The organism is Rhizobium sp. rho-13.1, from assembly GCF_007000305.1.
Classification (GTDB): domain Bacteria; phylum Pseudomonadota; class Alphaproteobacteria; order Rhizobiales; family Rhizobiaceae; genus Rhizobium; species Rhizobium rhododendri.
Genome location: NZ_SCFL01000001.1, coordinates 53,586 through 106,778 on the forward strand (window position 1 = coordinate 53,586; position 53,193 = coordinate 106,778).

The following is a 53,193-nucleotide window of genomic DNA, read 5'->3' on the forward strand; positions in this document are numbered from 1 at the left end:
CGTCGCGTCAAGGACGGCGTCCGGATCCTGTCCGACGGCGAAATCTCGGCGAAGCTGACCCTCGAAGTCGCAGGCGCTTCCAAGTCTGCTGTCGAGAAGATCGAGAAGGCTGGCGGCTCCATCAAGCTTTTGGCTGCCGCACCTGTCGCAGCTTCGGAATAATACAGACGAATTAATCGCCCGGGGTGCTTCACACCGGGCGATTTTGCTCCCATATGTGAGCTTCGGATCCTGAGTCGTGCGTTCGCGCGGGGAGGGCGATGACGGGACCTTCGGCCGGCATGCGCTCTTGCATCGCAGTCCACCCAATGCTCGACTTTTTAAACAATTTGATTACACATTCCGGACTCGGCCGATTTAGCCGGAATTGGTAGTGCGGAGATTTGCATGGCGTCTGCAGCGGAACAATTGGCATCCAATCTCAACTTTTCAACCTTTGCCAAGGCAGAGGATCTGAAAAAGCGGCTTTGGTTCACGCTCGGTGCGTTGCTTGTCTATCGCCTCGGCACCCATATCCCCCTTCCAGGCCTTAATCCTGCTGCCTATGCCCAGGCTTTCCAGGGCCAGGCGGGCGGCATCCTCGGTCTTTTCAACATGTTTTCCGGTGGCGCTGTCCAGCGCATGGCGATCTTCGCTCTCGGCATCATGCCCTACATCTCCGCTTCGATTATCGTGCAGCTGATGACTTCGGTCGTTCCCGCGCTCGAAAACCTGAAGAAGGAAGGCGAACAGGGCCGCAAGATCATCAATCAATACACGCGCTACGGCACGGTGCTGCTCGGCACGCTGCAAGCCTATGGCATCGCGGTGGGGCTTGAGAGCGGTAACGGACTTGTCGTCCAGCCCGGCGTCTTCTTTATCGTCTCCACGGTCATCACGCTGCTCGGCGGCACGATGTTCCTGATGTGGCTCGGTGAACAGATCACCTCGCGCGGTATCGGCAACGGCATTTCGCTGATCATCTTCGCCGGCATTGCAGCTGGCCTGCCATCGGCCTTGGCTGGCACGCTGGAACTCGGACGCACCGGCGCACTTTCGACCGCACTCATTCTCCTGGTCCTCGTCGTTGCCGTTGCGGTTATCGCCCTCATCGTCTTCGTGGAGCGCGCCCAGCGTCGTCTTTTGATCCAGTATCCGAAGCGCCAGGTCGGCAACCGCATGTTCCAGGGCGATACCTCGCACCTGCCGCTGAAGCTCAATACATCGGGCGTCATCCCGGCTATCTTCGCTTCCTCGCTGCTGCTTCTGCCAGCGACGCTCGCAGGTTTTGCCAACACCGCCGGAATGCCTGTCTGGGCAACGTCGATCGTCGCAGCCCTCGGCCACGGTCGTCCGCTCTACATGGTGCTCTATGCGCTGATGATCGCCTTCTTCGCGTTCTTCTATACGGCCATCGTCTTCAATCCGAAGGACACGGCCGATAATCTCAAGAAGCACGGCGGGTTCATTCCCGGCATTCGCCCGGGTGAGCGCACGGCTGAATACATTGACTATGTGTTGACCCGCATCACCGTGGTCGGCGCCATCTACCTCGTGGTTGTCTGCATTCTGCCGGAAATCCTCGTTTCTCAGACAGGCATCCCGCTCGCCCTCGGCGGCACTTCACTCTTGATCGTCGTCAGTGTGACGCTTGACACGGTAGCGCAGATCCAGGGTCACCTGATCGCGCAGCAGTATGAAGGTCTGATCAAGAAGTCGAAGTTGCGCGGAGGAAAGCGGGGGAGATGAGACTTATCCTTTTGGGACCACCGGGCGCCGGCAAGGGTACCCAGGCTCAGCGTATAGTCGAAAAGTACGGTATCCCGCAGCTCTCCACCGGCGACATGCTGCGTGCGGCAGTCTCGGCGGGCACTGAAGTCGGCAAGCGCGCCAAGGCTGTCATGGATGCCGGCAAGCTGGTGTCCGACGAGATCGTCAATGCGATCATCTCGGAGCGCATTGACGCCGAAGATTGTGCCAAGGGCTTCATCCTGGACGGCTTTCCGCGCACGCTGGTGCAGGCCGATGCCACCGAGAAGATGCTCGCTGCCAAGGGCATGCAGCTCTCGGGTGTCGTCGAGATCAAGGTCGATGACGTCGTGCTCGCGGACCGGGTTTCCGGACGCTATACCTGCGCCAACTGCGGTGCGGGTTATCACGACACCAACCTGAAGCCGAAGGTCGAGGGTGTCTGCGATCGCTGTGGTTCGACGCACTTCAAGCGCCGCCCTGACGATACGCGCGAAACCGTGGTGACGCGCATGCAGGCCTACTATAAGGAAACGGCGCCTTTGATTGGCTACTACTATGCCAAGAAAATGCTTCATTCGGTTGACGGCATGGCGGATATCGATCATGTCACAGCAGAAGTCGAAAAGATTCTCTCCAGCCTTTGAGCTTCGGAGAGTTGTTGTCGGGCCATTCAACGGCCTGACGACGATTTCGCAAAACAATTGCGGCGCATGAGTCGGTCGGACCGGTGGTCGGGGCGGGGATAAGCCAAAATAAAATTAGCGGAACAGTTGCCTTTTGGCAGTGATTCCGCTAAACACCGCGCCAACTCGCGACATAGCTGCGATCGGCGCGGACTTCCCTCGGGAATTCCGGGTTCGGTCGTTTTGACATGTTATCGACCTCGAATTGAACAGGCGGCCTCTACGGTCGCGTAACAGAGACCTTTGCCTGATGGCAAACGGAACGCAAGGAGAATAGGCGTGGCACGTATCGCTGGCGTCAACATCCCGACGGCAAAGCGCGTAGTAATTGCGCTGACCTATATTCACGGGATTGGACAGAAGTTTGCGCAGGAAATCGTTACCAAGGTTGGTATCCCGGCTGAGCGCCGCGTTCACCAGCTGACGGATGCCGAAGTCCTGCAGATCCGCGAAACAATCGACCGCGATTACCAGGTCGAAGGCGACCTGCGTCGCGAGACGTCGATGAACATCAAGCGTCTGATGGACCTGGGCTGCTACCGCGGTCTTCGTCATCGTCGCGGCCTGCCGGTTCGCGGTCAGCGCACGCACACCAATGCCCGCACCCGCAAGGGTCCGGCAAAGGCGATTGCTGGCAAGAAGAAGTAATCACCGGGCAACCGTGTGAGGGAGGCTGGCGGTTCCGCCGGCCTCTTTTGAGTTTGGCGAAGGGCCTTAGCGCCCTGCGCCGGTGTAGCCGCTGGCATTACGGCGGTGCAGAGATCCACGAAAGGGACTACTATGGGCAAGGAAGCCGTCCGCATTCGCCGTCGCGAACGCAAGAACATCTCGTCGGGCGTTGCGCACGTCAACTCGACGTTCAACAACACGATGATCACCATCACCGATGCGCAGGGCAATGCGATTGCCTGGTCGTCTGCTGGCGCCAAGGGCTTCAAGGGCTCGCGCAAGTCGACACCGTTCGCAGCGCAGATCGCCGCTGAAGATGCTGCCAAGAAGGCGCAGGAACATGGCATGAAGTCGCTTGAAGTCGAAGTTTGCGGTCCAGGTTCGGGTCGTGAGTCGGCTCTGCGCGCGCTCCAGGCTGCCGGTTTCATGATCACGTCGATCCGCGATGTGACCCCGATCCCGCACAACGGTTGCCGCCCACGCAAGAAGCGTCGCGTATAATCATCGCCAATCACACACCGGTGAGCGCCCAATAGGCGATCTCCGGTGCTTCTCAAGCTCGGTTGCCACGATTGGATGGTGGTAACGAACGGAAGGCAGGAATATGATTCAGAAGAATTGGCAGGAACTGATCAAGCCGAACAAGGTCGAGTTTTCCTCGGGCGGCCGCACAAAGGTCAACCTTGTCGCTGAACCGCTTGAGCGTGGCTTTGGCCTGACGCTCGGCAACGCGCTGCGTCGCGTGCTTCTGTCCTCGCTGCGCGGCGCCGCCGTCACGGCGGTACAGATCGACGGCGTACTGCATGAGTTCTCCTCGATCCCGGGCGTTCGCGAAGACGTTACGGATATCGTTCTGAACATCAAGGAAATCGCCATCAAGATGGACGGCGACGATGCCAAGCGCATGGTCGTTCGCAAGCAGGGTCCAGGCGTTGTCACCGCCGGCGACATCCAGACGGTCGGCGACATCGAGATCCTCAACCCGGATCACGTCATCTGCACGCTCGACGAAGGCGCTGAAATCCGCATGGAATTCACCGTCAACAACGGCAAGGGCTATGTTCCGGCAGAGCGCAATCGTGCGGAAGACGCACCGATTGGTCTCATCCCGGTAGACAGCCTCTACTCGCCGGTCAAGAAAGTGTCCTACAAGGTGGAAAACACCCGCGAAGGCCAGGTTCTCGATTACGACAAGTTGCTGATGGCCATCGAAACGGACGGCTCGATCTCCGGTGAAGATGCAGTCGCTTTCGCGGCCCGCATCTTGCAGGACCAGCTCGGCGTTTTCGTCAACTTCGACGAACCGCAGAAGGATGTCGAAGAAGAGACAGTCACCGAACTGGCCTTCAACCCGGCTCTCCTCAAGAAGGTGGACGAACTGGAACTGTCTGTCCGCTCGGCAAACTGCCTGAAGAACGACAACATCGTCTATATCGGCGACCTTATTCAGAAGACCGAAGCCGAAATGCTCCGCACTCCGAATTTCGGCCGCAAGTCGCTGAACGAAATCAAGGAAGTTCTCGCTTCCATGGGCCTGCATCTCGGCATGGAAGTGCCGGCCTGGCCCCCAGAGAACATCGAAGATCTCGCCAAGCGCTACGAAGATCAGTACTGAGCGGCGTGAGGCAAAGTGTGTCGCGGATTTCCGCCGGCACGCCGATCGCAGAGAACAATAAGTAAAGGCAGGATGACTGCCTTTCCCCGTCAAACAGCAGGCATATCGCCTGCATGTGCCAGGAAACGGCAGGCCCAAAATCAAAGGGCACCTGCGATTTAAGGAGAATAGCAATGCGCCATGGTATGGTAGGCCGCAAGCTGAATAGAACTGCAAGTCACCGCAAGGCAATGTTTGCCAACATGGCGGCTTCGCTCATCCTGCATGAGCAGATCACCACGACCTTGCCGAAGGCAAAGGAAATCCGCCCGATCGTTGAAAAGCTGGTCACGCTCGGCAAGCGCGGCGACCTGCACGCTCGTCGTCAGGCCATCTCGCAGATCCGCGACGTCGCTGTCGTATCGAAGCTGTTCGATGCAATCGCTACCCGTTACGCCACCCGCAACGGCGGCTACCTTCGCATCATGAAGGCTGGCTTCCGCATGGGTGACAATGCCGCCATGGCCGTCGTCGAGTTCGTCGACCGCGACATCGCTGCCAAGGGCGCCGGCGACAAGGCCCGCGTTGCAGCCGAAGAAGCTGCCGAAGCTGCTGCCGCTTAAGCGGTAAAAGCCTCATCAATCAAAAGGCCGGACGAGCAATCGTCCGGCTTTTTTGCGTTGTGGCGGGCGTGTGATGGAGAAGGCTATTCGGGTATGTGGATATCTTCCCTGATATGCCTGAGATAGACAACGATGGTGAACGTCATGATGACGACGAGCGACCATGAACTCCATATGCCAATGTTGACAGCGGACCACTCGCCGAGTTGGCTCGGATAGCGCCATATCCCGAAGAAGGTGCTGAAATTTTCGAAAAGCCAGACGAAGAAGCCGATCAGGGCAAAAGCCAACAGAAGGGGCATCCGCCGGTCCCGATCATACGGGCGGAACGTGACTGAAGTCCGCGAATAAAGTCCAATCGTACACGCGGCAATGTACCAGCGATAGTCGGCGATGTAGTGGTGTGTGAAGAAGTTCAGGTAAATTGCCAGCGAGAGCACAGCTGCCATCCAGTATGGTGGATGATGCCTAACTCGTAGTGCGAGGAGGCGCCACGCCTGTATTACGTAACTGCCTACGGCAGCGTACATGAATCCGGAAAACAATGGCACGCCGAACAGCTTGCTATAGGCAAAGTCCGGATATGCCCATGAATGGATGCTGCTCGATGTTTTGAAGACCTCGAGAGCGAAACCGATAACGTAAAAGAAGCAGATCGCCTTCAACTCATCAATGCTTTCCAGTTTGCTGGCGACCATCCAGAACTGGATGGACAAGGCAACCAGCAGCAGCACGTCATATCGGGGAATATGAAAAATGCCGCCGCGCGGGACTGTGAAGATGGCCAAGAAAAAGAGGCCAGCAAAGAGACATGCACGTGCTTCCTTGATACCAAAATAGACGAGTTCTATGAGAAAGCGCTTGGTTCCCCTCAGATGCGGCGCTGCACGTATTTCGATGAGATGCCTGTCGATGGCCGGAAGCAGTCTTCGGAGGGGCACGGCGTTTGAATTCCTGAAATTAACTCGATGGCTGTGAGCTGTTTCCGCAAATACGGTGAGCGGCAGACCAGCATGCGGCTGGGCTGTCGGCTTGCCAAATCGAAATGTGAGCTATAGGTGCGACGAACCCATTAACATCGCGGTGGAGCGGCCGAAGTGCTCGCATTTTTTCGAGGTCACTCACCAGGGAGCAGGGCAGCCCGTCTTGCAATGGGAATTGCCATCATTGCTGCAGGTCTGGCGTTGCGGCGATATGGCTATGGGCTTAACCTTCCGTTCGTGGTCGTGAAGTATGGCGGCTCGGCACTGTGGGGCGCGATGGTTTATTTCCTGATCGCAGTGCTTGCACCAAACTCGAGACGGGCAAGCATTGCTTGCGCGGCGATGGTGATCTCCACCGCCGTCGAGTTGTTCAGACTCTACCATACACCGCCTCTTGATGCGTTCAGGTTGACTGCTGGCGGTGCCCTGCTTCTCGGACGCGTGTTTTCCCTAACCAATATAATTGTCTACGGCATCGGCATCGTCGCCGCATCTGCGTTCGACAGATTTCTGGCAGCCCGCAGTCCTATCTTGCCAAAGTAGAGAAGCCTCTGCTGCCTCAGGCAGCCACCGCCCTCTGCCGCGTTCCGCGTCGTCGTTGCATCATGATTGGCCGGTAGGACCTGTAGAGGATCATCACTATCAGGAGGCCGATATAGACGTACTGCTCGAGCGAAAGCACCTTGGTCGATAGTGCGAAGTGGAGAGCGCCACAGACGGCGATGATGTAGACGAGCCGGTGCAGCCAGATCCAGTTCTTGCCCATCTGCCGTATCGAGTACCTGTTCGAGGTCACGGCCAGCGCGATCAGCATCACCAGCCCTGCCATGCCGAACATGATGAAGGGTCGCTTCAGGATGTCGCCGAGGATGGCGTCGAGCATCAGCGCCTGGTCGAGGATGGTGTAGACCAGAAAATGCATCACGACATAATAGAAGCAGAGCAGCCCCAGGGCGCGGCGGTAGCGCAGCCAGTTCCAGCCGACGAGGTCGCGGAGCGGGGTGATCGCGAGCGTCAGGATCAGGAAGCGGATGGCCCAGAGGCCGAGGAAAAGCTCGAAGGTCTTGGTCGGATCGGCGCCAAGATTGCCGGTGGCGCCAAGGTAGAATGCGTAGGCGGCGGGAAGAAGTCCGACGACGTAAAGCAGCCAGACGGAGGCTGGCTGGAAGCGTTTCGGCAGCGCGAGGGACAGGACCATTAGTAGTTCGCCTTAAGATCCATGCCGGCGTAGAGGCTTGCCACCTGGTCGGCATAGCCGTTGAAGGGCAGGGTGGGGTGGCGGCTGGAGGAGAAGAAGCCGCCTTCGCCGATCCTGCGCTCGGTCGCCTGGCTCCAGCGGGGGTGATCGACCGCCGGGTTGACGTTGGCATAAAAACCGTATTCGCCGGGGTTGGAGACCTGCCAGGTGTTCATCGGCTGCTTGTCGGTGAGCGTGATGCGGACGATCGACTTGATGCCCTTGAAGCCGTATTTCCACGGAACCACCAGGCGTATCGGCGCACCGTTCTGGTTGGGCAGCGTCTCGCCATAGAGCCCGACGGCAAGCAGCGCCAGCGGGTTGCGCGCTTCGTCCAGCCGCAGTCCTTCGACATAGGGCCAGTTCAGGGACTGGAAGCTGCCGGATTGGCCGGGCATCTCGGACGGCCGGACGATGGTCTCGAAGGCGACGTATTTCGCGCTGCCCAGCGGCTCCACCATGTCGAGCAGCTTGGATAGCTGGAAACCGTCCCAGGGTATGACCATGGACCATGCCTCGACGCACCGCATCCGGTACACACGCTCTTCTGGAGGAAAGGCCTTGATCAGCGCGTCGATGTCGAGGGTCTGCGGCTTGCCCACCATGCCATCGACGGTGATCGTCCACGGGCGCGGCTTGAATTTGCCGGAGTTGGCGGCGGGATCGGCCTTGTCCGTGCCGAATTCGTAGAAGTTGTTGTAGGTCGTGACATCCTTCTTCGGCGTCAGCTTTTCATCGACCTTGTAGTCGGTCTTCGACGCTGCCAGCGCTTCCGCCATGGCTGTGGTGCCACCGGCGATCGACAGGCCGGCGCCTGCTGCTGTCGCCAGGAAGGCGCGGCGGCCTAGATAGGTCTGGCGAGGCGTGATCTCGGAGGCGGCAATCTTGGGCGGTTGGTAGGTGGCCATGGGTAAAATCCTCGATGAGATGACGGTATCGATGGTGATACGCAGAAATACCGACGTAAGTTACAAATAGGCCCGCTTTTTTTTGGGAAAAGAAGCCAATTTATTGTGTTCGACCTAAATGTTGAGGTGTCATCGGCAAACGTCATGCATCTGTTCGATATTTTGGTCGCGGCCTCGTCCGGGAATAACCGGGATCGCTGATGGCGAGGATATTGCGAGGGGGCATGCCCTTGCAGCGTACCGGATTCGGCTTACCTGATAGTGACAGTCCGCACCGATTGATTTACGACAATTCTAAAAAGCAGGGGCTTGCCGGTCCGTCTGGCGGAATAGGTCTGCCGCAAGCAATGCCCGTAACTGCAGGACGTCGAGGATAACACCATGCCAGCCTACCGTTCGAGAACCACCACCCACGGCCGCAACATGGCCGGTGCCCGCGGCCTGTGGCGCGCAACAGGCATGAAGGACAGCGATTTCGGCAAGCCTATCATTGCCGTCGTCAACTCCTTCACGCAGTTCGTTCCCGGCCACGTGCACTTGAAGGATCTTGGCCAGCTGGTGGCGCGCGAAATCGAAGCGGCCGGCGGCGTAGCCAAGGAATTCAACACCATTGCCGTCGACGACGGGATCGCCATGGGCCATGACGGCATGCTCTATTCGCTGCCATCGCGTGAGCTGATCGCCGACAGCGTCGAATACATGGTCAACGCCCATTGCGCCGATGCCATGGTCTGCATTTCGAATTGCGACAAGATCACCCCGGGCATGCTGATGGCTTCGCTCCGCCTCAACATCCCAACCGTCTTCGTCTCCGGCGGCCCGATGGAAGCCGGCAAGGTCACCATGCATGGCAAGACCGTATCGCTCGACCTCGTCGATGCGATGGTGGCTGCAGCCGACGACAAGATCAGCGACGAAGACGTCGCCGTCATCGAGCGCTCGGCCTGTCCGACCTGCGGCTCGTGCTCGGGCATGTTCACCGCCAACTCGATGAACTGCCTGACGGAAGCGCTCGGTCTCTCGTTGCCGGGCAATGGCTCGACGTTGGCCACCCATTCAGACCGCAAGGAGCTGTTCCTGGAAGCCGGCCGTCGTATCGTCGATCTCGCCAAACGCTACTACGAGAAGGACGATGTCACGGCACTGCCGCGCACCATCGCCTCCAAGGGCGCCTTCGAGAACGCCATGGCGCTCGACATCGCCATGGGCGGATCTACCAACACGGTCCTTCACATCCTGGCCGCAGCCCACGAGGGCGAGGTCGACTTCACGATGGACGACATCGACCGTCTGTCGCGCAAGGTGCCCTGCCTGTCGAAGGTCGCGCCGGCCAAGTCCGACGTTCACATGGAAGATGTGCATCGTGCCGGCGGTATCATGGCAATCCTCGGCGAGCTGGAACGTGCCGGCCTGCTGAATTCCGACCTGCCGACCATCCACGCGCCGACGCTCGGTGATGCGATCGCACAATGGGATATTGCCATCACCGCCAACCCGGCAGCACTGAAGCTGTTCAGTGCGGCTCCGGGTGGCGTGCCGACGCAGGTTGCCTTCAGCCAGAGTTCGCGCTGGGACGACCTCGACGTCGACCGCGAAAAGGGTGTCATCCGCAGCGCCGAGCATCCGTTCTCCAAGGATGGCGGCCTGGCTGTTCTCAAGGGCAATCTCGCCGTAGACGGATGCATCGTCAAAACGGCAGGCGTCGATGAAAGCATTCTGAAGTTCTCCGGCCCGGCCCGCGTCTTCGAAAGCCAGGATTCGTCGGTCAAGGCGATCCTTGCCAACGAGGTCAAGGCCGGCGATGTCGTTGTCATCCGTTACGAAGGTCCGAAGGGCGGTCCTGGCATGCAGGAGATGCTCTACCCAACCAGCTATCTGAAATCGAAAGGTCTGGGCAAAGCCTGCGCTCTCATCACCGATGGTCGTTTTTCGGGCGGCACGTCCGGCCTGTCTATCGGTCATGCGTCGCCGGAAGCTGCCAATGGCGGTACGATTGGCCTGGTGCGCGAAGGCGACATGATCGACATCGATATCCCGAACCGCTCCATCAGCCTGCGCGTCAGCGACGAGGAGCTCGCAGCCCGCCGCGCCCAGCAGGATGCACAGGGCTGGTTCCCGGTCGAGAAGCGCAAGCGCAACGTGACGACGGCGCTCAAGGCCTATGCCGCCTTTGCCACAAGCGCCGACAAGGGCGCGGTGCGCGATCTCAGCGGCCGTTAGATAAACAATTGGCCGCAGTTTTCACCGCGGCCGACATTCTTCTATGGAGGCCCTGCCATCGAAAACCTGGCAAGGGCTCTTTTATTCAAGGCGTCACCGCAACCGTGACCGTGCCGGTCAGTTCGGACGGGCGAGGTTCTTGTAGGCGACATCCAGCTGCTTCAGGCGGTCCTCGTAGGAGGTCTTCAAGCATGCCGCATCCGCGCCGCAGGCCTGGCGCTTCTTCAGCCAGGCGCTCTGTTCGTCCTGCAGCGTGCCGCGCGATCCCATGGCGAGAAGGCCGGAGATCAGCTCGAAGGTCGTGGCCATCTTGACGTCCGCATCGTTCAGGCTGCGAGTGTCGCAGATCATTTTCTCATCCGGCTGAAGCGTCTTGCCGTCGCAATCGAAGCTGGCGGCCTTTGCCGAGCCTAGCGGCGACAGGATCGGCAGCAAGCCGACAAGCGCTGCGCAAACTAGGTTGGCAGACCGGCGGCGGGTGGTGAGTGTCAGAGGCGAATGATCCATCTTTTGATTCCGATTTCAGAAAGTTATGGCGCTTGGTTGATGATGCACTTCCGCTCGAGAATCAGCCAGATGTGCACACTGCTGCACTCCTAACCCATTCCGGGCCGTTTTGTTCAAACCGCGTATGCGCAAAGCCTCCGGCTGGCTTGAAGTTCCATGATTGTGCCCTCTTTCCTTTCTAGCGTTCGCGGTTACAACGTTGCCTCCACAGACACTTTATAAAGGGTTCCCCATGCAAGGTTTGCTCAAACGCGCTGCGATCCCTATGCTCGCGCTCGTCGTCACGCTTCCCGCCCCGGTCTACGCCGAGACGGCCAAGGCCGTGCCGGAAAACAAGATGGAAATGCAGCTTTCCTTCTCGCCGCTGGTCAAGCAGACGGCTGGCTCGGTCGTCAATGTCTACGCGGAACGCGTCGTGCACCAGCAGTCTCCTTTCGCCGGGGATCCCTTCTTCCAGCAGTTCTTCGGTCAGCGCATGCCGAACCGCACCGAAAAGCAGACATCGCTGGGCTCCGGCGTCATCGTCGAGGCGAACGGTACGATCATCACCAACAACCACGTGGTCGATGGCGCCGACGACATCAAGATCGCCCTTTCAGATGGCCGCGAATTCCCCTGCAAGGTGGTCCTCAAGGATGACCGGGTCGATCTCGCCGTGCTGAAGATCGACACGAAAGAGCAGTTGCCGATGCTGCCGATCGGCAATTCCGATACGCTCGAGGTCGGCGACCTCGTGCTTGCCATCGGCAACCCCTTCGGCGTGGGCCAGACAGTAACCAGCGGTATCGTTTCGGCGCTTGCTCGCAACCAGGTGAAGAACGAGGTCGGGTTTTTCATCCAGACTGACGCTGCCATCAACCCCGGAAATTCCGGTGGGGCGCTGATAAACATGAAAGGCGAACTGATCGGCCTCAACACGGCGATCTTCTCGCAGAGCGGCGGGTCGAACGGCATCGGCTTCGCCATTCCCGCCAATCTCGTGCGCGTCTTCCTTGCTGCCGCCGATCGCGGTGACAAGAGTTTCGAGCGCCCTTACATCGGAGCCACCTTTGAGCCGGTGACCTCCGAAGTCGCCGATGCGCTCGGCCTGAAGCGGGTTCGCGGAGCCCTGATCACCAAGGTCACCGACAACGGTCCCGCCGCCGAGGCCGGTCTCAAGGCTGGCGAAGTCGTCACCGCCCTCAACGGCGTATCCGTCGAGCATCCCGATGCTCTCGGCTACCGTCTGACAACCGCCGGGCTCGGCGCGACGGTATCGCTGACCGTGCTCGACAACGGCAATGAGCGGGAAGCGAAAATGACGCTGGCAAGCGCTCCCGAAACGCAGCCGCGCGAGGAGAAGCTGATTACTGGCAGCAATCCCTTCTCCGGTGCGACAGTGGCCAACCTGTCGCCGCGCGTGGCGGATGAGTTGCACATGCCGACCGATACGGCCGCAGGCGTCGTTGTCGAAAAGCTGAAGGATGATTCCGCTGCTGCGCGTCTCGGCTTCCAGCCGAAGGACATCATTATCTCCGTCAATGGCACGCCGATCACCAACACAAAGAGCCTCGCGGCGATTGCTGCCAGCGAACCCGATATCTGGCGCGTGGAGATCGAGCGGGACGGTCAGCGCATCCGGCAATTCTTCCGATGAGCAATGACCTGTTTGCTCCGCAGATCCCGGCAGAGGTTGCCAGCAAGCGACCCTTGGCGGACCGTCTGCGGCCGCAGACGCTGGCCGAGGTCACCGGCCAGCAGCATCTGACGGGCGACGATGGCGTGCTCCGGCGGATGATCGAGAGCGGTTCGCTCGGATCGATGATTTTCTGGGGCCCGCCTGGCACCGGCAAAACCACGGTCGCAAGGCTGCTGTCGGGTGAGGCGGGTCTCGCCTTCGAGCAGATCTCGGCCATCTTCTCCGGCGTCGCAGATCTCAAGAAGATGTTCGAGACCGCCCGTATGAGGCGCATGGATGGCCGCCAGACCTTGCTGTTCGTCGACGAGATCCACCGTTTCAACCGTGCCCAGCAGGATAGCTTTCTGCCGGTCATGGAGGACGGCACCGTCATCCTGGTCGGTGCGACGACGGAAAACCCTTCCTTCGAACTGAACGCCGCTCTGCTGTCGCGCGCCCGCGTGCTGACGTTCCGTGCCCATGACGAGGACAGCCTGCGTGAACTGCTGCAGCGTGCCGAGCGGGTGGAGGCAAAGCCGCTACCGTTGACCGATGACGCCCGTGACAGCCTGATCAGGATGGCGGATGGCGATGGTCGTGCGGTGCTGACACTTGCCGAAGAAGTATGGCGGGCAGCGCGGGCGGACGAGGTCTTCGACACCGCAGCCCTGACAGAAATTGTCCAGCGCAGGGCGCCCGTCTACGACAAGGCGCAGGATGGGCATTACAATCTGATTTCAGCGCTGCACAAGTCGGTGCGTGGGTCGGACCCGGATGCGGCGCTCTATTACCTGGCACGAATGTTCGACGCCGGTGAGGATCCGCTCTATCTCGGACGACGCCTCGTGCGCATGGCGGTCGAGGATATCGGGCTGGCCGATCCGCAGGCTCTGGTCATCTGCAACGCCGCCAAGGACGCCTACGACTATCTGGGCTCGCCCGAGGGCGAACTGGCCTTCGCGCAGGCCTGCGTCTATCTGGCAACCGCACCGAAATCGAACGCGGTCTATACGGCTTTCAAGGCGGCGACGCGGGCAGCCAAGGAGAATGGTTCGCTGCTGCCGCCCAAGCATATCCTCAACGCCCCCACCAAGCTGATGCGCGGCGAGGGATATGGCGACGGCTATCGCTACGATCACGACGAGCCGGATGCCTTTTCAGGCCAGGATTACTTTCCCGAAAAACTCGGACGTCAGAAATTCTACGATCCACCCGAGCGGGGTTTTGAGCGCGATATCAAGAAGCGTCTGGAATGGTGGGCAAAGCTTCGCAAGGAGCGGGCCGGCGAGTGAACCGGGCGCCGTCGGCTACCCCGCTGCAGCCCTCTGAATGCGCGGCGCCAACGCCTTCTCGATGAGCTTGACGCTCGATTCGGCGAGGCCCTTGTGGCCTTCCATATCGACCACCAGATGCCAGTGGCCGGTCTCGGGAACGGTGAGGCGGATCGGTGACTTCTTGGCGACGCCACCGACGAACTGATGCTTGAGCGTCTCCTTGAAACGCTGGAAATTTCCACCTGTCATCAGCCTGACATTGGCGACGGCAGAGAGGGTGATTTCAATCGTCGTCTCTGCGCGCTGGTCGCCCAGATCGTAATGGGTGTAACGGAAGGCTGGCTTTGGCATCTCGGTCATCTCATGTCGCGTCCGACACCAAAATATCCACCAGGTGGTTAAGGAAGAATGGAGTCGGACGCGTTTCGAACCTATCAACGCAACTTAATGGCTAGTGAAGGACTTGATTTCCAACCCGTCGAAACCGAGCACGATATTTTCGGGCAACTGGCAGACTTCGGCAGGATTGCGGTCACATTCCTCGCGGGCAAAGTGAAGCGCTGCAGTCTCGTTGGCGAAGAGACCGCCGATACGTCCGAGGCGGTCCTGCACGATCCAGCCGCCGTGACCGTCGCGCCCGACCAGGAAGCGGGCAGCGGACGAAGCGGCAAGCGAGCCGGTCGAGCGACGTTGGAGCGGTTCGGCTTCGTCGCGTTGGGTATTGGAGCGGGGCATTGACATTCCTTTCAGGCATTTTTGTCTGGCATCGGCCGGTATTCTACCGGCGCTGCGCCACGGTTATGAATGTATGCCGGCAGGCATAGGGTTTCCATTTCGGGCGACAGCCCGGAATATTAAAATCTCATATCCTCATAGACCTGCCCTGGAGGTCGTGGACAACAGTGCAGGGCTTGTGCTCGAGGCCATGGAGCAGGGTCAGCGCGTCGCGGATAGCAGTCTCCGTCTCTGGCTCGACCGAGACCAGCGGCAAGCGTACCGCCGTGCTGACAGGCCTGCCGTCCAGATGCATCGCCTGTTTAAGGGTCGCGGGGATACTCTCGGCAGCAAGGGCCTGCCACAGCGGAAGCAAGCGCTGCTGCAGGCTGAGAGCGGCCGCGAGGTTACCGGCGGCGGCTTGGTGCTGGACAGCCGCGCTCATCTGCGGCGCGACGTTGGCAGCGTCAGAAAAGCAACCGGCACCGCCTGTCATCGCAAACCCGAGGGCTACGGCGTCATTGCTGGTATAGAGACCGACACGTCGCGGCAGCAACTCCGTCCACGCGCCGAGGCGGCCGATGTCTCCTCCACCGTCGCAGATGCCGATGACACTGCCGATTTCGCCAAGCCTTTCGATCGTAACCGACGTGAGGTCGATCCCTGCATGGGCTGGCCTGTTATCGATGATCAAAGGCAGATCGGTGGCGTCGGCAATGCTTTCGAAATGGGCAAGGATGCCCCGCTGCGTGGGCTTGGAATAATAGGGGACGGTTATCAGCGCCGCAGACGCACCGGCGTTGCGGGCCTGCCGGGTCGCTGCGATCGTCTTGGCGGTACAATTGCTGCCCGTCGTTGCAATGACCGGCACTTTGGCCGCTGCCGTCTCCACGCAGATAGCAATAACGGTCTGCCGTTCGTGATCCGACAGCACGGGACCTTCTCCGGCGAGGCCACAGACAGCAAGACCGTCGATGCCGCTGGCGATCTGCCAGGACACATGGTCCATCAACGCGTTGCTGTCGATGGCATCATCGCGAAAAGGGGTGATGAGCGATGTGATCGCGCCACCGATGCTCCGCTTGCGGGCGGCGCTGTCGAGATAAATCGTTCTCATGGGAATGACGCTCACAGATAGGAAAACAGGATGGCGATCTCGACGCTGCCGAGCACGATGCCGAAGACAAGCATGATCATTGCCGTACGGCGCGCCCGCAGGCGACGGCGGTTGGTCTGGCTCATGAGCAGGCAAGCCGATCTGGTTCGGCAGGGTCAGGCCGCTTGGGCCAGGTGGCGTGGGGCATGGTTCACCTCTGCAATCGATGCAGCGATGGTAATGCCGGGCTCCGTAGGAAAGCCATACGAGCCCGAGCGGCCGAGAATAAAGACTTCATAAAAATAGAGGCCGCGCGTGGCGACCGGGGTCAGCCTGAAGAGCGGCGATTTTCTCGGTCGAGCTGCGTGACGAGAGCGAGGATCGCCTCGGATGTCGGCGTCGGCACGCCTGAAAGGCGACCGCACGATACGACCATGCCGACGAGCGGCGTGATCTCCAGGGGCTTGCCGGCCAGCAGGTCCTGCAGCATGGATGTGCGGACATCGCCGATCTTCTTCGACTGCTCGAGCCGTTGCTCGACCGACATCGTGAAACTCGCGCCGAGCGCTTCGCCCACCGCCTTGACCTCCGTCATCACCTGCGAAACCATGTTGGCGAGCGCCGGGTCGGCCATGATGTCCGACATCCTCGCCCTCGTCAGTGCGCTGATCGGGTTGAAGGCCGCATTGCCCATCAGCTTGCTCCAGATCTCGTTGCGGATCAGGGGCGTCGTGCTGACATTGAGGCCGCCGGATGTCAGGAGGTGGGTAATCGCCTCGAGGTCGGCGGTGTTTTCGCCTGAGGGTTCGCCAAGCACGAAGCGACCGTCGTTGCTCAGATGGATTTCTCCGGGCGACGTGACTTCGGCGCCCTGGTAGGCAACGCAGCCAATCACCCGGTCGGGGCCAATCGAGCGCCACAGCGCGCCGCCGATGTCCAGTTCCTCGAACTGCGTCTCTGCATGCTTGCTCTGGGTGTCCCGATGAAAATACCACCAGGGTATGCCGTTCAGCACCATGACGACGCGGGTGGTGGCATGCATGAGGGAGCTGATACCTGCCGCTGCCGCGCCAAGCTGATGGCCTTTCAGGCCAGTGATGACAAGGTCCTGCGGCGCTAAAGTGCTGGCATCGTCCGTAGCATTCACCTGGACCGTCAGCGGTTCCGTTGCGCCGGCCGTCCAGAGCTTGAGCCCGTGTTGCCGGATGGCATCGAGATGAGCGCCGCGCGCTACGACGGAAACTGCGACATCCGCCAAGGCTCCGCTGGCCAGTCGCGTCGCGATGGCGCCTCCCAGCGCGCCGGCGCCATAAATGCAAACTGTCTTGATCGATGACGAGGGCATAGCAATCTCCGCGATCTCAGATGGACGTTTCGTATTGACAGCGCTCGCCGTGGCACCGATGCGCCAGACCCCGGACCTTTCGGCAAGGAGCCTGGCGCAACAATCAGGTTTAGACTGCGCCGCCGTGCAGGCCGCCAAGCAGCCACAAGACGATCAGGACGAGCAACACCAGGCCCAGCACGCCGCCGAGGCCACGTCCGCCGTAACGACCATGGGCATAATAACCGCCACCGCCACCCAACAACAAAACCAGAATTACGATGATCAGGATCGTTCCCACGGTGATCACTCCCTTGCTTAGCATCCCGACAAATCACACTAAAGCCAATGCTTTGAGAGGTCCGGTATGATCGGCCATATAGAACTGCAAAGCCGTTAGTCCATGGAGCCCTGCGACAATTCGACAATCTTGACATGCCGGCTTGGCCAGAGACGAACGTTGCTGTTTCACGGTTTGTCTACGGCTGGATGGCGATGCCGGCCTCGATAGCGGCGGCGATAAATGCCTTGCGGGCGTCCTCGTCGGTGCGTTTGCCTTGGCGCACTTCGGCGCAGATCAGTAGCGCCCGATCGAGCGCCGGACCGTCCTCCTGTGGCCAATCCTCGATCATTGCCCAGGATGCTGCCTGTGTCGTGGCGATAGTCACAAAGGTTTCCGGACCTTCGAGCGCAAGGGTAACCGGCTGTTTCCAGGGGGTGTCCATATTGCCGACCTTTTCATGATAGTTGCCGAAGGATCCCTCATAGGCGGGTTTGGGAACCTGTGCGAGCGCCTGATGGCAAATCTGAAGAATACAGCAGGTGCCGATGGTTAGCCGACTTTGCGGATTCAGACTGAGAGGTACGTGATTCAGGACTTGAAGGCGCTCACGAGGCCTGCGGTGTGCCACCAGGGACAATCCAGTCTCACGGGGTCTGGTCGGGCGGCAACGGCGCAGGCACGCCCTCCCGGATGTGGGCGGAGAACGCGGGCGACAGCCCGTCGGCCTTGGCCTTGTCGTCGATATGCGACAGTCGCTTCAGTTCTTCGAGCGGCAAACGCGTATCGAGAGCCTTCTGGTCGTAGGCATAATCCGGGACATAACCGTTGACGATGAGCCGCCAGTCGAAGGGCAGGGCGTCGCCCACAGCCCGCACCATCTGGATAACTGCCGTGGTGCAGTTGGTCGTCAGCGAGTTGTAGAATTTCGGCTTTTCGGCAAGCGCGTTGGCGTCGGCCACATGGGCCAGCAGCAGTGCCCGTGCTCCGGCCGGGGAGATATTCATCCGATAGAGCTGCACGTCCTCGCCGCGCACGTTCGAGCGCACGCCGACCACGTCGCGCTCGTCGGCGGCGATGATCACAAGTGGATTGCTCTTGAACAGGTCGGCGATCGGAGAGAAAGCTCCGCCCTTTCGGCGCCTGACCTCGATCGACCAAGCCAGTTGCCGCCCGTCGGCAAACCCGAAGCTGACGATCATGTGGGCCATCAGCGGCCCCGACCAGTAGGACATGAACAGGTCGACCGTCCTGACCGTGCCGAGATCGTAGCTTCTGCTCTCCCAGTGCGGGGTGAAATCTGTGTCGCTCCGCCAGTCGAACGCCCGCACATCGCTGAGCGTAAGCTGGTTACCCTCGATCCTGCCCGTAACCTGACGCGCCACATCGGGCGCCCAGTCTGCGGTGGACGGGGGCGTGATCGTTGTCCAGCAGGCAATAACAAGCACGGAGGCGACCGCGAATGCCGAAAGACATGAGGCTCGTCTGCGGCCGAACAGGCCAACGACCGTAGCAAGCCCGCCCAAGGCAAAGATACCGGCACAGACGGCGCGCCATACCTCTGGCAAGGGTAGACGATACCAGAGGGCCAGCGACGCCCATGCTGCGACGGCGACGACGAGCAGGATAAGCCCGAACAAAAGCAGGGCGCGGCCGATAGTCTTCAACGGTTTATTCCTCGCTACCGATGGGGTTTTTGCTGAGGAAAGTGGCACCGATGTGGAGTTCGGCAACAGGGTGCGCAGGAAGATATCGCCACCGGCCATATTAATCCGGCCACTTGGTTCCGACAGGGCGAATTCGACGGGCGCCGGAGGTCGCTATTGCAAGCTTGCTGCGGATTGCGCCCATTGCATCGCAGCCTTGGCCATCGTCGCCAGATGTTCTGCAGCGGAATGGCCGGAAATCGTCTTGCGCGGTTTCAGGTCGTGATCGCCGTCTTCGAGCCAGAGCAACTCGATGCTGTCCGACAGGTCATAGTGCAAAACCTCGTTGCGGCTGCCCAGAAGATCGCGCGTCCCCTGGCAGATCAACGTCGGCGTCCGCAACTGCCGCAGATGAGCAGTCCGCAGGTTGTCCGGCTTGCCCGGCGGGTGGAAGGGGTAGCCGAGGCAGAGGAGGCCGATGATCGCCTTGTCGTCATGGAGTTCGTCGGCGATCATACTGGCGACCCGTCCACCCATCGATTTCCCGCCGATGATCAGCGGACCCTGAGCCCCGAGTGCCGTCGCCGCCGCGCGATATTCCTGCATCAGCATCTCTGCCTTCGGCGGTGGCCTGCGCACGCCTGACATCCGTCGGGCTGCCATGTAGGCGAATTCGAAGCGGGCGACCCTGAAGCCGGCTGTAGCCAACGCATCTGATGCCGCCGACATCGAGCCCGAATCCATCGGTCCGCCGGCACCGTGGGCGAGAAGTATGGTGTAGGGGGCGTCGGAGGCGCCGGATAGCATGAAGTCCGGGATGAGAACTGACGTCACGGTGCACCTCGGCTGATTAGGGGGACGATACGCCTTACGGTAGGCAGGGGTTTCGTGTCCACTACCAAGAAAAAGGCCCCCGCTCGAAAAGCGAAGGCCTTCGTGAACCAGCCGCTAGAAGCCGTGCATCGGCTCCGGACAGCGCGTTGATATTACTTGGCGAGACGGAGTTTGAGCTGGGCGACGCCGGCTGCAACATTCAGGCCGGTACTGGTTTCGCCGCTAAGCGGCTGCAGGCCGAAGTTCTTGGAAGAGCCGCCTACCAGCGCGTTCGCGCCGAGGCCGATGCCGACCGAGGCGCCTGCGGAAGCGCCGACATAGTTGCCGGCCAGTGCGCCTTCACCGGTGCGGGTCGGGTTGACGTTGTAGACGAGCCAGCTCAGGTACGCCTTGCCGGTAACGCCAATATCGATGCCGAGCTTGCCGATCGAGCCGACATAGTGTTCGGCCTTGCCATTGCGCTGCTTGAATTCACAGCTGACAGCCTTGCTCGATCCGAGAATCATGCCGACGCCACCGGCGACCGTGCAGGAAAGCGTGCCAAGCCGCTCCTTCGGCTGGGTGGCGACAACGCCGGTGCCCTTGTGCCTTGGCGCAGCATCCGCAACGGAGGCGAATGCAACGGCGGCAGTGGCGGCGATGATGACAAGATTTTTCATGCGTAGGTCCTCAGTGATTGATGCCCCAAGAACGCAGCAGATCGAAGAAGGTTCAATCGTTTGCGTGGTCAGAGGCTGGCGTCTCTGGTCTAGCCGGCCAGCTCACCCGTCACGAACTGCGCCCGCCCCATGCCGAACGACCAGTCTTCATCGCTGTTTAATTCGCATCGCCAATAAAATCGTCCCACTTAAGTGATTGGACGGAAGCAAGAGCCAGTGTTTTCAGATTCGCGATCTTAACACTCATTGCTATCTGCTCCCGCATAACGCCAATATCTTTGGGCACAGTCAGCCCTCGCTGTGTTGCTTGTTTGATAGTGTCGTCTATTTTTGACAACAGAGAAGCTCCTTGCTCACTGTCCAATCTCGCAATTTCTCTGGTAAAATAGCAAACAGCGCGAAACGCTAGACTGTGGTTTTTTGCGTCGATTGCATTATCAATTGCTGCCAAATATCTTTCAACTCCGGATGAGTGGTGTCCTTCACGGAAATCTATGAGGCCGTCGGTGGCTAATAGGATGATCTCGTCTTCGCTATCGCCTTGCGCTGCATGTGCCCTGCTAATGAGTTGACGTGCATCATCGAACTTGCCCTGCAGTGCTTTAACTGCAGCTTGGTTATTGAGGAGGGTCTTATTTTTGGGGTTTGCAAGTAGTCCGTAGGCACCGATCATTGCGGCCCCTTCCAGCGCTTCCATGGAAACGCAACCGATGAACGTAGCTAAGATCGCTGGACGTACGCTAAACGGCTCGACTTTCCGCCAAGCTGAACACTCAAATATTGCATTTTCCCAGTCTGAGTTCTCGTATGCCATGTAGGCCGACGCCTCATGAGAAAGTGAGACATCTACGGTAACTTCTGCATTTTTGAAATCGGTCTTGTGCCGAGCTACCCATCCAATTTGCGCGATAGCGTTTTCGGTAGGGCTTAGAGAACCTTGCCGAAGCATGCGAATAGCTTGTTTTCGGGATCCGGCGTCGTATTCCATGCTTCCCATCTGGACAGCTAGCTCGGACAAATCCCTCGATGAGAAATTTGCATCTCCAAGGATAAATTTTGCCTTGCGCCAACCTGTTGGATCGCATCCAAATGCAGCCTGAACGGCGAAGAGCGCTGACCGAAGCCACGGATCAGAGAGCGTTAAGGGTGACTTCATAAGAATATTTTGAGCCTCGTCAGGCTTACCCATATGCATAAAGAAGCGAGTAGACGCACGAAGTACGTAGCGATCATCCGGACGAAGTATTAATGCCTTTTTAAGCAAAGATCGAGCAGGGGAAACCTGCCCTATGCTTGCATACAACAGCGCAGATTCAGCTAATCGTAACGCATCACGTGGATTTAATTCAAGTAGTCGTTTTCGCGTAGCTATTTCTACTCTAATCTGAGCCTCTTCAAATGGAAGATTCTTATCATCTCCGGTGCCCCGAGCCAGTACGCGACGCACGAAACTCAGTCTAGCGTCATCATAAAAATCTTGCTCGATCAACGACACCGCCGCGCGCTCGGCTCTAGGATCGTCAAGACGATCGGAAAGTAACGCGAGGCCAATAAGCTCCTCTGCATCCTCTGGCGAGCTACTCGCAATCCATCTGTCAGCAGCCCTCATAAACTCAGCATCAAGGAAGTGTGTTGCATCCCTTACAAGGTTGCTACGCAATGTTGAGGACTCTCGTGTCGCTGATCCAAGTTCCCCGAGTAGACGAGATTGCTTGATGGAGAGCCAACGAGGTATAGTTTGCCGATCTGACTGGTCGTCATTATCGATCACTTTAACTGGCCATCCGTTGTGCCACATCGGCGCGCTTTGCAAGTCGGTCAAAGACAGCGACATAACGCTCAAGAGAAAAGCGATTGCTTGCCGCGACCCTATTCAGTGGATGGCCGCGGAAGACAGGATCGGGATTGCACAACTCAGATGCGGCCTTTGTAAGATCCTCAGCAACTGACGGATCAAGGGAGCTGTGCAGTTCAGCGAGAAGATCAGTGAAGTGATGCTGAATTATCGGAAGTGCGGATACATAGCTGCCCATCCAGGTCCCGCGAATAGTCTGCGGCTTCTCAGAAGGAGCCAACCGCGAGACGAGCTGCTGGGTGCAACCGAAGCCGGTCGCGAAGAAAAATATCATGCTACCCAGTAGGTAAAGATCGCATCCCAAGCGTCGCATGGCAAAATCTGGGTCGATCTGTGTGTAGAGGATTTCAGGAGGAGCGTAGCCAAAATCCCCCGAGAAAATAAGCTCATCGTATGGACCGGCCGTGCCATCGCAGATCGCGCGGCCTAGGTCTGCCACTCGGAAGTCTCGCTTATCGCCAAACGCCAGCACGTTAGATGGTTTCAAATCTTGATGCGCTATCCGCCGAGAGTGAAGTTGCTGGACGCCTACCGCAATTTGGTGCATCGCATGGAGCCACCAAGATAGGCGATGTGCGTCGTTCACTTTCTGGACCCGTCGTCTTACATCGCCGTTTGCCAGTTCGAAAATCAGGTAAGGCGCGGTGTCTTGCAAGTTGGTGCCAATTGAAACCTGCCCGCTTTCGAGCGCGACCACGACGCGGTCCATCCTTTCACCCTCGCAGATTTTTAAAATCCGCGCTTCGAAACTATGGGCAGACGTTATTTGCCGGAGTTCCTCTAAAACGTCTACCGATCGCATAGCGGAGGTAAGGTCTATGGCCTTCAAGAAAGCGCGCCGCCCATCTTTCTCAACAATGTAAGGTACAGAGAAATTGCCGCCGGTGCCATTATATGCATCGCTACCAAGACCAGTTAAAGGATCCCATCCGACCGTTTCTACAACCTTCCATCCATTAGGTAACTGCACGCCTAGGAGTTTCCACGCACCTGCAAGGTGTTCAATTGTCATCTGTAACTCCACCGTTTCCCACGCTCGCAGCGGTTCTAGCCAACCCGAAATCCTCATTAACGCCGGACGTTTTAGCTCGCAGTTTCCGGGCTGTACGACATAATCACTGACAGCCTAGGAAACGATGCCCAGCCACTCCTCCAATCAAGAGCAACCGCTAGTCGCGCCGCAGGTGTCGCACTTCTCGCAGGTGCCATTGCGGACCATGGTGAAGTTCTGGCATTCGCCGCACATGCTACCGGTGTAGCCCTGCATGATCGAGCGGGTGCGGCGTTCGGCTTCCAGCTTCTTGGCATCGGCCTTCGCCGTTGCCGCTGCATCGGCTGCTTCGTCCGAGAACAAGGCAGTGTTTTCTTCCGCCATTTCTTCAGCCAGCTCCTTGGCGCGTTCGTCGTATTCGCGCTTGAAGGAGACGACTTCTGATGTCGAGATCGCGGCGATCGTTTCGAGCTTGCGCACCGCGCTGCCTGAGAACGCCGTGATCGTGGCGCCGCCGGACGATGCCTTGGCAGGGGCGGCGGTGGCAGCCCCCTTCGGCTCGTTGGTCTTGCCGACCAGCGTCGGCTTGTAACCACGCGTCAAACCCTTCGAGACGACATCCGCCTTGCCTTCCGACACACCGCGACCGAGCGAGGTGTTGTTGAAGTCCGAAGTGTCGACATGGGCGAGGTCATGACGGCCGAGATAGGAGACGGCGAGTTCGCGGAACACATAGTCGAGGATCGACGTGGCGTTCTTGATGGCGTCGTTGCCCTGGACGATGCCGGCCGGCTCGAACTTGGTGAAGGTGAAGGCGTCGACATATTCCTCGAGCGGCACGCCGTATTGCAGGCCGAGCGACACCGAGATGGCGAAGTTGTTGATCAGCGCGCGCAGGGCCGAGCCTTCCTTGTTCATGTCGAGGAAGATTTCGCCAAGGCGGCCGTCGTCGTATTCGCCGGTGCGCAGGAACAGCGTATGACCGCCGATCTTGGCCTTCTGTGTGTAGCCCTTGCGGCGGCCGGGCAGCTTTTCCTGCTCGCGGCTGACGCGCTCGATCACCCGTTCGATGATCTTCTCGGTGATGGTGACGGCCTGTGCCGCTGCCGGCTGCTGCAGCAGTTCCTCCAGCGCATCCTCGTTGTCGTCGTCGTCGATCAGCGATGCATTCAGCGGCTGCGAAAGCTTGGAGCCGTCGCGATAGAGCGCGTTGGCCTTCAGGCCGAGCTTCCAGGACAGCATGTAGGCGTTCTTGCAATCCTCGACGGTCGCGTCGTTGGCCATGTTGATGGTCTTCGAGATGGCGCCCGAGATGAAGGGTTGTGCGGCCGCCATCATCCGGATGTGGCTGTCGACCGACAGGTAGCGCTTGCCGATCTTGCCGCAGGCATTGGCGCAATCGAACACGGCCAGGTGCTCGTCCTTGAGGAACGGCGCGCCTTCCAGCGTCATCGCCCCGCAGATGTGGATGTTGGCAGCCTCGATCTCCTTCTTGGAGTAGCCGAGGTGGTCGAGCAGATTGAAGCCCATGTCGGCCATCTGCGCGTCGGTGACGCCCAGCGTGTCGCGCATGAAGTCGGCACCCAGCGTCCACTGGTTAAACACGAACTTGATGTCGAACGCAGATTTCAGCGCGCCGTTGACGGCTTCGATCTTGTCGTCGGTAAAGCCCTTGGCGCGCAAGCTACCGGGGTTGACGGCCGGTGCCTGGTTCAGGTTGCCATGGCCGACGGCATAGGCTTCCATCTCGGCCAGCTGGCTCTCGGAATAGCCGAGCGCCCGCAGCGCTTCCGGTACGGCGCGGTTGATGATTTTGAAGTAGCCGCCACCGGCGAGCTTCTTGAATTTCACCAGTGCAAAGTCCGGCTCGATGCCGGTCGTGTCGCAATCCATGACCAGACCGATGGTGCCTGTCGGTGCGATGACGGTCGCCTGGGCATTGCGGTAACCGTGCTGTTCGCCGAGCGCCAGCGCCTTGTCCCAGGCAGCCTTGGCATGGACGACCAGATCCTGATCAGGGTTTTCGGAGTGGATGAGGGCGACCGGGTTGATCGACAGGCCTTCATAGCCCGTTGTCTCGCCATAGGCAGCGCGGCGATGGTTGCGGATGACGCGCAGCATCGATTCGCGGTTCGGCTTGAACATCGGGAACGGCCCGAGCTCGGAAGCCATTTCCGCCGAGGTGGCATAGGAGACGCCGGTCATGATAGCCGTCAGCGAGCCGGCAATGGCACGCGCGTCGTCGCTGTCATAGGGAATGCCCGACGACATCAGCAGGCCGCCGATGTTGGCGTAGCCGAGGCCGATGGTGCGGTACTGGTAGGAGCGCTCGGCGATCTGGCGGGACGGGAACTGCGCCATCATGACCGAGATTTCGAGCACGACGGTCCACAGGCGGACGGCATGTTCGTAATCGGCGATGTCGATGCGCTTGGTGGTGGCGTCCTTGAACTGCAGCAGGTTCAGCGAGGCGAGGTTGCAGGCGGTGTCGTCGAGGAACATGTATTCCGAGCACGGATTGGAGGCGCGGATCGGGCCTTCAGCCGGCGAGGTGTGCCAGTCGTTCATTGTCGTGTTGAAATGCAGGCCCGGATCGGCAGACGCCCATGCGGCGTAGGAAATCGTTTCCCACAGGTCGCGGGCCTTCAGCGTCTTCATCACGCGGCCGTCCTTGCGGGCGGTCAGGTTCCAGTCGCCATCCTGTTCGACGGCGCGCAGGAAGTCGTCCTTGATGGAAACCGAGTTGTTGGAATTCTGGCCGGAAACCGTGAGATAGGCTTCAGAATCCCAGTCTGTGTCGTAGGTCTTGAACTTCAGGTCGGTATAGCCCTGGCGCGCAAACTGGATGACGCGCTGGACATAGTTTTCCGGCACCTGGTCCTGCTTGGCAGCGCGGATCTGGCGCTTCAACGCGACGTTCTTCATCGGGTCGAACGGGTCGTCCTTGCCGCCTTCGAGGCAGGCCTTCATGATCGCCGTCAGGTGCCGGGCAACGACCTTCGAGCCGGTGACGAGGGCAGCGACCTTCTGCTCTTCCTTGACCTTCCAGTTGATGTATTCCTCGATATCGGGATGGTCGATGTCGACCACCACCATCTTTGCCGCACGGCGCGTCGTGCCGCCAGACTTGATGGCGCCGGCAGCCCGGTCACCGATCTTGAGGAACGACATCAGGCCCGACGAACGTCCGCCGCCCGACAGTTTTTCGCCTTCGCCGCGCAGATAGGAGAAGTTGGAGCCGGTGCCGGAGCCGTACTTGAACAGACGGGCTTCGCGAACCCAGAGGTCCATGATGCCGCCTTCGTTGACGAGATCGTCCTCGACCGACTGGATGAAGCAGGCATGCGGCTGCGGATGCTCATAGGCCGACTTCGACTTGGTGAGCTTGGCGGTGAAGGGGTCGACGTAATAGTGACCCTGGCCGGGGCCATCAATGCCATAGGCCCAGTGCATGCCGGTGTTGAACCACTGTGGCGAATTCGGTGCGACGCGCTGAGTGGCGAGCATGTAGGCGAGCTCGTCGCGGAAGGCGAGTGCATCGTCTTCCGACGAGAAATAGCCGCCCTTCCAGCCCCAGTAAGTCCAGGTGCCGGCAAGGCGATCGAAGACCTGGCGGGCGTCGATTTCGGAACCGGTCTGTTCGTCCTTCGGCAGCGCCTTCAGGGCCGCCTCATCGGGAACAGAGCGCCAGAGAAAGGAAGGAACATCGTTTTCCTCGACCTTCTTCAGGCGAGTGGGCACGCCGGCCTTGCGGAAATACTTCTGTGCCAGGATATCGGCAGCGACCTGGCTGAACTGGGCAGGCACATCGATGTTCTCGAGGCGGAAGACGATCGACCCGTCCGGATTCTTGATTTCGCTGATTGCCTTGCGGAATTCGACCTCCGCGTAAGCACTCTGACCGGGCTTGGTGAAACGTCTTTCGATGCGCATCTGGGTCTACCTCTTTTGGGGTGCGCCCAACCTTGAACGGGGGCGCGAATATGGTCTTCCGGCATCGCGTTTCATCGCGCCGCCAGTGTTCATCCCGTCTCGTACAGGAGTCGTCATCCGGAGATGCGCTTCTGTATCTTGTGGAGATTGTGGCTGCAAACACTAAATATAGTATTAAACAGACAATTTATCCAGTCCCGTGTGTTGCACAGCAGCGCTTTTCGCAATCATCGGAACTGCCCTCGAGAAGACGCCTGTCATGGGCGTCCAGCGCGATTTGAAACTCGATTTTTGAAAAGGAACCGGCCTCGTTACAATATCCGGTCCGTCACCGCCGTAACGTGGTCTCATTAAGTTTGAAACGAGCCGGGTCGTCAAGGGCTGGTTTTTAATGTTCGGCTAACCACAATATCTTGTGGGTGAGCCTGTGGAAACTGGGGGAAACGAGAAAGCCCCGTAAAGTCAGACGCTTGCGCGGCGACCTTGCTATCCGGCTATCGATAAGCGGTTCCGCCGCCTGCCATATAGGCCGAAAAAACGACAAGATTTCCTTCGTTGCAGAAAGGTCACTCGGTAACGTGCCAAGGGCCAGAAGTGGCAGCGATTCGCGTCCCAAAATGCCAACAATTGCCGAGGCTTGAAGGTGTCGCCATCATCGGTCGCGTGAGCAAGGGAAGGCGACGGGGCGGCACAGGACATTCAGCCGCCGGGCAATCGTTCCGGCGGCTTGATTCGCGGGCGACGTCCGGGTTCGGGAACGTCGATAGCCGTTCACAGACTTGCGAGACGGCGACGCACGAGGCGCGACGTGGCCGGTTGCGCGGGAGCCGGCCTTGCGAGATCAGCCGCGCGTGCCCTTGGCGATCGGCTCCTGGTAGCTGAAACCCATGTCCCAGGGAAAATAGATCCAGGTATCCTGGCTGACCTCGGTGATGAAGGTGTCAATCACCGGAACGCCCTTGGGCTTGGCATAGACACATGCGAAATGCGCGTTCGGCAGCATGGCGCGGACCTCTGCGGCCGTTTTGCCGGTATCGGTCAGGTCATCGACGACAAGCACGCCTTCGCCGCCTTTTTCCAGCAGCGCCGGCGTGATGCCCTTCAGCACGGCCATTTCACCCTGGGTGACGTAATCGTGGTACGACGCGATGCAGACCGTCTCGATCAACCGGATGTTGAGTTCTCGTGAAATGATGGCCGCCGGCACGAGGCCGCCGCGCGTAATGCAGACGATGGCGTGGAACTCACGGTCGAGGCCGGCAAGCCGCCAGGCGAGCGCCCTTGCATCGCGGTGAAACTGGTCCCAGGAAACGGGAAAGGCTTTATCGGGGAGGGACATGGATCTTGGCTCCGGCAGGCACGGGGATGACGACGCGCCGGGGATCACCGACGACCGCAGGCAGAGTTTCCGTCACCGCCGGGCGAGGCCCGGTCCCGAAACGCAATTCGCGCAGCGAAAGCGACTGCGCGAAAAAGGTCCCGAAGGGGATTTCTGCTTTTGGTCGTCGTTATTAGCGGGATTTGCCGCCAAAACGCAAGAGCAGGCGGTATCGGCCTCAGCGCGACAGCAGGGTCAGCGCCGTCATCGATTTCAGCATGGTCTTGGTCGTCCCGCCGAACAGCATCTCCCACAGTCGCGATTGGGTATATGCGCCCATCACCAGCAGGTCGATGCTGTCATCCGCCAGCCGCTTCTCGATGATCTGCGACGCAGACTTGTCAGCGCTTTCCGTTGTCGTCAGCGTCGCCTTTATCCCCCGCCGCACAAGCGCTGCCGAAATATCGGCACCGGTTACAGGCGCGTTGTTGCGGTTGTCGGCCGGATCGATTGAGAGGATCTCGACAGAGTCCGCAGCTTCCAGGAAGGGCATCGCATCGAAGGTGGCGCGGGCTGCTTCCTTCGAGCCGTTCCAGGCGATCAGCACGCGCCTGATCGGGTTCGGAGCCTTGAGGATATAGGGTACCATCAGCACCGGGCGGCCGCTTTCGAACAGGAAGCTTTCCACGTCGACATGTCCGTCGGAAGGATGGGCCGGGTCCGGCTGGACCGCGATGATCAGGTCGGCGCTGCGGGCCGTTTCGATGATGGGCTGCGAATCATAGCCGGCCGAACTGGCAAAGCTGCGCCATTCGAACGACCCGCCGCTGGCCGTTGCCTTGGCATGAAACAGCTGCTCGATAGTCAATGCCTCGCTACGGGCCATGTCCTGCAGCGCCTGTACGGCGATCGGGTCCGGGATCTCCATCGGTGCCACCATCGGTACCGGCGAAACGATCTCGGCGTGAAGGCCGATGACATGGCTGTTGTTTCCAGCCGCCAGCGAGAACGCAATATCGGAGGCGATGCCGGCACTTTGCGGCACGTCCAGAATGGTGACGATGGTTCTAAAGGCCATGAGATCTCCTTGGGTCATGAATGGACGTCGCCGTCAGGTGGCGATTTAAGCCGCCGGACGAAGCGCGCCCTAAGCCTCTGCCGAATGGTTTTCCTCGACCTTTGCCTTGCGGATGGTCTCGATCATCTGTCGTACTTCCTCGGCAGCAGCCTGCATCGCCGCCTCGGTGCGCGCCCGCACGACGATCTCGGTCGAGAAACTCTGGCCGAGATAACGCGGATAGGAGCCAATGCTCGTTTCCGGATGAGCCTTCTGGATAGCGCCGAGCGGTGTGCCGATATCGCCCTCGCCGAACGGACAGGCAACCGCCGTCGACAGCATCGGCGTGCCCGTGCGCAGGGTCGGAATGACATTGTCCAGCATGGCCTGGAACACCTGCGGCACGCCGGCCATCACATGCACGTTGCCAATGGTAAAGCCGGGTGCGGTCGAGACCGGGTTGGCGATATGGGTTGCGCCGACGGGCATGCGCGCCATGCGCTGGCGGGCCTCGGTGAACGGCATGTCGCGGCGCTCGTACATGGCAGCCATCAGCTTCATGGCTTCGGCATCGTGCTCGCAGGGAACGCCAAAGGCCTTGGAAATAGCATCGGCGGTGATGTCGTCGTGGGTCGGGCCGATGCCGCCGGAGGTGAAAACGTAGTCGTAGGTGCCGCGCAGCGCATTCAATGCCGCAACGATCGCGTCTTCCTCGTCTGCGACGATGCGAACCTCCTTGAGGTCGATGCCCGAGAGCAGCAGGATGTCGGCGAGGTGGCCGATATTCTTGTCTTTTGTCCGGCCGGACAAAAGCTCGTCGCCGATGGCGAGCATCGCGGCGGTGATGATTTGGTCTGTCATAACAGTCTTTGCCTTCTCTCAACGGTTCCGGCGAAACTTACAGCAAAACGCGCCGTCGGGAAGACCCGGATTCAATCGCAAAAAATGAACGCAAAGGAAAATCGTTCAATATAAATGAACAGTCCGTATCTGGCACCCTATCTGGAACGGAGCCCGCCGTTGGGCTAACTGTCGATCATCAGCACAAGGATGCTGCGAGGCACGAAATATGCTGTTCGAATTCATCAAACGCATTCTCTCCGGTTCGCCGTCTGCGGCGCCGTCAACACTCCCAGCAAAGGAAGAGAAGAAAATGGCCAAGGTCCTGGTTCTATATCATTCCACATACGGTCACATCGAAGCGATGGCTTACGCCGTTGCCGAAGGCGCAAAGTCGGCCGGTGCCGAAGTTGTCGTCAAGCGCGTGCCGGAGCTGGTGTCAGACGAAGTCGCCAAGGCATCGCACTACAAGATGGACCAGGCAGCACCGATCGCCACTGCGGATGAACTTGCCGAATACGACGCTATCATCGTTGGCGCCGGCACCCGCTTCGGCACCGTCGCTTCGCAGATGCGCAACTTCTGGGATCAGACAGGCGGCCTGTGGTTTGGCGGCAAGCTGGTCGGCAAGGTCGGCTCGGCCTTCACATCGTCTGCCAGCCAGCACGGCGGACAGGAGTCCACCATTCTCGGCTTCCTGCCGACGTTCCTGCATCACGGCATGGCTGTCGTCGGCCTTCCCTACAGCTTCGCCGGCCAGCTCGGCACCGAAGAAGTCAAGGGCGGCTCGCCTTACGGCGCAACGACGATCACCAACGGCGACGGCTCGCGCATGCCGTCTGAAATCGAACTCGAAGGCGCAAGATTCCAGGGCGCCCACGTGGCAAAGATTGCTGCCAAGCTCGCCTAATTTTCACTCGTGAATGATTGGAAAGCGCGGCCGTAAGGTCGCGCTTTTCGCGTGAAATACAGATGCGTTGAAAGATCATATGGTGCGGACGACGGGGGTCGAACCCGTACAGCCAAGGCCGAGGGATTTTAAGTCCCTTGCGTCTACCAGTTTCGCCACGTCCGCCTGCCTTTCCTTTCAGGCACTTGAGTGATTCAGTCAAGCAGATGTTTTGCAGCAAATCCCTCGTGTTTTGCAAAACCTGTTCTACTGACGTTCCGCTTCCTTCCGCCTTTTCCCGGCAAAAGCTCTGATCACCTTCGTCTCGTTTTCGACGTGCCGCGTGTAATGCGCGCCCATTCTCTCGGACTTGTCCCCGAGTGCGGCCGCCACATCCCCAGTGTCGGCGCCGTTGCGGCTGAGGTCGGCCGCGTAGCTCGTTCTGAGCCCGTGCAGCGTCGTTCCTGCACCTATTTTCCCCAATGCTTCCTGGTCCCGCAGATAGTGGCTCACAGCCGTCTGCATCTGCTTTTCATCGTCCCATGGCGTTCCGTCTTGGCGTGTGCAAATCATCAATGCCGCCAGATTGGTCTCTTCCCCACGATCGAGCCCATCGAGATGCACCTGAAGCTCGGGCGCGATCGGGATCATCACGTTTTCTTGGTTCTTTTTGGTGACCTTGCGGAAGCAATTGAAGCCAGCGGCATGGGTGCCGATGTCCCTCCAGCTGAGCTTGACGATCGTTTGGCCTCGATAGCCGGCATAGCGGGCAATCATCATGGGGGTAAGCAGGTATCGTGGGGCGTGATCCCGGACAAAGTCCCACTCCCATTGCTGCCACTCTCGGTTGGCATTCGGATCGGCGCTATGCGCCTTGTCCAGTCCAAGCGCAGGGTTCATTCCCATCTTTCGGCGCTTCACCGCCTGGCTGAACATCGAGGAGAGAGCCGAAACCATCTTGTCGGCGAACCGTCCCTTTTTCTCCTTCGCGCATTTGTCGCGAATGTCGTAGATATCTGCCTGCGTTATGTCTCCGACGCGATAGTCGAACTCAGGGCGCAGATAGGCGAATGCCTTGGTGTAATCGGCCTTGGTGGCGTCGGAGAGCGTCTGATATTTCGAGCAATCATTCTCGAACCAGTAGACAAGAGCTCCGAGCGTCCCCTCGTCGTACGTGCGTTTCTTATTGAGAAGCCGCGGAGCATTGTATTTGGCCATGAAGTCAGGCATGGCCATGCGCTTTTCGAGCTCATCGCGTGTTCCGACAAATCCGCCAAGCAGCTTTTCCTTAGTCTCACGGACGTAGACATACCATTTCCCGCGAGATTGAATGATGTTAAGCCCTTCGAGCTTCACCATCACCACCATAGAGCCGGTCCCCAAACTTTCGCTTCGTTTCACTCTGCTTGTTCGGGTCAATGGATACCAGCCATTCGTCCAGCCTCTGGCGAAGATATCTTTCGCCCCTTGTGGATTGTGTGAATTGTAGTGGTTTCACGGGGCAAACCTTCTTGAAGGTCTCGACACAGACGCCGCAATATGCTGCGGCTGACTTCTGGTCCATCGCTGCCGGCCAGTATGGGGTGAGCGCATTCATTCGCTACCGGCCTCCCTCGTCGCGGGCGTGGGGTTTGCTAGTAACTTTTCGATTAGGTCAGCAGCGGCGTTGCATACCTCGTCATCAACATAATTTGGCATGCGCCTCATGCCTTGCTCATCAACACAAATCATCTCTCTCAAATAAGAAATCAGATCCTCGACGGTCTCTGGCGTCTGGTCATCAACCAGCTTTATATGAACCTCGCCCATCTACTTCCCCTCCGTCGCTTGGATGCAAACATGAGGAGTGCCGTGATGGTCGCAACCCTCGTCTTCGCAGAACCCAAGAACCTTGAGTATGGTCTGCGCTTCGTCGCGGTTGATCATCGTTGCATCTTCGCCGCTCTCAAGCCAACCTCGCAGATATTCGTTGAGGCGAACCATTTCCGCCCCGAGTATTTTATTGTCTGAGGAGACCAAAGACCATTCAACGCCGCTTTCAAACGCTGCCTCGATAATGCCCCCGCTGTGCTCGTAGCCTTTGCGGGAAACGTATGCTTCGGCGGCTCTCGCCGCACGTTCTCTGCCATCCTCAAATCCCCCCACATTTGATGAGGGTGAGTCCTTCAGCGCCGCTTCGAGAACAGCTTTCGGCACAACCGTTGTTCGTTCGCAGTGCTGGCAAATGGCCTTCACGATGGGCAGCGAACTTGGAACGGGTGAGTTCTTCGGCTCGTAAACGCGATAGCCGATGTACTGGCGCGTCTCCATGTCGATCAGGATAGCTGCCGGCGATGGGAGATCGCGGACAATGTAGGGCACATCTGAGTTGATGAATTCGACGTAACCAGCTTCGTCGTTGTGCGTTTCAATGCCAACCACTATTGATGAGGGTGAGTCCTTCAGCGCCGCTTCGAGAACAGCTTTCGGCACAACCGTTGTTCGTTCGCAGTGCTGGCAAATGGCCTTCACGATGGGCAGCGAACTTGGAACGGGTGAGTTCTTCGGCTCGTAAACGCGATAGCCGATGTACTGGCGCGTCTCCATGTCGATCAGGATAGCTGCCGGCGATGGGAGATCGCGGACAATGTAGGGCACATCTGAGTTGATGAATTCGACGTAACCAGCTTCGTCGTTGTGCGTTTCAATGCCAACCACTATTGTTTCGGGCGTGGGGGTGGCGCCGGTCGCATCTTCGGCGGACATCGCATAGGAGATCGCGCCGTCGAACGGGAGTTGCGACCACTTCTGGATCCGCAACTGGCCTTCATCAGCGAGCTTCCACTTCATGAAGACGGTGGATGGTGGTGTGAATTGCTGCTCGGTCATTTCACGATTTCTCCTGTGTCACGACGAACGACAGTGCCGTCCATCAGGCGTTTAAATGTAGGGTGGGTCAGTCCTGATCCCTTTTTGTTCCCGTGCCGCTTTGCCCTGTTTCGATTGATCTTGGCGCGGACTGTGGCCTCGGTGGCGGTCTTGGCCTTGTGGGCGGCTTCGGTGATCGCCTGGAGGTTCGTCTCCCGGTTCTCGCCTCCGAGCCACAATGGGACTTTATGATCCCAGTGGACCTTCACACCGTCCCTGAGAGCGACGCCGGTGATCGCGCAGCACTCGCCCTGTCGGTCGAGGATCCGGCGCTTGCAGCCCTCTGAGGGCGCTGTATTATCGGTACGGCCGATCCATTCGGGCACCTCACGCACGGCGCACCTCCCGATACTTGCTCAGGATGCTGCCTTCGTTTGCCAGTTCAGAGCCGTGGTGAACACCTTCGAGGTATGCCGCGGCAATCAGCATCCAGTGCGGCACGCATTTCTGCATGTTCTTCTCGACCGATGGGCCGACGACCTTCCAGACGTCTTCCCATTGCTCTCTGGTCAGTGACATGACCGAGAAGTCCTTGGCGCGGATGAGGGGAATATCCGGACCGAACGTGATGTGGTGGGGGCGAGCCGTCTTCATGCCGCACCTCCTTCTCGGAGCAGCTCGCGGGCATTATGGATTGCCGCTGCTATGTCGCACGTCATTTCCTGAGAGTGATATTTGGACCACTCGTCCAGATGATCGGTGACATGTTTCAGCGCGTTGCGGAGCGGGAGATCTCGGGATGGTTCAAAAATGGAGCCGATCTTGGTCAGGCCGTCACTTGATGCCATGAACTGCCAGAACTTCCCGTTCTCGCTTCTGAATTCGTAGAATTTTCCAGCATTGATCTGGCCTCGTGGGCGATATCCGTCGCGGATGTAAACGCCGCGTTTCGTGGGATTGCTGTCACTGGCATAGGCGTTTTCGACGATGTCACCGAATTTCAGCCCAGTGATCGGCTTCTTCTCCAGTTGAGCGCTCATGCAACAGCCCTCCCGATCTGGTCGATGTTCTGCTTCAAAACGTCGAAGGTGTACGCCACCACAAACGGGTTGAGATCCGCCGCGCCGGCGCCGTTGATCCGGTCCCAGAGGCGGAAGTAAGCGCCCTCAGCCGTCAGATCGGCGTCATCCCAATCTGTGTCTGGCAGGCCATAGAAGCGCCCATACTGGCTGATGCCCTCGGCCAGCGCATCGGCTCGGGTGATATCCTGCAGCCGCTCGATGCGAACGTCGGTCACCAGCAGTGTGAGGCGAGATGCCCAGCGCGGCATATGCATGGCCTGACGGTGCTTTCCCGGACCAACCCAAGTCTTTTCAGAGCCATGCAGAGATGCATCAGCAATGTACTGGATGTTTGTTCCGCCTGCCGATATTGACCTTGGCGGCAGAGCGTCGAGAAGCAGGTCAGTCCGCCAATGTTCGCGAACGTAGAGCCTTTCACCGACAGCTGCGGAAACTTTGAACTCTCGGTGGCTGTTATCATCGACATCAGTCTGAACGTCGAGCCACCATCTGTTAGTGCCCTCGTTGTCATCATCCTGGTAGATGCCGGACAGGCCCCAGTCCATTATGTCCTTGCCGTAGTGGTCACCTCGTGGCGGCTGCGGGTTCAGCGTGCGGCGGGTCTGCGTCTTGGTCCCGGCTAGCAGCGCGCGCACCATCGGCGCCGAGAATAGAATCGGGCGGTCAGCCATTGGATCGGCCCTCCGCCTTGGCGACAGACGCTTCCACGGTCGCCCAAGCCTCGCGGACAAGGGCCATCTCGCCATCGGACATCTTTGCCCATATGCCGTCATAGACTTCAGAAAGATGCTTGATGCCGGCGAGCAGATCGTAGTGAGCATTGCAGGCCCGGACGATGAACTCCGCGTCCGCCCCGCGCAAAGCCGCGACCCGGTTATCCCCCGTGTGGGACAGGTGGCAGACGTGATAGGTGCCATCCGCCATCTTCAGATGACGATGCGTGGCGTCTGAGGCTTCGACCGGCTCGACTGAAGTGTAGATCAAGCCGCCAGGCATAGTGAAGCGCAGGACCTGCACTGCCTTCCATGGGAGAGGTGTGTGATTGATCTCGGTCATGGCAGCAGCCCCCGGTCATCCAGGACATCCATGAGATCGTCGAACGTCTCGCCGAAGTTGCCCATGTGTAGAATCCCTTCACCGCCCTCGTCATGCCAAGCTTCAATGTTTTTCGGGAAGTCATCGATCAGCACGTCGCCCGGCGCATGCATGAACAGCGGCTTATGCCGGCCACCCATGACCGGAAGGATGATGCAAGAGGTGGACAGGTGCTCCCGAACCCACGCCCGCTTCTGTCGGGCCGCATGCGCATAGTTCGATTTCGGGCAGGCCGTCAGGATGATCGGGTCCATCCACGCGATCTTGTCGAAGAACTCCTTGGCTCCCTCGAAGATCGGCATATCCCGGAAGTAGGACGGGTGGCTGTTGATCTGGGCCCACATGTCATCGTCGAGCATCTCGCGATGATCCACGCCGAACATGGCCGGGAAGTGGGCATCGAAGTTTGCCATGACGCCATCGAGGTCGAGATAGAGGCGAGGGAAGTCAGACATTCGCCACCTCCGGGAATTCATCGTGGGTGATTCCGTCGAGTTGCCGTCCGGATGCCTTCTTGCCGATCTTAATCATCGACTGGAGCGAGACGGGACTGCCCGGGTAGTAGGCGCTCCCGTCTTCCATGACGTGCATAATCGGCTTGGTGTCTGGATTGCCGTTCATCGGAATCCACGGGATCCATTCGCCGTTTTGCTTGTGGTGGAATGCCGCGCCGGCCGCGAGCGCCTGATCGCGCAGACTGCGGAACCACTTCGGATGAGTTGGCCGCGACGGATGCCCACCCTGATCGGTCTCGCCGCCGGTGATCACCCAGTCTGGCATAAGCGCGGTCGGGATGACGACAGGTCCGAGCAACGGCTCGAACGATCCGAATGTAAACAGCGGCTTGAGTTCGATCTTGGCGACCTGCAGGGCAGGGAGATTGATGTCAGCGCGCTTCTGATCTTCGACCGTAGTGCCGATCGCCGCGTTGGCCGGCAGCCCGCCAGCGGCGTCAGACAGCTTGACGATGAGCTGCGGGCGCTTGGTCAACAGCAGATAGACGAGGTTCGGCGTCTTGCGCATGACGGCAAAGGCCTCACCACGCCAGTCGGCTTCCCACTGGTTGTCGAAGACGTCGGCCAGCGATGCGCAGAAAACGAAGGGGCGGGTGCCGTCCTTCTCCGCCTGGCGCTGCCACTTCAGCGGTGCATCCCATGTAGATTTTGACGTCCGGACCCGGGTGCCTACGCCTTGGCCTGGCGCTCCCCACTCGACGCGGTGGTACCGCTTGGCCATCATCGCTTCGGCATAGCATCCGTCGCAGGCAGGCGAGACCTTGGTACATCCGATTACAGGGTTCCAAGTATGTGTGGTCCAGGAGATTGAGGAGTTCTCAGCCATTGGACACCTCCAGCGCTGCGATCCTGGCGGCGAGCTTCGCCTTTTCCTCCTCGATGACCTTCATCTGCCTGTCGATGACGGCCTGCTTTGCCTTTGCAACATCGGCCTCGCAGTCATCCGGTACGGCCAGCCCGGAGGCTTCCATACTCTTAAGGACATAAAGAACCAGATGTTCGCGAGTATTGTCTCTCCGGTACGTCTCGACCGAGGATCTCAGCTTCTGGAGCAGGACGCCGTCTCGGGTGGTCTGGGCCTGTTCCTCGCTGATGCAGGGAATGATTTGAGCGCTGCTGCTCCCGGAATCGTCGCGGTACTGATTCACGCGCCACTGCAGGTCGCCTTTGGAATCCCCAAAAAGGGTGACGAGCTTGAGCCCGCTTGGCGCCTGTGGCCTTCCCCATCCGCGATCTTCGTAATAGGTCAATGCCTGCGCGACAGTCTCGACCTTGGCAGCATGGCTTTCAACGACGACGCAATGAGTAACTTTGCCATCAATGAAGGCTTCCAGATTTTCCAGACCCTTGAACCTCGACAGCTTGGACAGCCGTTCCTTGTTTTCCTTTTCTACGTTCAAGACGGCTGAGGTCATCTCGCGATGCTTAGCCTTGACCTCTTCCAGGTAGGCGAGAGCCTTGGTGATCTGCTCATCGATCAGAGCGACCGGCGGCTGCCCGTAGAGCCTGGCCTCGACCCACGTGTCGCCGGTCTCTTCATAGATCTCATCGCCGTAGATCTGGGCATTCATGCCCTGCACGACGTAATATCCCTCGGTGGTGACGTTGGTCACATAGACCTTTCGTCCATTCTGCGTCCAAGCGTGGGTGCGTACTGCGATTTCCTCAGCCATCTCAACCTCCGATCTCGCTCGGGCTGCATTCAAGCAGATCCTTCGCAACGAATTCCCGGCGCTTGCCGGCTTCCTTCGGGTTGTGAGCGACCGTCTGGGCAGAGACCGAGATCGTCGCCAGCTTCTTCCAAAGCTCCTCCGGCACGGCGTCGCGGTAGTTTGCCTCCATGTCCTTGATGAACTCGATCCGCTTCTCAGCCGTCAGATCCTTGTCGACGGCATTCCGGAACGCTTTCTTGGCGAACTCAATGAAATGCACCCGCATATCTTCCGGGATAGAGGGAGAGGCCGAAGTCGTGGGGGTGGTGACTTCGGCCTCCGCTGGCGCCTGACCGGGGGACGTGTCAGTGCCAGTGTCCGACCCCGAGGGGGCAGAGCCGGATTCTTGTTCAAACTCGACCTGATCGGTTTCGGCCGGAGCATCGGCTTTCTTCTCGATCGGGGCGTCGGAAAGGGGATCCGCGAGCTTCTCGTGGGTGGAAGCGGCTCGAACCGTGCCGAAGAACATCTCCTCGACGGTGGCCTCGCCGTTCTTCAGCGCAGAGTACATGCCGCGCAGCGTGGCGATGTCGTCGACCGAGATGTCGTCCAGGCCGTCCCGACCGAGAGACGTGAAGATCTGCTCGGGCTTCACGCCGAACGCGGCCAGCGCCTTCAGGGCTTTTCCACGGTTTTCCGAGAGCGTGGTGATATCGCCTGTGATCGTCGCCTGGACAGCGTCATAGGCCTTGCGCCACAGCGGCTTGGGCACGCCAGCAAGGATAGCGTTGCGCATCGCGATCGAGCAGGCGGCGTTGCCGGTGACGATGATCATATCGTCCTTAAACAGCTTGCCGCCCTTGTCACTGATCCGGCGGCGCACCCGAGCCGTGGTCGACGAGTTAGTTTCCAGATCGTGGAAGACGCCTTCGGCCTCAATGAACATCTCGACGCGGTTGACGTCGACCACCCGGGCGCCGGCGCGGCAGTTGCCGAACGCCTGCTTCAGGATCTCTGCGAACCGGATCGACGGACCCTTGATAGGCTTGCCGCCTCGAGGAAGCGCGTACATGCATTCCTCGGCGCTCTCTTCGTCCAGCGTGGCCATGTTCATGATGGCGCCCTGTACGCGGCTCATCGAGCGGGGATAGGCTCGGGCCGTAGTGATTAGCTGGTCGATCTCGGCCTTCTGCAGCTGGACGGCAACGCTGGACGTGATACCCATGCTCTCGATGACTTCGCCGTCTTGGGTGATGAGTTCCTGGGTCATGCCTATGCTCCCTGAGCAATTCGGTGATGATAGAAGGCGGGGAGATCGGTTGGATCGATCTCCTCGAGTGGTTCGTCGAGAACCCACGCCGTATCCGGCCCGAACTCCTCCATGTATTTTCTGTAGTTCGCGACCGCGCGCTCGATCCGCTTGCGGGCAATCTCAAAGCAGGGGTTATCCGGCGAAAGAGAAAAGCCCTTGCTGATGGGCGATCCTTCGGCCTTCCAGAAAACGAAGACGAAAGCGAAATTCTTGTTTCCGGCCACCTGGATCAACCAGGACATGAAGCCATCGGTCTCAGGGGCGTTGAAGACGGCGCCCTGCTTGATCAGGCGCGGCATCTGTCGACGGCCTTCCGAGTAATGCTCGGCAGAGACCAGATAATCGTAGGAGCCGACCGCATCCATGCAGAGCATCTTGAACGGCTTGTCGGTCTTGGACCGGATCGACTTCAAGTCGCTGATCGCGTTCATCTTGAGATAGTCGAAACGGGCCTTGTACCGGATGCCGTCGACCGTCCAAAAAACCGAGACTTCCGGCTGGCCGCCCTCGAAGGCGTTACGCAGAAACGAATTTGCCTTCATGAAAGCTGAGGCGGCGAGGATCCGGCCGTAGTCCTTGAACTTGACCGGTACCTTCGATGCCGCCTTGATCTCGGCGATCTCCTTGATGCCTTCCTTACGGTTGCCCGGAAAATAGGTCGGCGAGTGATGGGTCTTGAACTTCTCGACGCCTTCAAGCACGCACTGGTGCAGCTGCCGACCGAAGATTTTAGCCGGTGTGTCGTCGTTCTGCTCTTCGCGGTACTCGTTCATAGACGATCCCCACCAGAAGTCGGGCGCGCTATCGACCAGCTTTTTCAGCCCGGTCGAGCCGAGCGCCGGGTCGGCGTGGTATTCTTCGTCTGAAAGCGAAAACCAAATTCCATCCTCGTGGATCTTGGAAACGGCTTCTTCCACGACCTCAGGTTCGTCGACATGGGCGTTCATGATCCGATCCTCAGTATTGAAGGGTGACGTTGGGGACGAGGCCGTTGGCCAGGTGAATGACGATCTTTTGAGCCTGCTCGACCGAGATCTGCGAGCAGGCGGTCAGCTCGTCGACGATCTTGGTGTTGACGGCCTTCTTATGGGCCCGGCTGCGGTCCCGGCGCGCCTGCTCAGCGTCTGCCTTTGCCTTCTCGTCGGCCAAGCGCTGGCGCTCTGCCTCGGCTTCCTGTTCGGATTTCAGCTTGGCAGCGGCTATTTCCTGCGCAGATTGCTCGACGGCCTCTTTGGCCTTGCGTTCAGCCTCAGCTACCGCTGCGGCAGCATCGCGTTTGGCTTTGTCGGCTGCCTCGGTAGCGGCCTTTGCAAGCTCTTCCTTCCGCTTGGCCTCCGCCCGCTCGCGATCGCGTTCCTGAGCTTCCCGAAGACGAGTAAGCGCTTCCTGACGGGCGTGTTCAGCCTCTTCAGCCAGATCGCCGAAAGTGTCATCAATGACGATCTTCTTCTCCAGTTCGTGGAAAAGGATTGGATACGGATAAGCCTGGCCATCAATCATCCCGAGGCCGCAGTTCCTGATGTGCTGGATGACCCGCTTGACGTAGTCGACCTGCTGTTGCTTTTTGAGCTCGGCAGCTTCCTGCTCGGCCTTCACCCGGTCGGCCTCGACCTTAGCGGCGCGAAGCTCTTCCAACTCGCGAGCATCGGCTTCCTGCTTTTCGGTGGCCGCCAGCATCCGCTTGACGTGGTCGATCGCGTCCTGTTTGGCGACCGAGAACTGAGGTGCGAACTCCTCGCAGTGTTCCGGGCCGCTCGGGTGTTGCTCGATGTCAGCCAGCAGATCGCGGAGCTCGGCAGACGTCCGCCCCATCCCGATCTTCGAATGGCCGATCATGGTCTGCAGGTTGAACTTGTGCCGATCGATCCGGTTGTCTTCAGCGACTTCCCAGTCGGTCAGAGGCTTGCGGACGTCGGTCTGCAGCGTTTCAAGCTTGGCCTTGATCACGTTCCGGGTGGCGTTCACCTTCGTGGTGTTGCTGCGCCATTCCTCGGTCAGCGCCTTGCCCTGGTTGTCCAGCGTCGTCTTGGTCCGGGCAACTTTGTAGGCGAGTGAGGCGATCGCATCGCGGCCGGCCTTCGTCGACGTGTCGGGCACATGATCCTTCACGGCGTCGAGGATCTTGGAGTAAAGCTTCTCGAACTCTTCCGGATCGGTGAACGTCGCCACGTTGGGGACGGATGGCAGCTTGATGATGAGATCGGTAGATACTGCCTGATCAGCCATGGGTTTGCTCCTGAAGGGCTAAATTCTGACGGTGGATTGCATCGACGCTGTGCGGGACAGCCGCGAAGGCCAGGAGAGCGGCGGCGAGGGCAATGCCTGCCCAGCCGGTGATCCGCAGTGCCTTGGTGGTCTCGGTATCGAGATACTCGGCCTTGCGGATGTGAATGGTGTTGACCGGGGCAGCTCGGCATTCGTCGGGCCGGCAGTCGCATTCGGTTCCGCGGAGGTGGCAGGAGGTCTGGGTCATGGCTCAATCCCCGCTGTCGACGGTCATATCGAGACCGCAATGCTTGCAGGAGCCGGGATGCCAGCCGCGCGAATGGTTGGCGGTAGGACCGTCGACCTTCTCGTGCTTGCAGATGGCGAAGCTGAGGACCTTCGCGCCGTTGCCGCCATACACGACCGCATAGCCGCCGCCATCGAGCCGGCCACCCATGCCAGCTGGCGTCAGGAAGAACTGGGCCCAAGCCTTCCGTCCGCTGACCTTCGCCCATCCCCAATGGGGCACGAGGCTATGGCCACCCGACGCGAGATTGTTCAGGAACCGCAGAGGATCGGTCTCTGCAGCGTTCGGAAGATCCTCGTCACCTTTGAGGATCGCGGCGAAGTCGTCTTCGATTGTGAATTGCTTGCTCATGCCGCTGCTCCCGTCTTCGGAAGCTTCGGCTTCAGGACCGATACGAACTCACCCCAGATGAAGCAATCTCTCCACTGCGCCGCAGCAACGCCGCAAACGCTGACATACATGCGCTCGGGGTTTTGCTCGTCTGTCTGGCTTTCCCAGTCGGCGACATTGTCGATGACCTCGACAATCTCCCAATTGTCCGATGGAAGGGCGTCCGAAAGATCTTCGCTCGTGCTGTCCGAGGCGATACGCCACTTTGCCCAGTAATAGCCGGGCTTCTGCGGAAGACCGTTCTTGATGCTGGTCTTAAGGGCAGGCGTCGGACGCACTGTCACCCGGTCGAGCAGGTAGCAGCCGGTGATGCCGTCAAGCCAGATCACTGCGGAGTGACCGCCCAGGACGCCAGCCTTGTCGCGGGTCTTGGTTTCCTTGGTTTCGCCGTTGTCGAGCTTCACCGAGACGGCGACGCCGACCGGATATCGGGCATTGAACTCGTCGACGGCGATCTGCGGATTTTGTCTGCTGGACTGTGCCGGCATGGTCGTGATCCTTGGTTTCGTGAATTGGGGTGATCAGGCGAAGTGCAGCGCGTCGTCGCGCCGGCGGTCGCGGAGATAATCGGGATACTGCTCGTCAGAGCCTTCCATGGCGTCCGACCAGAACAGTTCAGCCTGCTTGCCGACGATGCTCTTCGGGTTTTCGATGGCGGCAGCGATCCGGTTGAACAGTTCGCCCTCGAACGGAACGGCATGACCGTTGGGGACGCGAGGCTTCGAGAGCACGGCGCCGCTGTCGAGACGGATCGACCGGACGGTGAAATCGCCATCGCCAGCATCTTCAAGCTCGGCATAGCCGTAGGCCAGAAGGCCTTTGTCGAACACGCCGTTGACGGTGATCTCGAGTTCGTCGAATGGAAATTTTGCGGTGAATGCGGACATTGCCGGTCTCCTGTGATCCTATTCGATATCCGCCGCAGTGAAGGGCGGATGCCGAAGGGGATCAGAAGGGACGGCCGTCATCGTCGTCCGTCGCGGCATCTGCTTCGACTTTGTCGTCAAGAATGCCGGCAGGGATCATGGCGACCACCAGCTTGCGTTTCTCCGCCGATGTCAGGGCTTTGCCGTTGAGGAGCGAGTTGATCGTCTTCTCGCCAAGTTGTGCGATCTTTTCGGCAGCCGTTGCCTTGTAGGCCGAAGGGACGGCGTCGATCTTCTTCACCAGGCGCTGGTCGAGCGAGTAGGCGTTGAGCTCGTAAGCGATGTGGCCCTGCGGCTCGATGATACCGACAGGAATGTTGCCGCCGCCCGAGATGCCTTTGATGAAAGAGTATGCGGGAGTCTTGTGAGCCGCCGCCATGATCGAACGGTCGATTGAGGAAAGCTGCTCGGTAAGCTGATTGCGCTTGTCGAAAAGCTCTTTCAGCTCCGGGCTCTCAGTTGGGAAAATCTTCGGGCGGATAGCGGTGATAGACATGGTTTCATCCCCTTGCTGCGTTGGCACGAGGGAGGCGCTCTAGGCCCGGTTCCCCCGTATGTGATCCGGGCAATCGCGCTACATGGCGGCCTCCTCGGTTCTGGTCAGTCTCGGCGGGAGATCGGCTGCTGGCGCTTCTTCGTCCCGTTGCTTGCCTGAGTATGAAAGCATATCTTTCAGACAAGCGCAACAGAAAAGAAAGCATTGCTTTCATAAAAGCGTCATGACATAGAAAAAGCCCCGGCGGGATGATCCGACCGGGGCTGACAGGTATACTCGAAGAGCTATTGCATATCAGAAATGGTATATCGCGGCAATGGTTGTACATGCTGTCAGGTGCTGAAAAGCACATCATCTTGGGTCTGATCGGAGGTTCCCGCCAAGATTTTGTGTTCGGAGGTGCAATGGCAGCGGTTTTTCTCAGGGCTTGTCCCGCGCCGCCGATCAATCCGGCAGATCAATCCCATCGCGGTTGCCTCGTGCCAGGCTCATGAGGAATCAAAAATACCTGGGAGGCGTGACCCATAGCGCCCAGGGCCTGACGGTGTAGGGCATCCCCCTGTCGGCACCACGGCTTAGAACTCCTCCGCTTTGACCCGGCGGGTAAATTTTAAGTTGCTCCTAGCCGAAAGAAATAGGAGCGAGGAACGTGCTTTGGATCGCACGGCAGAGCTTGCTCTGGAAAAGGCACTGAGTATGCGCCCGGTCTATTCGGGTTCCCTTGGTCAGGGACTGACAGACGGCAAAGCGCCATACCCTGTCAGGCAGAAAAGGGGGAGAGTGTGTCTATGCTATGCTTGAGGGCAGTCGACAGGGCTAACGGTGAACCCGCCAGAGCCGGCTTTGAACGTGTAGCGGTATTCGGCGGACAGAACCTCACCGGACTTAAACTTGGAAAGCCAGAATGGGCACATACTCGGCAACTGTTCGGTTTTGAAAGCCGCAAAGTCGAGCGAGGGCAAATCGGTCTCAATCGCGTACGAATACACATATTGGCGATCGGAAAAGCTTATGTGATTGAGCGTTGTGACCGAATCTAGTTTCTTCGGAAGACCTTCGTTGATCTTCGCATCAATGACGACTGGCATCACGATCTGATCGGTGAACGGTCGGGATACAGCCAAACCAAGAACCACGAAGAACATGGCAGCCTTTTTTGATCGGCTCCGCACCATGCCCCCGAGACCTGCGCCTATAGCACCAAAGGCAGCGCCGACGAGGGCATAAATGGCCCAGGAAGGCCAGTTCGCAAGCATCAACGCAGTTATTCCCACCATGAAATCCTATCTCCCCATGTTCCCCAGCACTATGTCGACATTGGTATCGATGATGATGTGTAGATCGCGGATCATGCCAGCCGCGTTCAAGAGTGATGATCGAACATCCGACGAGGTGAGGGCGATCGCACCAACTTTTGCAGCGACCGTCTGCAGATCGATCACTTCGTCATGAGTTGTCCCGCTCGATGGTATGCCTATGGCTCTTCTCATTTCTCGGATCGTGGCGACGGATCTGTCTAACAGCCTCTTCTTCTCGAAGTCACCTAGCTTATCGACTTGATTGGCAGCTCGGACAAGCTCCGAAATAAATTCATTAATGCCGTTCATGGGTTAGCCTATACCACTGAAAAACGAATCACTTTCGACTCGACTCTCCTGCGAGTTGCTGCTTTCTTGTAGAGAACGAAAACAGAACGGCGGGTGATCAGGATGGCCGAAAAGCCGGAGATCGAGTTAAGCGTACCGACGTCAGAAGGATGGGTATTGGACGGCAATTTGGCCGTTTCTCGACGCTTCGAAGTCTCTGTGAAGCGCAAGCCGCTCAAGTTACCGCCTCGCGATATGGCCGCAGACGCGACCGATGATCGAAAGCCGCTCTAGCTCGACGGTAAATCGTTCAAGGTTCTGGTTGTCGGAAATGATGATCACTTGGGCCGGTTCGGAGAACGGCACCCGCTGCAGTCGCTTGATCTGTGGCTCTGTACGCCCGTCGCTGATCGCATAGACCGTGTCCGTAGACATTTGGTTTTGCCCGAGGTCGATCATCACGCGGTCGCCTGGCTGATAGGTCGGCGTCATTGAATCGCCGATGATCTCCATGATCAACGTTTGGGCAGGTGATACCTTCGCTTCCTTCCTGAGATAATCTTCTGGAATGAGCCATTCAGCCACGACAGGGTGGGCACTGAACGTCTGCGATCCGACACTGAGATTGATTACATCGCCGACAACACCGGATCCGGCACCCAGTTTCACGTCGATCTCTGGGATCGCACCGTCGACGGCCGGGCGCCAATGCTCACGGCTATAGCTTGCCGACGCATCATTCTGTTCCGTCTCTGCATCGTCAGGGTCGAATGACGATATGAGCGAGCTCTGTATACCTGTTCGCCCTACCGTCTGAACTTTAGGGCCTTCGCCTTTGTTGTAGGCGAGCCAATTGAGGTCTACCCCAGACAGCTCGCAAATCGCCGTTAGGCTGTCCAGCCCGACCTCCTTGCCGAGCTCCCAGTTTCCAACGGCGCCCCGGCTGACGGTTTTGCCTTTGCCGCTAACCGCCTCAGCAAAGCGCTCCTGCGACTTCATGCGCATGATTTCGACCCGGACAAACCTAATCCGCTCGCCACGTGCTGTGTCTACGTCTCTTTTTGATGCCATGCCGCGACTATGCATTACGAAAGCGCGCCTTTCACCGAAAGAGATGCTTGCAATCTGTTGAAAGTTATGCTTTCACTATGTGCATGGAAAACATCTGCACCAAAGCAATCAAAGATGCCGGCGGACCCGCAGCTCTCGCCAAAGAGATAGGCGGACTGACATCTCAAGCCGTTTCTCAATGGAAAAAGGTACCGGCCGAACGGGTACTCGAAGTGGAGCGCGTCACGGGAATATCGCGTCATGAGCTTCGTCCGGACGTGTTTGGTGCGGCAACACCTGCTCCCATCTCGGAGGCAGCCCAATGAGTGCCGCCCTCGCAATCCAAGACGCCCTGTCGCTGATCGATGCCCCGCATAAGTGGGCAAAGGAAGCCATCGCCCTCGACGGTGCCGGCAATGAGGTAAAGCCGCTCAGCGACAAGGCCAAGCGGTTCTGCATGATCGGCGCCCTGCAGCGCGTCCAGTGCTCGACGAGGGATTACGGCCAGGCCGTCCGGCTTATCCGAAAGGAATGCGGCAAGCAGTCGATCTTCGATTTCAACGACAATCATGGGCACGAGGCTGTCAAAAGCCTGATGAAGCGCGCCATACGCGCGGCGGAGGCGGCATGACAGTTCACCCGACCCAGGTGCGCACGCCCCGCAACGACATGGCTGGCCTGGCGAAGCTGATGGACAACATCGAGCGCGGCGGCCCTGTGGGCGAGATCCCCGTAGACATCAAGAAGGCAGCCTACAGCTTGGGCGCGGCGATCCGGTATCATATCGCGACCTCAAAATTGGACCTGGTGAAGCATGATGCGGTGATCGACGAGCTTATCGTCGAGGCGCTCATGAAGGCGAGAACTCGCCGGGTCGCTACGGTCGCCATTACGTCCCGCCAGCGTGATCTTCTTGAGCTGATCCGATCATATGCAGCCGAGAACGAGGGTCTATCGCCGTCGTACGCCGAGATGCGAGACCGCCTCGGCGTGAAGTCGAGAGCAACAATCCACCGACTGGTGACAGGGCTTGAGGAGCGCGGCGCGATCCGCCGTTTGTCCGGCCACGCGCGATCAGTCGTCATCGTGGGAGAGGCGGCATGAAGATCATTCATTGGTTGCTCCGCCTACGCTTCAACATCGCTGAACTGTTCTGCGTGGCCGTCCTTTGTCGCTTCCTCGACAGTGGAGGCTACGCCTCGGCCGGGGTGTGGTTTTTGCTGATGTTGGTTTTCTGCCCGAAAGCAAAGGATGCCACGGGCATCGATGATGTTGGAGGGCAATGATGGGAATTCCCGAGACGAAATCATCCCTCGATATCCGATCTGCTGTTGCCAGCCTGAGATCTGTCGCCACGCACGATGGCACATGGATCATCAACGATCCTGAAATTGGCAGCGTCTCCGCCCGGTCCAAGACAGAAGCAGAGCAAGAAGTTCAACGCCGGAAGGCTGAATTGAAGGGCAGGGCAGCATGACAAATCTCCGTGTCGGTATGAAGGTCGTTTGCATCGAAGGAGGTACTCAGTGCCCCGTTGGCTGCGTCGTCCTGAATGATTTCGTCAAGGCTGACAAAGGCAAGGTCTACACGGTCAGGGCAGTTGGGGTCGGCGCTATATCGCAGATGGCGATTATCCGACTGGTCGAAATTCCTGACCAGTGGGTCGATGTTCTTTTGCACGGTGAAATTATGCGCGGCGACGTTGTTTTTGACGCGGCCGCATTCCGGCCCGTCGTCGAACGAAAGACCGACATCAGCATCTTCAAGGCCATGCTCACGCCCTCCAAAGCGAGGATCGACGCATGAACATCGTGGCAGCACTCCTCGTCGCAGGCCTTGGCTTCTTTGCATTCGCTAAGTGGATGGACCGGTTCGTTGTCATCCAGGATGAGCGCGAGAACGGGCCGTATTTCGACAACGTCATTCAGTTTCCTATCAGGAGGCCCGCATGACAGCCGTCCTCATCTCCTTGGCCGCGGTGATCGTCGTCGGCTTTTTCGGATGCTTCATCACTGCACTCATTCGGTCTCTCGGCGGTCAGGCCCGAGACGAAGAGGCGTTCGGCGCCCCAGAGGGCGTGTTTCATTTCCAATACAAACTCCCAGACGCTGCGGGTTCCAATCATAGCGTTCGGGTTTCTTTCAATCATCGGTCTGCGTCTCAGGACGCCGGCTAACCAACATGGTGGCCACTGCCCTGCGCTCAACGTAGCCAGGCAGGTGACCATGATCAGACAAACTTCAAACCAAAAAGCGTCAAAAAGAACCGAAAACAGGGCCAAAGTAATGAGTACCGCAGAGATGTTTTCAGCTGGAGTAGCTGCGCAGTACGCGCGGAAGATGGTCGAGATTGAGAGCCGAGGGAATGGCGATCAGCTCAATGCGCTTGAACGGGTAGGGCGGGTTTGCGGGCTGAAGTCTCGTGCTCTCCGCCGGATCATCAACGGTGAGACCAGCCCCAGCTTGAGCGTCTTTGCGAGCATCAGGGCAGGATACCTCAACCTCTGCGAACGCCAAATCGAAAGGCTTCGCCACGAGGTGGAGACGGACAAGGTGAGGTACGGGGATGCTGCTTTTGCAGATCTGGATGAAGAGATTGAAACGCTGGCTGAGAAGGTCCGGCAAGCAAAGGGACGGTGAATAATGAAGCCGAACGACCACAACATAGCAACCATCAGCGAGGCGGATAAGGCGATCCTGTGGTCGATCCATACCCGCAAGGTTCGCGAGCTCAAGGCCAAGGCCAAAGAGATTACAAAGCAGATCGCAGACCAGACAGCAGAGGCCAAGAACGACGGGTTCGATAAGAAGGAAATCCTCGACTACGTCGACGTGATGACCTCCGACGACCAGAAGAAGCACGTCGCCAAATTCAACATGATGAAGCGCAACCGCATCCGGCTTGGTCTGATCCCGGATGATCGCGGCGGCGACCTTCTGACCGACAGAGCAAGCCGTGAGCAGCTTATCGAGGCCGACGGCTACGAGTGTGGCCTGAACGGGTTCGAGCGCGTCTCCAAGATGTCTGCCGGATCCCCTGACGACAAGCTCTGGCTGTCAGCTTACCAGCGCGGCCAGGACGACTATGGCCAGAATTGGCAGCGCGTCATGGAAGAAAAGAAGGCCCGGCGCGAGGCTCAGGAGGCTTCAAGTTCCAAGGAATCGCCACCGGTCCAGGGCGATGAACCGTTAGGCACGGTCGAAGAAGGGCGTGAGTGGGCCGCGGCCGCTCCCGACACGGTGAACTAGCCATGGCCTTCGAACGCGCAAAAATCGAAATCAAGGCGGCATCGGTCGGCACCGGCTTCAAGGTCACGCTTGGCAAGATGAGAGGATCGTCGGCCAAGATGAAATTCTCGCTGACCGTGGCGCTGGCCAAGACCTTCGGCTGGTCTGACGGCGACAAGCTCGAGGTCTTCATCGGGACGGGCTCGGATCATGGCATGATGCGGTTCCGCAAGAACAATAGCGTCGGCGATGCGCCGGTCGTGTTCCGTAAGGCCACTAAGGGCGATTGGGTATCCGTCTCGCTCGGTCATCAGCCCGCGTTCGTCGACGAGGCTCAGACCGCAGCCTGGGTCCAATTCGAGCAGATCGAAGACGGCTTTGTCGAGGTCGTGCTGCCGCGCTGGGCAGACAAGACTGCGCCGGCTAAGGCCAAGGATGATGCCGCCGCCCCGACCGCACCCGTCCGGCAGCCGCCCGCCGCCCGTCCGACGGTGCCACAGCGATCCGCCAGCATGACGGCCGGACTGATGGGCGATCCACCACCGAACCGGCGCGAGATGCTCGCCAAGATGGGCGACGTCAAAGTCTGAGTTCCCTATAGCCGGCGCAGACCTCCCAAGCCGCCGGCCACTAGCAGCGCGAATGCTGCTTCCTTTCCCCTTTAGAGAAACAGGCCAGCCGTGAGCATCAAGGTCGTCATCCAAGCGAAAAATGAGGCCATCCTTGAAAGGGAGGCTCTTCACTACGGCGTCAACGCCACGGCGATGGCGAAGGCGATCATCGACACTGTCGCTCGGGAAGGCCTGGTTCATCAAATCCTAGCCGGGATCAACGTCGAGTCTTTCCAGCAGCGCAAGCGCGGTAGGCCAATCACGGTATCCAAAGCCACCACTTCGAGGAAAAGCTGATGCTGACACGAGGATTTTCATGGACCGACCAGAACGTCGACATTCTCCGGCAAATGCTGGGCAACGGCTCTCCGGCGTCTGAAATAGCGGCCCGTCTCGGGTGCTCACGCAACGCAGTGATCGGCAAGGCCCATCGTATCGACGTCGCAATGAATGGGGCTCGGGCCAAAGGCTCGGCTGTTTTGTCTCGTACCGTCAAGCTCGCCGACCGTCGCAGCCGTCGCGTAGCCGGACTTCCGGCAGAGCCGCAGGAGTTCGACGGCTTCGATCTGGCATCAGAGCCGACGCCGGTCGCTCACAAGACGATCACACAGGGCCTCAACGCACGCGATTGCCGCTGGCCTATGGGGAATGTCGAAGGCGAGCAGACGTTCTGCTGTGAGGAGACCGTGGCTGGCTGCAGCTGGTGCCCGGAGCATCGGGCGAGGGTGTTCGTGCCTCGGGCGTCGGGATCACAGCCTGTCATGGACCGGAGGGCACGGGCATGAGCCAGAAGAAATTTTACCCCGGGAAAGTCATCGGTCGGTTGCGGCTGTGTGAAGAAATAGAGAGTGGCTGGGCCTGCGAGTGCAGCTGCGGACGAAAGCCGATTTTTGGTGAGAATTACCTTTCACAGGTGAGATCCTGTGGCTGCATCGTCATCCTCGCTCTCGATCTTGCGACGAACTCCGGATGGGCTGTGCGGTTTAGCTGGCGCGATCCGTCGGCCATCATCTGCGGCACATTCAACGTTGGCGAGAACGACGCGGGCGAGGATGTGTCCTGGGAGACCAAATACGCACTAACCGGTAATCAGGTCTATCGGCTCATCATGGAGCATAAGCCGGATTTCGTCGTCATCGAGGAAGCCGAGCATCGGGTAGCTCAGTTCTCGAAGAAGAAAAAGAACCCGATGACGGGGCAGGTTGAAGAGACCAACACCATCAATCCGGCCGCTTTGCAGCTAACCGGCATATCGGGCGCTGCTATCGCCATCTGCATGATGCTCGGCATTCCGTGCGGCACCATCCCGTCCAGGTCCTGGCACTCGAAATACCATGGCAAGGGCGTCAAGCCCGGTCCGAAAGAGGATTGGAAGGACGTTGCGATCCGAGCTTGCGAGCTTGAGCATATCCCGCTCCCACCCACGAAGAAGGCCCAACGCGATGCTGCCGAAGCGGTCTGCATTTCCGCGTGCTGGCACTGGAGCAACATCCTCGACCTCGCTTGGATGCGGAAACGCTTCATGGACCTAAGGACAGGCGCCACGCGCGTGCTCGCCGAGCGCCGCGAACAATCGAAGGTGGCGGCATGACATTCCAACCCACTCTGTTCTCAGGCTCAACCCGACTGGTCTATGACGACGCCATCGATATGACCCTTCAGTCGATGCAGGCCTATGGCCCGGCTCATGATCACTGGGCGATCGCTTTCTCTGGCGGCAAGGACAGCTCGGCGACAATGACCCTGATCATGCATCTGATCGAGGTCGGCCGGCTCCAAGCTCCGAAGACGTTGACCGTCTTTTACGCTGATACCCGGCTTGAACTGCCGCCGCTCGCCATGTCGGCCGAGCGACTGATCGCCCAGATGAGGTCAAAGGGCGTTCGCTGCGAGATCGTCACTGCGCCGCTCGACAAGCGCTTCATGGTCTACATCCTCGGCCGCGGCGTTCCACCCCCAAACAATAACACGCTCCGTTGGTGCACACGTCAGATCAAGGTGGATCCGATGACGGATGCCATCGCGAAACGACTCGAAGAGCTCGACGGCAATGTCCTGATGATCACCGGCGTCCGGCAGGGCGAAAGCGCGATCCGTGACGGACGCATCGAGATGTCTTGCGGCAAGGATGGTGCCGAGTGCGGGCAGGGCTGGTATCAGCAGGTTCTTCCGCAGGCGAAGGGTATACGAGGCCGGATCGCGACCCTCGCTCCCTTGCTCCACTGGCGCGTCTGCAATGTCTGGGACTGGCTTAAGATCTACGCCCCCATGCCGGAATACGGCGGTTGGGAAACGCGGACGGTTGCCGACGCTTATGGCGGTGAGGAGGCCGAAGAGATCAATGCAAGAACTGGCTGCACTGGCTGCCCG

The 53,193-nt window shown here is 59.1% G+C and carries 68 protein-coding genes and 1 tRNA gene (2 of these 69 running past the window's edge); 27 read left to right on the forward strand and 42 right to left on the reverse strand.

Annotated features, from left to right (window positions below; genetic code table 11):
• The 7 genes from rplO to rplQ all read left to right on the forward strand — a co-directional run.
• On the forward strand, positions 1–162 hold the 3' portion of the coding sequence (gene rplO, locus EQW76_RS00345) for a 50S ribosomal protein L15 (RefSeq protein ID WP_111220695.1). 321 nt of this gene lie to the left of the window's left edge; only the last 162 of its 483 coding nucleotides appear in the window; its start codon lies off the left edge, out of view; the stop codon is at positions 160–162.
• A 225-nt stretch (positions 163–387) separates the two neighbouring features.
• Positions 388–1,728: a preprotein translocase subunit SecY gene (secY, locus tag EQW76_RS00350; RefSeq protein WP_142822289.1), complete on the forward strand. Its 1,341-nt coding sequence runs from the start codon at positions 388–390 to the stop codon at positions 1,726–1,728.
• Positions 1,725–2,375 (forward strand): adenylate kinase, encoded by a 651-nt coding sequence (locus tag EQW76_RS00355; RefSeq protein WP_111220697.1) that lies wholly within the window; start codon positions 1,725–1,727, stop codon positions 2,373–2,375. The genes secY and EQW76_RS00355 overlap by 4 nt, the downstream gene beginning before the upstream one ends.
• 318 nt (positions 2,376–2,693) lie before the next feature.
• Positions 2,694–3,062, forward strand: a complete 369-nt coding sequence (gene rpsM / locus EQW76_RS00360) for a 30S ribosomal protein S13 (protein WP_142822290.1) — start codon at positions 2,694–2,696, stop codon at positions 3,060–3,062.
• A gap of 132 nt (positions 3,063–3,194) precedes the next feature.
• Positions 3,195–3,584 (forward strand): 30S ribosomal protein S11, encoded by a 390-nt coding sequence (gene rpsK, locus EQW76_RS00365; RefSeq protein ID WP_111220699.1) that lies wholly within the window; start codon positions 3,195–3,197, stop codon positions 3,582–3,584.
• Positions 3,585–3,687: 103 nt separating this feature from the next.
• Complete coding sequence (locus EQW76_RS00370) at positions 3,688–4,698, forward strand: DNA-directed RNA polymerase subunit alpha (RefSeq protein ID WP_111220700.1); 1,011 nt, start codon at positions 3,688–3,690, stop codon at positions 4,696–4,698.
• Positions 4,699–4,871: 173 nt separating this feature from the next.
• A complete protein-coding gene (gene rplQ, locus EQW76_RS00375) occupies positions 4,872–5,300 on the forward strand; it encodes a 50S ribosomal protein L17 (RefSeq protein ID WP_111220701.1) in 429 nt (142 codons plus the stop codon).
• A gap of 83 nt (positions 5,301–5,383) precedes the next feature.
• Here rplQ and EQW76_RS00380 read toward each other — a convergent pair whose 3' ends face one another.
• Complete coding sequence (locus tag EQW76_RS00380) at positions 5,384–6,226, reverse strand: DUF817 domain-containing protein (protein WP_142823566.1); 843 nt, start codon at positions 6,224–6,226, stop codon at positions 5,384–5,386.
• Positions 6,227–6,451: 225 nt separating this feature from the next.
• Between EQW76_RS00380 and EQW76_RS00385 the strand changes: the two genes are divergently transcribed.
• On the forward strand, positions 6,452–6,826 hold the full coding sequence (locus EQW76_RS00385; protein ID WP_142822291.1) for a DUF2809 domain-containing protein: 375 nt from the start codon (positions 6,452–6,454) through the stop codon (positions 6,824–6,826).
• Positions 6,827–6,842: 16 nt separating this feature from the next.
• Here the strand turns inward: EQW76_RS00385 and msrQ are convergent, their stop codons facing one another.
• Together msrQ and msrP are read right to left on the reverse strand one after the other, a co-directional pair.
• Positions 6,843–7,481, reverse strand: a complete 639-nt coding sequence (gene msrQ / locus EQW76_RS00390; RefSeq protein ID WP_142822292.1) for a protein-methionine-sulfoxide reductase heme-binding subunit MsrQ — start codon at positions 7,479–7,481, stop codon at positions 6,843–6,845.
• A complete protein-coding gene (gene msrP, locus EQW76_RS00395; protein ID WP_142822293.1) occupies positions 7,481–8,428 on the reverse strand; it encodes a protein-methionine-sulfoxide reductase catalytic subunit MsrP in 948 nt (315 codons plus the stop codon). Before msrP ends, msrQ begins: the two co-directional genes overlap by 1 nt.
• A 381-nt stretch (positions 8,429–8,809) precedes the next feature.
• Here msrP and ilvD point away from each other — a divergent pair, with 381 nt between their 5' ends.
• Positions 8,810–10,648, forward strand: coding sequence for a dihydroxy-acid dehydratase (gene ilvD / locus EQW76_RS00400; RefSeq protein ID WP_142822294.1), 1,839 nt, complete (start codon positions 8,810–8,812; stop codon positions 10,646–10,648).
• 117 nt (positions 10,649–10,765) lie between these two features.
• Here ilvD and EQW76_RS00405 read toward each other — a convergent pair whose 3' ends face one another.
• Entirely contained in the window at positions 10,766–11,155 is a 390-nt protein-coding gene (locus EQW76_RS00405; protein WP_142822295.1) for a lysozyme inhibitor LprI family protein, read from the reverse strand.
• Between the two features lie 232 nt (positions 11,156–11,387).
• On the opposite strand from EQW76_RS00405, the gene EQW76_RS00410 reads away from it, so the two are divergent.
• Together EQW76_RS00410 and EQW76_RS00415 are read left to right on the forward strand one after the other, a co-directional pair.
• Positions 11,388–12,791, forward strand: a complete 1,404-nt coding sequence (locus tag EQW76_RS00410; RefSeq protein WP_142822296.1) for a DegQ family serine endoprotease — start codon at positions 11,388–11,390, stop codon at positions 12,789–12,791.
• Positions 12,788–14,104, forward strand: coding sequence for a replication-associated recombination protein A (locus tag EQW76_RS00415; protein WP_142822297.1), 1,317 nt, complete (start codon positions 12,788–12,790; stop codon positions 14,102–14,104). Before EQW76_RS00410 ends, EQW76_RS00415 begins: the two co-directional genes overlap by 4 nt.
• Before the next feature lie 15 nt (positions 14,105–14,119).
• Here the strand turns inward: EQW76_RS00415 and EQW76_RS00420 are convergent, their stop codons facing one another.
• The 15 genes from EQW76_RS00420 to EQW76_RS00490 all read right to left on the reverse strand — a co-directional run bounded on the left by EQW76_RS00420 (position 14,120) and on the right by EQW76_RS00490 (position 30,654).
• Positions 14,120–14,437, reverse strand: coding sequence for a DUF1883 domain-containing protein (locus EQW76_RS00420; protein ID WP_142823567.1), 318 nt, complete (start codon positions 14,435–14,437; stop codon positions 14,120–14,122).
• Positions 14,438–14,530: 93 nt separating this feature from the next.
• The gene (locus tag EQW76_RS00425; protein WP_111220708.1) at positions 14,531–14,821 is read right to left on the reverse strand and encodes a hypothetical protein; all 291 of its coding nucleotides are present in this window, start codon (positions 14,819–14,821) and stop codon (positions 14,531–14,533) included.
• A gap of 127 nt (positions 14,822–14,948) precedes the next feature.
• Complete coding sequence (gene dapA, locus EQW76_RS00430) at positions 14,949–15,917, reverse strand: 4-hydroxy-tetrahydrodipicolinate synthase (RefSeq protein WP_142822298.1); 969 nt, start codon at positions 15,915–15,917, stop codon at positions 14,949–14,951.
• Between the two features lie 307 nt (positions 15,918–16,224).
• Positions 16,225–17,241: a 2-dehydropantoate 2-reductase gene (locus tag EQW76_RS00435; protein WP_142822299.1), complete on the reverse strand. Its 1,017-nt coding sequence runs from the start codon at positions 17,239–17,241 to the stop codon at positions 16,225–16,227.
• 109 nt (positions 17,242–17,350) lie between these two features.
• Positions 17,351–17,527: a DUF3309 family protein gene (locus EQW76_RS00440; RefSeq protein ID WP_202617120.1), complete on the reverse strand. Its 177-nt coding sequence runs from the start codon at positions 17,525–17,527 to the stop codon at positions 17,351–17,353.
• A gap of 172 nt (positions 17,528–17,699) precedes the next feature.
• Positions 17,700–17,945 carry a DUF982 domain-containing protein gene (locus EQW76_RS00445; RefSeq protein ID WP_142822300.1) on the reverse strand — a complete coding sequence of 82 codons (246 nt, stop codon included), beginning with the start codon at positions 17,943–17,945 and terminating at the stop codon, positions 17,700–17,702.
• Positions 17,946–18,147: 202 nt separating this feature from the next.
• Complete coding sequence (locus tag EQW76_RS00450) at positions 18,148–19,167, reverse strand: DUF4105 domain-containing protein (protein ID WP_244616882.1); 1,020 nt, start codon at positions 19,165–19,167, stop codon at positions 18,148–18,150.
• Positions 19,168–19,320: 153 nt separating this feature from the next.
• Complete coding sequence (locus EQW76_RS00455; protein WP_142823569.1) at positions 19,321–19,953, reverse strand: alpha/beta family hydrolase; 633 nt, start codon at positions 19,951–19,953, stop codon at positions 19,321–19,323.
• Between the two features lie 179 nt (positions 19,954–20,132).
• A complete protein-coding gene (locus EQW76_RS00460) occupies positions 20,133–20,639 on the reverse strand; it encodes a DUF992 domain-containing protein (protein ID WP_142822302.1) in 507 nt (168 codons plus the stop codon).
• Positions 20,640–20,796: 157 nt separating this feature from the next.
• Positions 20,797–22,299, reverse strand: coding sequence for a hypothetical protein (locus tag EQW76_RS00465; RefSeq protein WP_142822303.1), 1,503 nt, complete (start codon positions 22,297–22,299; stop codon positions 20,797–20,799).
• Positions 22,300–22,411: 112 nt separating this feature from the next.
• Positions 22,412–23,506, reverse strand: a complete 1,095-nt coding sequence (locus tag EQW76_RS00470) for a protein kinase (RefSeq protein WP_161990920.1) — start codon at positions 23,504–23,506, stop codon at positions 22,412–22,414.
• Positions 23,507–23,650: 144 nt separating this feature from the next.
• Positions 23,651–27,418: a vitamin B12-dependent ribonucleotide reductase gene (locus EQW76_RS00475; RefSeq protein ID WP_142822305.1), complete on the reverse strand. Its 3,768-nt coding sequence runs from the start codon at positions 27,416–27,418 to the stop codon at positions 23,651–23,653.
• Between the two features lie 841 nt (positions 27,419–28,259).
• Positions 28,260–28,757, reverse strand: coding sequence for a xanthine phosphoribosyltransferase (gpt, locus tag EQW76_RS00480; RefSeq protein ID WP_142822306.1), 498 nt, complete (start codon positions 28,755–28,757; stop codon positions 28,260–28,262).
• A 217-nt stretch (positions 28,758–28,974) separates the two neighbouring features.
• Entirely contained in the window at positions 28,975–29,814 is an 840-nt protein-coding gene (locus EQW76_RS00485) for a universal stress protein (RefSeq protein ID WP_142822307.1), read from the reverse strand.
• Between the two features lie 69 nt (positions 29,815–29,883).
• Complete coding sequence (locus tag EQW76_RS00490; RefSeq protein ID WP_142822308.1) at positions 29,884–30,654, reverse strand: competence/damage-inducible protein A; 771 nt, start codon at positions 30,652–30,654, stop codon at positions 29,884–29,886.
• A 292-nt stretch (positions 30,655–30,946) separates the two neighbouring features.
• Between EQW76_RS00490 and wrbA the strand changes: the two genes are divergently transcribed.
• The gene (gene wrbA, locus EQW76_RS00495; protein WP_111220820.1) at positions 30,947–31,543 is read left to right on the forward strand and encodes an NAD(P)H:quinone oxidoreductase type IV; all 597 of its coding nucleotides are present in this window, start codon (positions 30,947–30,949) and stop codon (positions 31,541–31,543) included.
• A gap of 80 nt (positions 31,544–31,623) precedes the next feature.
• Here wrbA and EQW76_RS00500 read toward each other — a convergent pair.
• The 23 genes from EQW76_RS00500 to EQW76_RS00615 form a co-directional block, all read right to left on the reverse strand.
• Positions 31,624–31,708: transfer RNA gene (locus EQW76_RS00500), tRNA-Leu, on the reverse strand.
• Positions 31,709–31,789: 81 nt separating this feature from the next.
• Complete coding sequence (locus EQW76_RS00505) at positions 31,790–32,890, reverse strand: tyrosine-type recombinase/integrase (RefSeq protein ID WP_142822309.1); 1,101 nt, start codon at positions 32,888–32,890, stop codon at positions 31,790–31,792.
• 225 nt (positions 32,891–33,115) lie between these two features.
• Positions 33,116–33,331, reverse strand: coding sequence for a hypothetical protein (locus EQW76_RS00515; protein WP_142822311.1), 216 nt, complete (start codon positions 33,329–33,331; stop codon positions 33,116–33,118).
• The gene (locus EQW76_RS00520) at positions 33,332–34,390 is read right to left on the reverse strand and encodes a hypothetical protein (protein ID WP_142822312.1); all 1,059 of its coding nucleotides are present in this window, start codon (positions 34,388–34,390) and stop codon (positions 33,332–33,334) included.
• Positions 34,387–34,764 carry an HNH endonuclease gene (locus EQW76_RS00525; RefSeq protein ID WP_142822313.1) on the reverse strand — a complete coding sequence of 126 codons (378 nt, stop codon included), beginning with the start codon at positions 34,762–34,764 and terminating at the stop codon, positions 34,387–34,389. Before EQW76_RS00525 ends, EQW76_RS00520 begins: the two co-directional genes overlap by 4 nt.
• A complete protein-coding gene (locus EQW76_RS00530; RefSeq protein ID WP_142822314.1) occupies positions 34,757–35,023 on the reverse strand; it encodes a hypothetical protein in 267 nt (88 codons plus the stop codon). Before EQW76_RS00530 ends, EQW76_RS00525 begins: the two co-directional genes overlap by 8 nt.
• The gene (locus tag EQW76_RS00535) at positions 35,020–35,409 is read right to left on the reverse strand and encodes a hypothetical protein (RefSeq protein WP_142822315.1); all 390 of its coding nucleotides are present in this window, start codon (positions 35,407–35,409) and stop codon (positions 35,020–35,022) included. The genes EQW76_RS00530 and EQW76_RS00535 overlap by 4 nt, the downstream gene beginning before the upstream one ends.
• On the reverse strand, positions 35,406–36,122 hold the full coding sequence (locus EQW76_RS00540) for a hypothetical protein (RefSeq protein ID WP_142822317.1): 717 nt from the start codon (positions 36,120–36,122) through the stop codon (positions 35,406–35,408). The genes EQW76_RS00535 and EQW76_RS00540 overlap by 4 nt, the downstream gene beginning before the upstream one ends.
• Positions 36,115–36,507, reverse strand: a complete 393-nt coding sequence (locus tag EQW76_RS00545) for a hypothetical protein (protein ID WP_142822319.1) — start codon at positions 36,505–36,507, stop codon at positions 36,115–36,117. Before EQW76_RS00545 ends, EQW76_RS00540 begins: the two co-directional genes overlap by 8 nt.
• On the reverse strand, positions 36,504–37,001 hold the full coding sequence (locus EQW76_RS00550; RefSeq protein ID WP_203452786.1) for a hypothetical protein: 498 nt from the start codon (positions 36,999–37,001) through the stop codon (positions 36,504–36,506). The genes EQW76_RS00545 and EQW76_RS00550 overlap by 4 nt, the downstream gene beginning before the upstream one ends.
• A complete protein-coding gene (locus tag EQW76_RS00555; RefSeq protein ID WP_142822323.1) occupies positions 36,994–37,887 on the reverse strand; it encodes a phage Gp37/Gp68 family protein in 894 nt (297 codons plus the stop codon). The genes EQW76_RS00550 and EQW76_RS00555 overlap by 8 nt, the downstream gene beginning before the upstream one ends.
• Complete coding sequence (locus EQW76_RS00560; RefSeq protein ID WP_142822325.1) at positions 37,880–38,734, reverse strand: hypothetical protein; 855 nt, start codon at positions 38,732–38,734, stop codon at positions 37,880–37,882. The genes EQW76_RS00555 and EQW76_RS00560 overlap by 8 nt, the downstream gene beginning before the upstream one ends.
• 1 nt (position 38,735) lies before the next feature.
• Positions 38,736–39,983, reverse strand: a complete 1,248-nt coding sequence (locus EQW76_RS00565; protein ID WP_142822327.1) for a hypothetical protein — start codon at positions 39,981–39,983, stop codon at positions 38,736–38,738.
• Positions 39,984–39,985: 2 nt separating this feature from the next.
• Positions 39,986–40,972 carry a PD-(D/E)XK nuclease-like domain-containing protein gene (locus tag EQW76_RS00570; protein WP_142822328.1) on the reverse strand — a complete coding sequence of 329 codons (987 nt, stop codon included), beginning with the start codon at positions 40,970–40,972 and terminating at the stop codon, positions 39,986–39,988.
• 10 nt (positions 40,973–40,982) lie between these two features.
• Positions 40,983–42,251 (reverse strand): hypothetical protein, encoded by a 1,269-nt coding sequence (locus tag EQW76_RS00575; protein ID WP_142822330.1) that lies wholly within the window; start codon positions 42,249–42,251, stop codon positions 40,983–40,985.
• Positions 42,244–42,498, reverse strand: a complete 255-nt coding sequence (locus tag EQW76_RS00580) for a hypothetical protein (RefSeq protein WP_142822331.1) — start codon at positions 42,496–42,498, stop codon at positions 42,244–42,246. The genes EQW76_RS00575 and EQW76_RS00580 overlap by 8 nt, the downstream gene beginning before the upstream one ends.
• Positions 42,499–42,501: 3 nt before the next feature.
• Positions 42,502–42,888 carry a hypothetical protein gene (locus EQW76_RS00585; protein ID WP_142822333.1) on the reverse strand — a complete coding sequence of 129 codons (387 nt, stop codon included), beginning with the start codon at positions 42,886–42,888 and terminating at the stop codon, positions 42,502–42,504.
• Positions 42,885–43,415 (reverse strand): hypothetical protein, encoded by a 531-nt coding sequence (locus tag EQW76_RS29270; protein ID WP_203452787.1) that lies wholly within the window; start codon positions 43,413–43,415, stop codon positions 42,885–42,887. Before EQW76_RS29270 ends, EQW76_RS00585 begins: the two co-directional genes overlap by 4 nt.
• Before the next feature lie 33 nt (positions 43,416–43,448).
• A complete protein-coding gene (locus tag EQW76_RS00595; RefSeq protein ID WP_142822334.1) occupies positions 43,449–43,814 on the reverse strand; it encodes a hypothetical protein in 366 nt (121 codons plus the stop codon).
• Between the two features lie 61 nt (positions 43,815–43,875).
• Entirely contained in the window at positions 43,876–44,349 is a 474-nt protein-coding gene (locus EQW76_RS00600) for a hypothetical protein (protein WP_142822335.1), read from the reverse strand.
• Positions 44,350–45,140: 791 nt separating this feature from the next.
• Positions 45,141–45,626, reverse strand: a complete 486-nt coding sequence (locus EQW76_RS00605; protein ID WP_142822336.1) for a hypothetical protein — start codon at positions 45,624–45,626, stop codon at positions 45,141–45,143.
• A 6-nt stretch (positions 45,627–45,632) separates the two neighbouring features.
• Positions 45,633–45,956 carry a hypothetical protein gene (locus tag EQW76_RS00610; protein WP_142822338.1) on the reverse strand — a complete coding sequence of 108 codons (324 nt, stop codon included), beginning with the start codon at positions 45,954–45,956 and terminating at the stop codon, positions 45,633–45,635.
• A 219-nt stretch (positions 45,957–46,175) separates the two neighbouring features.
• Positions 46,176–46,940: a S24 family peptidase gene (locus tag EQW76_RS00615; RefSeq protein ID WP_142822340.1), complete on the reverse strand. Its 765-nt coding sequence runs from the start codon at positions 46,938–46,940 to the stop codon at positions 46,176–46,178.
• Between the two features lie 113 nt (positions 46,941–47,053).
• Here EQW76_RS00615 and EQW76_RS00620 point away from each other — a divergent pair, with 113 nt between their 5' ends.
• From EQW76_RS00620 to EQW76_RS00685, 15 genes are all read left to right on the forward strand, one after another.
• Positions 47,054–47,311 (forward strand): Cro/CI family transcriptional regulator, encoded by a 258-nt coding sequence (locus EQW76_RS00620; RefSeq protein WP_244616884.1) that lies wholly within the window; start codon positions 47,054–47,056, stop codon positions 47,309–47,311.
• On the forward strand, positions 47,308–47,616 hold the full coding sequence (locus tag EQW76_RS00625; RefSeq protein ID WP_142822341.1) for a hypothetical protein: 309 nt from the start codon (positions 47,308–47,310) through the stop codon (positions 47,614–47,616). The genes EQW76_RS00620 and EQW76_RS00625 overlap by 4 nt, the downstream gene beginning before the upstream one ends.
• Positions 47,613–48,089, forward strand: a complete 477-nt coding sequence (locus EQW76_RS00630; protein ID WP_161991109.1) for a hypothetical protein — start codon at positions 47,613–47,615, stop codon at positions 48,087–48,089. The genes EQW76_RS00625 and EQW76_RS00630 overlap by 4 nt, the downstream gene beginning before the upstream one ends.
• Positions 48,086–48,271 carry a hypothetical protein gene (locus EQW76_RS00635; RefSeq protein WP_142822344.1) on the forward strand — a complete coding sequence of 62 codons (186 nt, stop codon included), beginning with the start codon at positions 48,086–48,088 and terminating at the stop codon, positions 48,269–48,271. Before EQW76_RS00630 ends, EQW76_RS00635 begins: the two co-directional genes overlap by 4 nt.
• Complete coding sequence (locus EQW76_RS00640) at positions 48,271–48,462, forward strand: hypothetical protein (RefSeq protein ID WP_244616886.1); 192 nt, start codon at positions 48,271–48,273, stop codon at positions 48,460–48,462. The genes EQW76_RS00635 and EQW76_RS00640 overlap by 1 nt, the downstream gene beginning before the upstream one ends.
• Entirely contained in the window at positions 48,459–48,791 is a 333-nt protein-coding gene (locus EQW76_RS00645) for a hypothetical protein (protein WP_142822346.1), read from the forward strand. Before EQW76_RS00640 ends, EQW76_RS00645 begins: the two co-directional genes overlap by 4 nt.
• Positions 48,788–48,937, forward strand: coding sequence for a hypothetical protein (locus tag EQW76_RS28970; RefSeq protein WP_153816600.1), 150 nt, complete (start codon positions 48,788–48,790; stop codon positions 48,935–48,937). The genes EQW76_RS00645 and EQW76_RS28970 overlap by 4 nt, the downstream gene beginning before the upstream one ends.
• A complete protein-coding gene (locus EQW76_RS00650) occupies positions 48,934–49,161 on the forward strand; it encodes a hypothetical protein (protein ID WP_142822348.1) in 228 nt (75 codons plus the stop codon). The genes EQW76_RS28970 and EQW76_RS00650 overlap by 4 nt, the downstream gene beginning before the upstream one ends.
• Positions 49,162–49,210: 49 nt before the next feature.
• Positions 49,211–49,624 carry a hypothetical protein gene (locus EQW76_RS00655; RefSeq protein WP_142822350.1) on the forward strand — a complete coding sequence of 138 codons (414 nt, stop codon included), beginning with the start codon at positions 49,211–49,213 and terminating at the stop codon, positions 49,622–49,624.
• A 3-nt stretch (positions 49,625–49,627) separates the two neighbouring features.
• Positions 49,628–50,233: a hypothetical protein gene (locus EQW76_RS00660; RefSeq protein WP_142822351.1), complete on the forward strand. Its 606-nt coding sequence runs from the start codon at positions 49,628–49,630 to the stop codon at positions 50,231–50,233.
• Between the two features lie 2 nt (positions 50,234–50,235).
• Entirely contained in the window at positions 50,236–50,802 is a 567-nt protein-coding gene (locus EQW76_RS00665; RefSeq protein ID WP_142822353.1) for a hypothetical protein, read from the forward strand.
• A 90-nt stretch (positions 50,803–50,892) separates the two neighbouring features.
• Positions 50,893–51,120, forward strand: a complete 228-nt coding sequence (locus tag EQW76_RS00670; RefSeq protein ID WP_142822354.1) for a hypothetical protein — start codon at positions 50,893–50,895, stop codon at positions 51,118–51,120.
• Positions 51,120–51,608, forward strand: a complete 489-nt coding sequence (locus tag EQW76_RS00675) for a GcrA family cell cycle regulator (RefSeq protein ID WP_142822355.1) — start codon at positions 51,120–51,122, stop codon at positions 51,606–51,608. The genes EQW76_RS00670 and EQW76_RS00675 overlap by 1 nt, the downstream gene beginning before the upstream one ends.
• Positions 51,605–52,414, forward strand: a complete 810-nt coding sequence (locus EQW76_RS00680; protein WP_244616888.1) for a hypothetical protein — start codon at positions 51,605–51,607, stop codon at positions 52,412–52,414. Before EQW76_RS00675 ends, EQW76_RS00680 begins: the two co-directional genes overlap by 4 nt.
• On the forward strand, positions 52,411–53,193 hold the 5' portion of the coding sequence (locus tag EQW76_RS00685) for a phosphoadenosine phosphosulfate reductase family protein (RefSeq protein ID WP_142822357.1). 432 nt of this gene lie beyond the right edge of the window; 783 of the gene's 1,215 nt are visible here — the first part of the coding sequence; it begins with the start codon at positions 52,411–52,413; the stop codon falls past the right edge of the window. Before EQW76_RS00680 ends, EQW76_RS00685 begins: the two co-directional genes overlap by 4 nt.

Excerpts from the sequence above, each read along its gene's own strand:
- EQW76_RS00455 (WP_142823569.1), bottom strand. The coding sequence starts at position 19,953 with ATGCTATCCGGCGCCTCCGACGCCCCCTACACCATACTTCTCGCCCAC.
- EQW76_RS00655 (WP_142822350.1), top strand. The coding sequence starts at position 49,211 with ATGATCAGACAAACTTCAAACCAAAAAGCGTCAAAAAGAACCGAAAAC.
- EQW76_RS00515 (WP_142822311.1), bottom strand. The coding sequence starts at position 33,331 with ATGGGCGAGGTTCATATAAAGCTGGTTGATGACCAGACGCCAGAGACC.
- EQW76_RS00595 (WP_142822334.1), bottom strand. The coding sequence starts at position 43,814 with ATGTCCGCATTCACCGCAAAATTTCCATTCGACGAACTCGAGATCACC.
- wrbA (WP_111220820.1), top strand. The coding sequence starts at position 30,947 with ATGGCCAAGGTCCTGGTTCTATATCATTCCACATACGGTCACATCGAA.
- EQW76_RS00520 (WP_142822312.1), bottom strand. The coding sequence starts at position 34,390 with ATGACCGAGCAGCAATTCACACCACCATCCACCGTCTTCATGAAGTGG.
- EQW76_RS00565 (WP_142822327.1), bottom strand. The coding sequence starts at position 39,983 with ATGACCCAGGAACTCATCACCCAAGACGGCGAAGTCATCGAGAGCATG.
- EQW76_RS29270 (WP_203452787.1), bottom strand. The coding sequence starts at position 43,415 with ATGCCGGCACAGTCCAGCAGACAAAATCCGCAGATCGCCGTCGACGAG.
- EQW76_RS00435 (WP_142822299.1), bottom strand. The coding sequence starts at position 17,241 with ATGCCCTCGTCATCGATCAAGACAGTTTGCATTTATGGCGCCGGCGCG.
- EQW76_RS28970 (WP_153816600.1), top strand. The coding sequence starts at position 48,788 with ATGAACATCGTGGCAGCACTCCTCGTCGCAGGCCTTGGCTTCTTTGCA.
- EQW76_RS00420 (WP_142823567.1), bottom strand. The coding sequence starts at position 14,437 with ATGCCAAAGCCAGCCTTCCGTTACACCCATTACGATCTGGGCGACCAG.
- EQW76_RS00575 (WP_142822330.1), bottom strand. The coding sequence starts at position 42,251 with ATGGCTGATCAGGCAGTATCTACCGATCTCATCATCAAGCTGCCATCC.
- EQW76_RS00405 (WP_142822295.1), bottom strand. The coding sequence starts at position 11,155 with ATGGATCATTCGCCTCTGACACTCACCACCCGCCGCCGGTCTGCCAAC.
- EQW76_RS00415 (WP_142822297.1), top strand. The coding sequence starts at position 12,788 with ATGAGCAATGACCTGTTTGCTCCGCAGATCCCGGCAGAGGTTGCCAGC.
- EQW76_RS00635 (WP_142822344.1), top strand. The coding sequence starts at position 48,086 with ATGAAGATCATTCATTGGTTGCTCCGCCTACGCTTCAACATCGCTGAA.
- EQW76_RS00540 (WP_142822317.1), bottom strand. The coding sequence starts at position 36,122 with ATGGCTGACCGCCCGATTCTATTCTCGGCGCCGATGGTGCGCGCGCTG.
- EQW76_RS00555 (WP_142822323.1), bottom strand. The coding sequence starts at position 37,887 with ATGGCTGAGAACTCCTCAATCTCCTGGACCACACATACTTGGAACCCT.
- EQW76_RS00580 (WP_142822331.1), bottom strand. The coding sequence starts at position 42,498 with ATGACCCAGACCTCCTGCCACCTCCGCGGAACCGAATGCGACTGCCGG.
- EQW76_RS00585 (WP_142822333.1), bottom strand. The coding sequence starts at position 42,888 with ATGAGCAAGCAATTCACAATCGAAGACGACTTCGCCGCGATCCTCAAA.
- rplQ (WP_111220701.1), top strand. The coding sequence starts at position 4,872 with ATGCGCCATGGTATGGTAGGCCGCAAGCTGAATAGAACTGCAAGTCAC.
- EQW76_RS00560 (WP_142822325.1), bottom strand. The coding sequence starts at position 38,734 with ATGGCTGAGGAAATCGCAGTACGCACCCACGCTTGGACGCAGAATGGA.
- EQW76_RS00680 (WP_244616888.1), top strand. The coding sequence starts at position 51,605 with ATGAGCCAGAAGAAATTTTACCCCGGGAAAGTCATCGGTCGGTTGCGG.
- EQW76_RS00535 (WP_142822315.1), bottom strand. The coding sequence starts at position 35,409 with ATGAGCGCTCAACTGGAGAAGAAGCCGATCACTGGGCTGAAATTCGGT.
- EQW76_RS00530 (WP_142822314.1), bottom strand. The coding sequence starts at position 35,023 with ATGAAGACGGCTCGCCCCCACCACATCACGTTCGGTCCGGATATTCCC.
- EQW76_RS00675 (WP_142822355.1), top strand. The coding sequence starts at position 51,120 with ATGCTGACACGAGGATTTTCATGGACCGACCAGAACGTCGACATTCTC.
- EQW76_RS00570 (WP_142822328.1), bottom strand. The coding sequence starts at position 40,972 with ATGAACGCCCATGTCGACGAACCTGAGGTCGTGGAAGAAGCCGTTTCC.
- EQW76_RS00425 (WP_111220708.1), bottom strand. The coding sequence starts at position 14,821 with ATGCCCCGCTCCAATACCCAACGCGACGAAGCCGAACCGCTCCAACGT.
- rpsK (WP_111220699.1), top strand. The coding sequence starts at position 3,195 with ATGGGCAAGGAAGCCGTCCGCATTCGCCGTCGCGAACGCAAGAACATC.
- EQW76_RS00470 (WP_161990920.1), bottom strand. The coding sequence starts at position 23,506 with ATGACAATTGAACACCTTGCAGGTGCGTGGAAACTCCTAGGCGTGCAG.
- EQW76_RS00625 (WP_142822341.1), top strand. The coding sequence starts at position 47,308 with ATGAGTGCCGCCCTCGCAATCCAAGACGCCCTGTCGCTGATCGATGCC.
- secY (WP_142822289.1), top strand. The coding sequence starts at position 388 with ATGGCGTCTGCAGCGGAACAATTGGCATCCAATCTCAACTTTTCAACC.
- EQW76_RS00650 (WP_142822348.1), top strand. The coding sequence starts at position 48,934 with ATGACAGCCGTCCTCATCTCCTTGGCCGCGGTGATCGTCGTCGGCTTT.
- gpt (WP_142822306.1), bottom strand. The coding sequence starts at position 28,757 with ATGTCCCTCCCCGATAAAGCCTTTCCCGTTTCCTGGGACCAGTTTCAC.
- EQW76_RS00605 (WP_142822336.1), bottom strand. The coding sequence starts at position 45,626 with ATGGTGGGAATAACTGCGTTGATGCTTGCGAACTGGCCTTCCTGGGCC.
- EQW76_RS00475 (WP_142822305.1), bottom strand. The coding sequence starts at position 27,418 with ATGCGCATCGAAAGACGTTTCACCAAGCCCGGTCAGAGTGCTTACGCG.
- EQW76_RS00445 (WP_142822300.1), bottom strand. The coding sequence starts at position 17,945 with ATGGACACCCCCTGGAAACAGCCGGTTACCCTTGCGCTCGAAGGTCCG.
- EQW76_RS00660 (WP_142822351.1), top strand. The coding sequence starts at position 49,628 with ATGAAGCCGAACGACCACAACATAGCAACCATCAGCGAGGCGGATAAG.
- EQW76_RS00645 (WP_142822346.1), top strand. The coding sequence starts at position 48,459 with ATGACAAATCTCCGTGTCGGTATGAAGGTCGTTTGCATCGAAGGAGGT.
- EQW76_RS00355 (WP_111220697.1), top strand. The coding sequence starts at position 1,725 with ATGAGACTTATCCTTTTGGGACCACCGGGCGCCGGCAAGGGTACCCAG.
- EQW76_RS00545 (WP_142822319.1), bottom strand. The coding sequence starts at position 36,507 with ATGACCGAGATCAATCACACACCTCTCCCATGGAAGGCAGTGCAGGTC.
- dapA (WP_142822298.1), bottom strand. The coding sequence starts at position 15,917 with ATGAGAACGATTTATCTCGACAGCGCCGCCCGCAAGCGGAGCATCGGT.
- EQW76_RS00410 (WP_142822296.1), top strand. The coding sequence starts at position 11,388 with ATGCAAGGTTTGCTCAAACGCGCTGCGATCCCTATGCTCGCGCTCGTC.
- EQW76_RS00485 (WP_142822307.1), bottom strand. The coding sequence starts at position 29,814 with ATGGCCTTTAGAACCATCGTCACCATTCTGGACGTGCCGCAAAGTGCC.
- msrQ (WP_142822292.1), bottom strand. The coding sequence starts at position 7,481 with ATGGTCCTGTCCCTCGCGCTGCCGAAACGCTTCCAGCCAGCCTCCGTC.
- EQW76_RS00640 (WP_244616886.1), top strand. The coding sequence starts at position 48,271 with ATGGGAATTCCCGAGACGAAATCATCCCTCGATATCCGATCTGCTGTT.
- EQW76_RS00490 (WP_142822308.1), bottom strand. The coding sequence starts at position 30,654 with ATGACAGACCAAATCATCACCGCCGCGATGCTCGCCATCGGCGACGAG.
- EQW76_RS00385 (WP_142822291.1), top strand. The coding sequence starts at position 6,452 with ATGGGAATTGCCATCATTGCTGCAGGTCTGGCGTTGCGGCGATATGGC.
- EQW76_RS00600 (WP_142822335.1), bottom strand. The coding sequence starts at position 44,349 with ATGTCTATCACCGCTATCCGCCCGAAGATTTTCCCAACTGAGAGCCCG.
- EQW76_RS00505 (WP_142822309.1), bottom strand. The coding sequence starts at position 32,890 with ATGGTGGTGATGGTGAAGCTCGAAGGGCTTAACATCATTCAATCTCGC.
- ilvD (WP_142822294.1), top strand. The coding sequence starts at position 8,810 with ATGCCAGCCTACCGTTCGAGAACCACCACCCACGGCCGCAACATGGCC.
- EQW76_RS00550 (WP_203452786.1), bottom strand. The coding sequence starts at position 37,001 with ATGTCTGACTTCCCTCGCCTCTATCTCGACCTCGATGGCGTCATGGCA.
- EQW76_RS00630 (WP_161991109.1), top strand. The coding sequence starts at position 47,613 with ATGACAGTTCACCCGACCCAGGTGCGCACGCCCCGCAACGACATGGCT.
- EQW76_RS00615 (WP_142822340.1), bottom strand. The coding sequence starts at position 46,940 with ATGCGCATGAAGTCGCAGGAGCGCTTTGCTGAGGCGGTTAGCGGCAAA.
- EQW76_RS00460 (WP_142822302.1), bottom strand. The coding sequence starts at position 20,639 with ATGAAAAATCTTGTCATCATCGCCGCCACTGCCGCCGTTGCATTCGCC.
- EQW76_RS00370 (WP_111220700.1), top strand. The coding sequence starts at position 3,688 with ATGATTCAGAAGAATTGGCAGGAACTGATCAAGCCGAACAAGGTCGAG.
- msrP (WP_142822293.1), bottom strand. The coding sequence starts at position 8,428 with ATGGCCACCTACCAACCGCCCAAGATTGCCGCCTCCGAGATCACGCCT.
- EQW76_RS00665 (WP_142822353.1), top strand. The coding sequence starts at position 50,236 with ATGGCCTTCGAACGCGCAAAAATCGAAATCAAGGCGGCATCGGTCGGC.
- EQW76_RS00610 (WP_142822338.1), bottom strand. The coding sequence starts at position 45,956 with ATGAACGGCATTAATGAATTTATTTCGGAGCTTGTCCGAGCTGCCAAT.